Raw genomic sequence first — 57,671 nt, 5'->3', positions numbered from 1 at the left:
CAAAAATGAAACGGGCGGATTCAGCAAGCCGGAAAATGTCGCCAATGCGCCGTTCATAACCTTAGCTGAAGCCAAAAAGCAGTTGCCGTCCATCAAGCTTCCGGCCGTCTGGTTTCCTTACGGGATTCACGGCATTTCCACTTCCGAGCCTATCGAGATTCCCGACAATTTCTGGGGTCCGTTTGGAGGACAGATCTTGGTCGGAGATCAGGGACAAAGCAAGATCATGCGGGTCATGATGGAGAAAGTGAACGGTGTCTACCAAGGTGCCTCAATTGACTTTAGAAGTGGATTCCAGTCAGGAGTTTTGAGGATGGTGTTCGCTGCGGATCAATCTCTTTTTGTGGGTGAAACCAACAGAGGTTGGGGTTCTGCCGGAGATGCGAATGAAGGCTTGCAGCGCTTGGTCTGGAATCGTGAGGCTCCATTTGAGATGAGAACCGTAAAAGCCAAGCCGGATGGTTTTGAGATCGAATTCACCAAACCAATCGACAAGAAGTCGGCGGAAGACCTTACTTCTTACCTCGTGTCCAGCTTTACGTACAAGTATCACCCGGTCTATGGAAGTCCTCCAGTTAAGGCGATGACGCACGAGATATTGGGTGTCGAGGTATCTGACGATGGGAGATCTGTTCGCGTCGCCATCAGCGATCCCCAACAATATCATGTCCACAAGATCAGCCTGCCGGGTATCCGTGAAGCGTCCAATTCCCACGAGTTGGTGCACATGGATGCGTACTATACGCTGAATGAGATTCCTTCAGGAGATAAAATGGTGATCAAGCCAAAGCCTGTAGTTGCCGCGATTCCAGTTGCTAAAACTGCAACTGCTGCGACCAAGACTACAGCAGCTGCGCCAAAACCGGCAGTCAAAACCGTTCCCGATGAAGCAGAGATCAAGACTTTGTTGGCCAAAAATACCTGTTCCGCTTGCCACATGACAGACAAGCGCGTGGTTGGGCCTCCATTTACAGAAGTAGCCAAGAGAAACTATACTCCTGAGCAGATCGTCGAGTTGATCTACCAGCCCAAGCCCGAAAACTGGCCGGGTTATGCCACTCCGATGGCCGCCATGCCTCAGGTGCCCAAGGAAGAAGCGCTGAAGATTGCGAAATGGATTAATTCGTTGAAGTAGGTTTTGTCAACTGTCAACAGACGACAGTCGATGCAGAATTATTTAGAGTGAAAAAACCGAAGTGATGAGCTTCGAATGCCGCGACTCCCCCTTTTCAAGGGGGTTGGGGGGATTATTCAATTCGAAAATAGGACGGTAATCTTGGACGTATAGTTGTTTGCCTTTACAAGAGAAAAACCGAAGTGATGAGCTTCGGTTTTTTTTTAATATCATTTAGGTCATAAATAGAATGTTTGACAGATTTGTGATTGACCAAACCCATCGTAGTTCTTTTAGTTTCAAATGCTTTCCTCCTTAATTTTGCTGTGAATTTTTTCAATAACCATCTAACACTATGAAAGAACAATTTGCAATCATCGGAGCGGGAATCGGCGGATTGACATTGGCCTTGACGCTAAAGCAAAAAGGGCATGAAGTGACGATCTTCGAAAGTGCTTCCGAGATCAAGCCCGTAGGTGCCGGGATTATCATGGCCAACAATGCGATGCAGGTTTTCCGGACCTTGGGGATGAAAGAGAAGATCGAAAAGGCTGGGAACAAGGTGTCGTCCATGAAGATCACCGACGAGCAACTCAAGGCCATCTCCTCCATCGAGCTTGCTAAGTTTGAAGCAAAGTATGGCGTGTACAATGTCGCGATTCACCGGGCGGACTTGCAGCGGCTCTTGGCGGAAGAGATCGGGTTGGAGCATATCCAACTATCAAAACGGCTTTCGAAGATCGAGCGAATCGAGGGCTTTAACCTGACTTTTGACGACAACACGACGGCCAAAAGCCGCATCGTGATCGGTGCGGACGGGATTCATTCTACGGTGAGAAAGGAGATTTTTGAAGTCGGGGAAATCAGAGATACGAGGCAGGTGTGCTGGAGAGGTGTCTGCGAGGTGGAACTACCCAAGGAATACGAACATACTGCTTTTGAGGCCTGGGGAAAGGGTCTGAGGTTTGGCTTTGTGAAAATAAACTCCCAAAAAGTGTACTGGTACGCCGTGGCTAGCGAGGGGCTGGTTCCGTCTGGAAGCGTGAACCTGAGTGGTTTGTTCCGGACTTTTCATTCCGATGTTCTCAGGATCATTGCTGCGACACCTGCCGAGACCATATTTTTCAGCAAGATCACAGATCTCAAGCCGATCAGCATCTGGCAGGATAAGGGCGCTTGCCTGATCGGGGACGCCGCGCACGCTACGACACCAAACATGGGGCAGGGCGCATGCCAGGCGATTGAGGATGCCTATGCGATCGGAAAGCTTTTGGAATCGGGCAAACCAATGGATCAGGTATTTTCAGAGTATGAACGGGTACGGATGAAGAAGGCGCATCAGATCGTCAACACCAGTTGGACAATGGGCAAATTGGCACACCTTGAGAACGGTCTCGGGATCTGGCTGAGAAACGCCGCCCTGGGAATCGTCCCTTCATCTCTCAATGACAAGCAACTCGACGGCGTCTTTGATATTGGATACATCGACAGCGAGGTGGAGAAACTAAAATCTTGACCTATTTTATCGAATAATAGCACCATCCGTTTTGTACGTGTCGCTGTCGGGTCAATCTTGATGATAAGCTGGGCAAAGTATTTTAAATTCAGTCACTTGTACTGGGTTTTGGATTTATTAAATCAAATAGTTCTTCCGCCATGAAAATCACACCTTCCCTTTTTGCGCTCATCCTTGGATTGACTTCACTGACCGCTTTCAGTCAAATCACAACCGACAAAAAAACCTGCACGCCCTGCGAGCAATTGAAGAAAGTTCGCCTTCCTGATGTGACTATTTTAGAAGCCACATCGGTATCCAAGGACACCATCCCAGGAGAGGAAGGTTGGTCACCGACCGTGGTGATTGACAGGACGTTCTGTCGGATCCTTGGAAGGATCAGCAAGGAAATCAAGTTCGAGTTACTACTGCCTGCGGACTGGAACGGTCGATTTCTGATGGCCGGAAATGGTGGGTTCGCAGGAAGTATTCAAAACGATCTGATCGGAAGACTCAACGAAGGCTACGCTGTCGTGGGCACCGACACCGGGCATAAGGACACCGGAGACGGTGCCGCGTGGGCACTCAATAACATGGAGCGGCAGCTTAACTTTGGGAGCTTGGCGGTTCACCGCACGGCGGAAGTTTCTAAGGCTCTCATCAACTCACACTACTGTGAGTATCCTGCATATTCCTATTTTCTGGGCTGCTCGCGTGGTGGAGGTCAAGCGATGATGGAGGCGCAGGCATACCCAGAGGATTTTGATGGAATCGTAGCCGGCGCGCCTGCTCACAATTGGCCGGCCCTGGGCGCGAAGTTCGTTCAGACCAGTCAGCACATGTATCCCGATCCGGATGACCTAAGTAAGCCCAACCTTACTCTCGATCACCTGAAGTTACTCCAAGCACATGTATTGAAGCAATGCGACGACTTGGATGGCTTGGAGGATTCGATTTTGAACGATCCAAGAGATTGCATCTTTGATTTTGCAACGCTCCCGATGTGCCCAGGCAACGCTGCCGGTACTGATTGCTTCACCCAAGAGCAGCTGGCCGCTATCCAATCGGTTTATAGTCCTTTGATGGTTGACAATCAGGAGATCTATCCGGGTTTTCCTTTTGGCTTGGAAGGTGAAGATACCGCTTGGGATCTCTGGATCACCGGTACGAGCCCTTACTTGGAAGGCAATCCGAGTTTACATCACATGTTTGGGACGAATATTTTCAAATACTTGGTGTTCAATGATCCTTCCTGGGACTACAGCCAGTATGATTTCAAAAATTTCGCTCAGGAAACCGCCTTTGCGTCGTCGTTTCTGGACGCTACACAAACCAACTACAGTGGTCTGAAAGATGCTAAAGGCAAGATGATCCTCTACCACGGATGGGACGATTATGCGATTTCGGCCTATGCTACCATTCAGCATTATGAGAAGGCGCTGCTGGTGGATCAAGAGTTGCCTTCCTACATCCGACTGTTTATGTTGCCTGGAGTACTCCATTGCGCTGGAGGAACGGGTCCGGATCAGGTGGATTGGGTGAAGTTGATCAGTGACTGGGTAGAAAACGAAAATGCACCGGAGCGAGTGGTGGTTTCGAAGTTTGAAGGCGGCAATCTGACGATGACCCGACCGGTTTATCCCTATCCGAAAGTAACAGTGTACAAGGGATCAGGCGACTCCACCGAAGAAAAGAATTTCGGGGTTAAGCAATAGCGAAAGCAGACTTTCTCCCCGCAGGAGTTGCGACACTCCGAGACTTTCTATAGGGAAACAACAGGTATCAGGCTAGTGGTTACTCAATTGGGCGAAAACTACACTTCGTAAGTAACCCGGTCATACGATTGAAGTTACGACCCGGAAACACCGTATCCTCCAGCCCGCCAAATCCTGCCGGTTGCCATAAAGCTGTCTTTTTTGTTACCCCTTGTTTTTTTTTGCTGGCTGCGCTGTTGATTTTGAGATCGATAGGCAGACAGAAGAGTTTGCGATTCACTCCTAGATTGACGGAGATGACTATTCGATTTTTGTCTTTTTTTCCCAGCGCTGATCAATGAAAAAATTGATTCGAGCGAGATATTTCCAACAGTGAAGTGTTTTTGAATTTTGGCCTGGACTTTAGTTGTAGGTATCAGATCGATGGCCAAAACTATAGAGGAGTGGATTCCTTTGCGACTCTCATTGCAGATAATCTGGGTATCAGTTTGGACTAGGTTTGACAAGGGCGATCAAACGGAACTCCGACTAATCATAACTTTGGTTAAATGTATTTACTGCATGATGGGATTTGAAATACTTGACTATTTTCGTCTTTTCATTCCGAAATTTGTTTTATGAAAAATGCTTTTTCATTTTGCTGCATCTACCTGATATGTTTTTATGCATACGCCCAACGGACTACCATCAGCGGAACGGTCAAAGATGCCGAAAGCGGCGAAACCTTGATCGGGGTTAATGTCTTTGACAAAAAGAGCCAAAAAGGCTCCATAACCAATAATTACGGCTTTTTCAGCTATTCTTCCTTGGAAAGTGAGGTGGATTTGGTTTTCAGCTACGTTGGCTATGAGCCCGTCAATCTCCCTTTAATATTGGAAAAGGACACGCTCATCACTGTGGAGCTGATGCAGTCGGGACTGATGAAAGAAGTGGTGATCGAGGGCGAGCGGGGAGACCCGATTCAGGAAAGTACCCTCATGGGAGCGATCAATGTGCCCCTGCGGGAAATAAAGAACATCCCGGCTCTGATGGGTGAAGTGGACATTTTCAAAGTCATCCAGTTGCTACCCGGGGTGCAGTCGGGGGCTGAGGGAACTTCCGGCCTGTATGTCCGAGGCGGCAGTCCTGACCAAAACCTGATCCTTCTCGACGGAGTGCCGGTGTACAATGCTTCGCATTTGTTTGGCTTCTTCTCGATCTTCAATGACGGTGCCATCAGCAACGTCGAGATGATCAAGGGTGGTTTTCCGGCACGGTATGGGGGGAGGCTTTCATCTGTGGTGGATGTCACGATGAAAGAGGGCAATACGAAGGAATTTAAAGGTGACGGAAGCATAGGTTTGATCGCCTCGAAACTCACCTTGGAAGGGCCAATAGTCAAGGACAAGACGTCATTTCTGGTGTCGGGCAGACGAACCTATCTCGATATGGTTGCAAGACCGATCATCAGAAAATCCTCAGAGGGAAGGGAAGATGTGGGCTATTACTTCTATGATGTCAATGCCAAAGTCAACCATGTGTTCAACAACAAAAACCGCTTGTACCTGAGCTATTACGGTGGAGATGATGTGGCTTATTCTGACTACAATAATACTTGGGAAGGACCAGGCGGGTCTACCGAATCAAAGGAGGAAGCGGGACTAGGCTGGGGTAATAAGATTGCCGCCCTCCGTTGGAATCACGTCATCAACGAGCGACTGTTTGCCAATTTCATGGGGACTTTTACCAAGTACCGATTTGAGCTTACCACGGGTTACGAGGATGTCTTTACTTCCAATCAGGGCGGTACTCCTATCGAGGATGTTTACTCGGCGGAGTATTTCTCCGGGATTCGGGACTTTGCGCTGAAAGCCGACTTTGATTACATACCCAACTCTGATCATTACATCAGATGGGGTGGGATGTGGATCGACCATAGGTTTACTCCGGGAGTTTTCGTAAGTCAGGAAAGCGAAAAACCTGAAGTCACCGAGGGCGCGATACCTTCCGACAGCCAGGAATTGGCGCTTTATGCAGAAGATGACTTCAGTGTGGGAGGCCGGTGGAAATTTAACGCTGGCGTTCATTTCTCGGGATTTTTGGCAGAAACGAAAAGCTACACTTCCCTTCAGCCAAGGTTCTCGGCCAGATATCTGCTGGATGCCAGCTCTTCGCTGAAATTCTCCTACGTACAGATGGCCCAATTTGTACACTTGCTGACCAATGCAGGGCTCGGTCTGCCAACGGATCTATGGGTGCCGTCCACGGACAAGATTGCGCCGCAGGCAAGTGAGCAATTGGCCCTAGGCTATTTTAAAAACCTTGGCTATGGGCTTGAATTCAGTGCAGAGGCCTACTACAAAACCATGAGCGGGGTGATCGAATACCAGGATGGTGCCTCGTTTTTGAATACCACCGATGACTGGCAGGAAAAAGTGACGTCTGGAGACGGAAGGAGCTATGGACTGGAGCTTTTTCTCCAAAAGAAAACCGGCAAAACCACCGGATGGATCGGATATACGCTGTCTAAAACTGAACGACAGTTTGATGATCTCAATTTTGGTGAATGGTTTCCCTTTCGATACGACCGCAGGCATGACATCAGCGTCACTGCGGTGCATCAATTGACCGATCGGATTGACCTGTCTGGAACGTGGGTGTTTGGGACGGGAAGCTACATCACGGTACCGCTGCAGCGGTATCAGCATTCGTTCTCAGTGATCGACAATACCCGCACCTACTACGGAGGCTTGTATCTGGAACACTTCGAATCCAGAAACAACTTTCAGATGCGGAGCTATCATAGGATGGATGTCGGCATCAATTTCAACAAGATCAAAAAATGGGGAAAACGGACTTGGAACGTCTCGATATACAATCTGTACAGTCGACAGAACCCCTTCTATATGGACATTAGCTACAATTATGAGCTGCAGCGCAACCAACTTCGGCAGTTCAGCTTGTTCCCGATCACACCTTCTGTTTCCTACCGTTTTACTTTTTGACCATGAACAATAGATCGATTCTTACTTTCTTCCTGGCGCTGATTTTCTTGAGTTCCTGTGAGCAATATCTGGAGGTAGAGCTTCCTGGACAGGAACCGAAACTGGTCATGAATGTCCTGTTGGAGCCAAGTGACACGTTGAAAGTTTTTCTTACCAAAAGCGAGGGCGTTTTGGAAGGAAACCAAAATGATGGGTTTGAAGTGGTGGAGAATGCCACAGTTCTTTTCAAAGATCCCAGTGGCGAAACTTTTCTCTTGGATTTTGCAGACAAAAAAAGCCACTTTGGACGGGATGCTTACTATTATCTCGCCAATCCAGTAGTGAATCCCGACGTGGAATATGAGCTCATTGCTGAAACTACAGGATTTCCGTCTATCAACAGCAAACAGCGTTTACCGGTACGGGTAGCGATCAAAGATGTTCAGTTTTCCAATCTTGGACCGAGTAGTTATTGGGATGGCGCTGATGAGTACGAGATCGTTGTCACGTTTGATGATCTGCCGGGTCGGGATTTTTTCGAGATTTCAGGGAGCATTTATGGACTGGATACCTTGATTTATAATGGAGACACCACCTTACATAGTTACTCAGCAATTCTAAATCCCGAAGCCGTCAATCCCGCCTATCGGAAAGATTTTAGGATGAGACCCGCCTTGCTTTTTAAGGATGTCTTCTTGACGGGGGAGAATTCGCAAATTGCCTTTCGGACGACGATTTGGAGGGAAATGGACATTGATATCACGCTTAACTTATATCATGTGACGGAGTCCTATTTTCTCTATTATGATACGGCGGACTTTCAGGTCTACAACAACGGGGACTTCCTATCCCAGCCGGTGCTGGTATATAACAATATCAACAATGGCTTAGGGGTGTTCATGGCTAGGAACGGGGATCAGCGAGTGATAAGGATTCACAGAGATCAGGACTAGTGCGTGTACCATCTAGGTTGCATAATGATGGGATAGTCCACAGATGCCCATACTATCGCGGTATCTGTGTGCCCTTCAATTTCTTAGCTAGGGCGGTAATGTCGCCTTTAACGCCACTCCGGCTTATTGCACCGAAAAATTCCCGGGGTTGCAGTATAACGATCTAACACAAAAACGCCCCCGACAAAGTGATTTTTGTCGGGGGCATTTTGCTGTGTTAGGTGTCAAATCCGGTGCACTTATTTCAGGGAAAAGTGGGTGATTAAGCCATTTGTTCTCTGAGCATCATTTTAGCTTTGATCAGGTGATTCTTGACGGTGTTTTTGGAGATCATCAGTTGCTCGGCGATTTCCTGATAGGAGAGGTTTTGGAAGTAGGAGAGCTCGATTACTTTTTTGCGTTGGACGGACAGACCTTCCAGTGCGTGCTCCAAATTGGTAAAGACTTCTTCTTCTTCGGAAGAACTCATGGCATATTGGGTATCGATCCGGTTCTTATAGAAGTCTTCGATTCTTTCTCGGTCTTTTTTAAGTTTTTTGAAATAGTCAATGACCTCGTTTTTGGCGATGGTAAACACGTAAGCGTTGATTCCTTCGTCGGTGCAGAGTTTTTCGCGTCTGCGAATGATTTTCATGATGACCTCATGAAAAATGCTCTCTGAATCATTGCTGTCCTTGACCATGGACACAATAAAGCGCATTACCGGAGCTTTGTAGTAGGTGTAGACAGCGTCGATCGCTTGCTTTTCTCCATTCCGGAATGCTTCAAAAATCGTTTTATCGAGTGGGCTCATTTTTTTGATTTTTTCTTTACGACTGAAATTTTCAAAAAAATTAACACAAGTTGTTACGCATATCTCGCATATAGTTCCTCAATTTGCGAAAAGTTGGTATTGCTAAGATTACCTTTTTATGTTCTATAAATCAGAATGTTGAACGCTTATTACGTTTGCGTTAGCATTTTGAAAAATTATGAGATGTTTGGTTGTTGAATTCACAGCAATCTGTGGGTAATATTACCGAGTTGTTGTGTTTCTTTTTTTTTCAGTCATAAAAATAGAAATCGGTATTCATGACTTTTGAACTCGAGGGATGGGCCGATATCGGTTGCTTGTGAGATGAAAGGAATCTTTAGAATTCTTAATCCTGTCCCATGTACCAGGCCAAAGACACAGAAACCGAATTACATCAGCAAAAACCAATAATGGCTGCAAGGTTCACTGCAAGTAGGGTCGGGTATGTTGGTTTGCATGTGACCGGACTGCAAACAAAGTGCAGTGACCTGGATCTATTGATTGATTTTTCAATGCCTATAGGCTGGGAGTTCTTTACGTAGGAAAAATTTTTTGGAAAAGGGATTTGGATTGTCCCTTGACCTCGTTTCAATGGAGGCAGTTGAAGATCGGATCAAGTCACCGAACCTTAGATCAAGTCAGATTACTTTGAAAACGAAGAAGAGAGATTATCCTATGCTTTTACCCTAGGGGAATTCAAAAAAAAGGGGAAGCAATTAATCTGCTTCCCTTTTTTGTAACTCAAACTCAACTCATTTAATGACTTCCAGGTATCTTCCCATCCAGTAAGGAAGGAGCCAGATATCGCCCGGACTGTATTCTGTTTTTCCGCCGCTACCGCCATCGAGCGAGAATCGGTTGGCATTGTGTCTCGCAATCTTGATTTCACTTGGAGATAGCACCTCTTTGGTCAATTGACCCCTGAAGTTTGCATCAAGCAACTCAATGTCTTTTCTGTGGCTGTTTTTGACAGTCCAGCCGATCAAGTCGATTGGGTGCCTCTCCAGAAACCAGATGGATTCTTCCAAGTCGAAATTCTCAGGCTGAACCAAAGCAGTCATGATGTTCCAAAGTCCTTCTTTTTCCGGTCTTTCCGCCTCCCAGTGATCTACGATGCTCTCCTTGTATTTCGCCTGAAGATCCTTGTCAAATGCATAGCGGTATAGTCCCCAGTATCCGACATAGTACATCTCATCGTCTGAGTGGTTCCAGCCATCAGACAGCATCTTGGCCCAGTCATCACCATCGTCACCTGATCGCCCGATGCCTTCCATAGGGCGCATCATGTTGTCCAGGTAGCCGTACTTGTCCATCAGCTCAAACGCTTTTTCCTTAAACATCTCCTTACCGGTGAAGTGGTAGGCAGTCTGAAGCATCGCGGTGATGTTGGAAGAGTTCAGCTTGCGGTCACCCACTGAGGTCGGGAAGCTGTTGACATAGTCTGGGTTCCACTTGCCCCAGAGGGTCGGCTTACCGTCAAAGTCAATCAGGTAAAGGTCGTTTTTTACGATGTGAGTCATGACTGCGTCAAGCAGTTCGATGGACTTGGCTTTGATCCATGGGTCGTCCACGATCTCGGCCATCACCCCAAAGACAAATATGTGTCCGATGACTTCGTCAGATGAAGTCGTTGATTTCCAGTCCCACTCCGGGTCTGAGGCATGTTGCCATCGCTCTGGATCGGAGAGTTGCTCGATGTATCCGCTGCGCTCAAATGATCGGGAAGGGAACCCTTCGACGTCGTTGACGGTATAGAGGCGCTCCATCGCTTCCAGTGATTCTCTGCAGTTTTGCAGGGCTTCCGGAGATTTGGTGACCGCGTAGCGGAAAGCTTCTCCAGCGAGGTACATCGTCGTCCAAAGGCCGTCGTTGTCCGAGTCGTCCAATTGCCCTGAAGCGAGGTTACCTGCCTCCAGCAAATTGAGGGAAGAGTTGAACCCGTGGCGCAGGTGGCGCTCACGCATTTGTTTTTCAAGGATCTCGGCTTTTCGTGCCAAAGTCATCTCTTCGAAAACTATGGTACCCAGTCCGTTTTCTGTCAAGATGTGGGTTTGATTTCCCTGTACAATCAAGTCTTTCACTTGATCGCCCGGAAGCCAACGCTCACCGAAGTAGTAGCTGAATTCGCCAGCGGCATCCATCTTGAAGGCGCCCATGGTGGTACCAAACCAGATGTCCTGCGCGTCACTTTGGATCGTGGTGATCTCTGTCCACGGCAGCTTTTGGTTGACTTCGCTTTGCTTTTTGGTTTTCAGGTCGTAGGTGAAAAAACCGTTTTTCGTGCCGATCACCAACTGGTTTTTAGCTGCGTGAATTGCCACGGCGGTCAGTTGATCTGCGGTGACCGCTTTGGTCAGAGTTCTACTCTTGGGAGAAAAAGAAAACAGCTCCTTTTCACCCAAGATCCAAAATTGATTTTGCGCAGCATCGAAGACAACGTCCAAGATATTGACTCCTGCCGGCAAGGAGAAAGCATAAGGAGCCTTGCCTTTTTTCAGCAGTTGAAGCTTGTTTTTGGCAGCAGCCAAGAATGTAAAGTCATCGCCACCGGCAAAAGCGGTCGGATTGCTTAGCGTGTGCTTCAAGAAGACCACACCTGCCCAAGCGTTGCTAAATACGGCCTCGCCATCGATGTAGACCAGATGATCTTGGTAGCGATCAATGGCCAACACTTTCTTATCCTTCATCGGCAGGTAGCTCCGGTCTGCCACCAATTTGCCGTTTACTTGAAACTGTCCGCCATAGGGTCTCAACAGTTGGTTCCCTTCCAGGATTTGTACGACTCCGTTGCGGTCACTTGCCAAGCTGAACTGGTTGGCAGTGGACAGGCTGCCGACATTTTTAATGGAATAGTCTTGCAAAAATATGCGGTCATGGTGAACCTGTTTTGCAATGTTTGGATTCTGCGCCGACACTTGGATACCCAGACAGGTTCCCAAAGCAAAGGCTAGAATCATCGGTTTTTTCTTCATTTTATTGGATTGCATCTGGATTAAAACTCTTGTATACTATTGTTTTTCCAGCCGGAGTATGGCTGGAGTAGGTGAGGTGGATTACCCCTTTGGTGTCCTGGATTACCGAAGGGTAGGAGAAGCCTCCTTCTTTAGTGCTGTCATTTTCCAGGTAAAGCGGCGATTTAGGCCAGGTGAGTCCTTCGTTGGTAGAAACCCAAAGCGCCAGTTTGTACCGGCCGTCATGGATGTCGTTGCCGATCATTACCCATCTGCCGTCAGCCAATTTTAACAGTTCTACGCTGGCTGTATTTGGGATTGCAGTCTTGGTGGCCGCTGACCAAGTCTGGCCTTTATCTTGGGAGATACTCTGTTGGATAAAGTTGGGCCCGTCGCCAGAGTCTCGTAGCATCGCGACGATTTCACCGTTTTTCCGTTGCGCCAAGGCTGGCTGGATCGGCCCTCTGCCAACCAGGGGTAGGCTTGGTTTCCAAGTCAGCCCTGAGTCCTCAGAGATGGCCATCAGCGAAAGGTTAAACCCATCAGAATAGAGCGGAAGGATGATTTTCTCTCCCAACACCAAAGGCTTGATGCGTGTCATCCAGCCGATGCTGCGATAGGTCGGATTTTTACTCGCTTCGATCGTCAGCTTGTCGTAGTTTGGTGCATAGGCCGACCAGCCATTTCGAGATTCTGGAAGTTCTTTGAATTTTTCCTGTATTTCGGAAACAAATTCCTCTCCCGGCTTGAGCAGGATATTGTCCTGCCAGTCCCAAATCGGTGCGCCAGCTTTACTGTAATTCCTGCTTCTTCGCGTTCGCAGGACTGACTGCTCCCATTGGTTGCCCAACACGGCGATCCAAACCAAGATGAGTTCATTTTTGGAATTTAGAAAAATAACCGGGTTGCAATCCGGTATATCTGGAGTATCAGCCATGAGAAAAGGAGCTGACCAAGTTTTGGCCGATTTTGCCTTTCTCGAACCCATGATCCGCACGTCATCTGCGGTTCGTTCGCCGGAGCCCTGAAACCATACCGCAAGCATGTCTCCATTTGGCAGCGCCACGACACTGCTGCCGTGAGTATGCTCTGCTTGGGGAGCAAAGATCTCTTGGGCGGCTAAGGTTTTGATTTTAGATTGAGCGAGGACCTGACCTGCCAAAAACATCAGGGTAAAGGTGGCCATCCAACATTTGGAGGATTGATTGAAGTTCATAATTTGTAGACTTGATAATGGGTGATTAGAATGGATTATGAGCCTAAAAGCTATGATTTTAATTTGATTTTGGAGGATAAATTCCTTGGTACTCTTTGAGAAACGCTAACGAACCTTGTCCCCGCTAGCCTAGGTAACGAGGGGTTACTTTTCCGACAGCGAATCCGACCCAAAACAGTTGATTTGTCAACGGCGAATCCAGCTAATCTATAGCTAGTGGGACGGCTCAGTTTTCTAGTTACAACCTATGGATTCAGTATTTACTTTTTAAATAAATCCAGGAAGTGTCGCAAAGACTTGTCGCTAATTGAGATGCTTATTCAGCAATGTCCAAGCCTTCTACTTTAAATTTCCAGAAAGCTACTTTCTCTCTATTCCAAGTGTATGTCATGACCAGATTTTCTCCGTCCCGGATGATGCTTGGATATGAAAATTCAGTCTCAGGATCTTCACCTTTCTCGACTGTTTGGTCTATGACCCAAGTCTTGCCATTGTCAAGGGATATGGCCAGGTTGATCGGATTTCTATCGCCCCAGTTTTCACTGACGGGGTTGTAAATGAGTGCGATTTTTTCACCTCCAAGATGAGCGACATCTATTCCGCTGTTATTGTTTGGTAGCTCGGTTAGATAGATCGGTGACCAGGTTTTTCCGTAATCCTTGGAGTCGCTGCGGGCGATCTTGCCACCGGAGCTTCGGAGTAGGATGTGTACATTACCCGGAGATGACTCCCAGACCGCCGGCTGAATCACGCCCTCTTCGGCGACGAGCGAACGATCAAGCTCGATGAAAGGGGTGGCTTCCCAGGTTTTGCCGCCGTCGGTACTTCTGTCCATGAAGGCATTCCAGACTTTGTTTTTTTCATTGGAAGCCGGAGCCAGCCATGTGCCATCGGAGAGGACGATGTTGTGATTTCTCACCGGGCCTCTGCCACCTTTGTCTCCGGGTACGAGTTCCACAGGTGTGGTCCAGGTTTTTCCTTTATCATCTGAGGTTTGAACCCAAGTCTCCCAGTCGTCGATCTCTTTGCCAACTTTGAAATACAGGTAAATCTTTCCGTCAGGAGCATTGAACAGCACAGGATTCCAGTGCGGATCGTTCCGGATCTTGGCCGCCTTCTGAGGGACTTCCCATGCAGTACCGTCACCTCTCGACATCCAGATGCTTACATCGTCGTGTTTTTCATAAGAGCCGCCAAACCATGCTACGAGGTATTCTCCTGGACTTACCGCGATGATGGTAGATGCATGTCCCTGCGCAAATTCAGGATGGCTGTCAAAGATCTTGCTGGAGCTTGCTTCAACTAGCCTTGGCATATCTTTTGAAATTTCTACTGTATCCTCGGTATTTGTCGTATTGCCACAACGGACAAAAAGTAGAGATAAAGTGATGATGCAGCAGGTAATACTGAACATCCGAAAGTGAAAACGTTTCATTTGCGTTTGATTTTGGTTTAAATACTGGTGAGATCTCAATTAGGACTAATCCGTCTGAGTAAAAAGTACCATAATTATCCGTCTGTCTAGAAGTAGCGCAACTTTCTTTTGCAAGCCGGCTGGATGACCGATGACCGAAGTTGCCTCATTGCTGCCAATGCGGATATTCTCCCGAGGTCGATAGCGTCTTTTAGAATCTATGATCGCTAGGAAACTTGCTTTGTGGCGGGAATGCACCGGATTGAGCCAATAGTTGACGTGTTGGATTTTGTGATTGAAGATTATCAGCCGGAGATTTTCTCAATTTTTCCGATCTCCCTATTTTCGAAATTTTCGATCTTGAGAAGAAAAATAATTCCGCATCGTATGTGCATAATCAATATAATCAATCCAATATTGGGCATCTGAAAATTGTACTTTCCTCCCCGATGAATAAAAGAACCTCGCTTCTCCTGTTGATTTTCCTAGTTTTCTTCGTGATTTCACTGATGTCAAATATCCTGGGGCCCATCATCCCGGATATTATTGACAGCTTCTCTTTAAGCCTTTCTTTGGCGGGATTTTTACCTTTTTCTTTCTTTGTGGCCTATGGCGTAATGTCCCTCCCTTCGGGTTTGCTGGTGGAGAAGTATCGGGAAAAGCCGGTCTTGCTTGCCGCCTTTGCCTTGGCTGCGTTGGGTGCCTTGGTTTTTGCTTTCAACCCGCAATTCAGCTTTGCACTGATCTCTCTATTTGTGATTGGACTGGGTATGGCGATGCTACAGGTGGTAATCAATCCATTGCTGAGAGTGGTGGGAGGTGAAGAGAACTTCGCGTTCAATTCCGTCCTAGGTCAGTTGGCGTTTGGAGCGGCATCTTTTTTTAGCCCTTGGCTGTACAGCTATTTGGTGCAAAACCTTCATACCGGCAATGAGGCCGTACATTTTCAGTTTTTGGAAAAACTGGTGCCGGCGGATCTTTCGTGGGTATCGGTATACTACCTCTTTGCCCTTCTCGCAGTGCTGATGTTTTTGCTGATCAGTCGGGTGCATTTTCCGAAGGTAGAGCTTAAAGAAGATGAAAAGGTAGACCTCGGCAACTCCCTGAAAGAACTGATGGGACAGCGTAAAGTCTGGCTGTTTTTTATTGGGGTCTTTTGCTACGTAGGATCTGAGCAAGGGATCGCAAATTGGGTCAGTAGGTTCCTTCAGGAATACCATGGGGCTGATCCGGCGACGACAGGAGCGCAGGTGATTTCCTATTTCTGGGGTCTGCTGACTGTGGGGTGTTTGTTGGGTTTGCTTTTGCTCAAGCTGATGGACAGCAAGCATGTGCTCATGCTCTTTTCATTCGGAGCTATCACCTCACTAGTCGTGGGCCTTTCCGCCGAGGGTACCTTGGTTCTGATCGCTTTTGCGATGACCGGCTTTTGCCTTTCCGTGATGTGGTCTATCATTATCTCACTTTCACTCAATTCAGTTTCTTTTGCCCATGGCACCTTTGCAGGTTTGCTCTGCTCCGGGATCGTCGGCGGAGCGGTGATTCCATTACTGATCGGAGGGCTTGCTGATGTTATCGGTTTGAGAGCAGCGATGTTTTTCCTTTTGCTCCCTTTGGGCTATATTTTTTCGATAGGAGTTTGGGCCAAGCCGCTGGTGAGTAATGCGCGCGTGAAGTCTTTGAAGGAACTTTTCTCCTAATCAGCCATGTATAAAGTCATCCTGTTACTTGACTTTGGAGAGGAATACAGCAAGGCATTGCTGAAGGGGATCAGTAAATATTCCTCCGAAAATGGCAACTGGAGCTTTTGTCGTATGCCGCTTTACTATCGGGAAACCATGGGGGTTTCCGGCATTTTAGAGTGGGCAAAGGAGTGGAAGGCGCAAGGGATTATCGGGCAGCTCTACAATGAAATGGAGACGGAGTTTTACGAGTCGCCGCTTCCGGTCATTGCACAGGATTTTAAGGAAAGATTTAAAAAGCTGCCGAATATCACCGGACTCTATCGTCAAACGGGGACGATGGGAGCAGAGTATTTTTTGAAGCGAGGCTACCAGAATTTTGCCTTTTATGGCTTCAACAATATCGTCTGGTCGCGAGAGCGTGCGGAAGGATTTGAAACTGCCGTGAACAGGGCTGGGTTTCAGGTGAATTACTTTGAGCATAAAAAGGCACGTTCCACAGATATCTGGTATTACAAAAGTAAGAGTTTGGCAAAGTGGTTGAAAAGTCTGCCCAAGCCGGTGGCGCTAATGGCCTGTGATGACAATCAGGGCGTCCACATCACGGAGACCTGTAAACACAATCAAATCAGAGTGCCCCAAGAAGTGGCCGTCTTGGGTGTGGATAATGACGTGATGCTGTGCGAGCTTTCCGATCCTCCGCTGTCGAGCATTGAGCTGGACATCGAAAAGGGCGGATACGACGCTGCCAGGGCTCTGGATTTGATGATTCAGGGGAGGGTGAAGTTTTACCGGGATATTCCCGTGGCTCCGCTGAAGGTGATCACGCGGGCTTCGACGAACATTTTTGCATCTACCGACGATCATGTGGCGGATGCGCTCGATTTTATCCATCGGAATATCGAAACCAATCTACAAGTAACGGATATCGTCAAGGAAGTGCCGATGTCACGAAGATCCCTTGAAAAACGCTTCCTGGAAGTTACCGGCATGCCGGTTTACAAATACATTTCTAACCTCAGGATTGAAAAAATGGCGGAGAAACTGATCAGCACCGATCAGACGATTTTTGAGATTGCCCTGGACATGGGCTTGCAGGACAGCAAGAATATAGCAAGGCAGTTCCGGCAGGTGATGGGACATACGCCGGTGGATTACCGACGGCTTCATGGCGAGAAGAAAGCTGCGGGAGCAAAATAGGGAGGCGTCATCGGGAAATAATCCTGATTGCTCGGGACAGCGAAGCGAACGGTTAGGGTAATCCAAGAATTGAAAGTGGTAAAATCTTAGGTGTGGAGTAGTAGTATCGAACGCGCTCATTGAGTTCCAACACTATTTGGAGCTCGTACTATAAAAAAGAGCCCGCGGCGATTTTTTCTAAGAGGAATTGAGACGGCAAAGGCTTGACTTTTACACACCCTCCGACGGATAGCGTTGTTCATTTTTTGTCTCAATGACAGTGGTCAGAAGTAGTCTGTTTTTCAAAAAAGGCGGTACTCAATAAGAAAAAATCACCGCAAAGTTGCAGAGACGGGCAAAGAAATATACCAAATACAAAGACGTTTTAGGTATTTCTCTGTGCTCTCAACAAAGTTTGAAAGTGGAAGCAAGATTGAAGTTATCAATCACATGGAGACTTCCAAAACCTTGTTCCATGGGGCACCTTGTGGCAAAAAAGAAGTGTAGAATATGAAATCAAAATTACTCCCAATCGTCCTGACTGGAATGACCCTCGGAACGACCTGGGCCATCAGAGGTCAGTTTGGACATGAGCAGGGTGCGGCATGGGCCGGAGGGATTGCCTGCGTATTTTTGGTTTTGTTATCCAATAGGAAAGAGTGGATTTCCGGTAGCCTCAAAGCTGCACTTTTGGGTGCGATCGGCTGGGGACTTGGCGGAATGATGAGCTATGGTCAGCTCGTGGGGTATGGTCGGACAAATGATTTTCCAAACGCTGCTTATGGCTTGCTGATGATGTTTATTGTCGGTGGACTCTATGGTTTCTTGGGAGGCGGACTTTTTGGGCTGGGTCTTCAGGAATCTTCCTCTGGCAAAAAGGTCGCCTGGCATCAGCTCTTGGTAGAAATGTTTGCTGGCGCAGTGATCTTTTACTACTTCGTGATCGAGCAATTGGGCATGCTGATGACCCCACCTCGGTCGGAGGCTTGGGCACTCTGTGCCGGAGCTGCAATTGCCTTGGCGTATTTCTGTAGCAGAAATGGCTACTCTGCCTCGCTGAAAGTAGCCGTCTATTCTGGCTTGGGCGCTGGGTTTGGTTTTGCTTTCGGAGAGTTTCTGTTGGTCATGGGAGGGGTCTCAGGCCTGAAATTCAACTTCTGGAATGTCATGGAATATTCTCTGGGATTCTTTGGGGGAATCGGGATGGCCTACAGTGCATTGACTGCTGACTTTGAAAGGCAAAAACCTCCGTCCGCCTCGAGGGCTTCCAGCGTCTCCTGGCCGGTTTTCGGGCTGTTGGTTTTGATCCCGTTTATCGTCTGGCATCAGAGTTTTTGGGAAAAAGACGGGGTGGAGATTTATAAGAATGTTACACCTGCCGACCCGCAGTTTTGGGCAAACACCGCAGTCGGATTGGCTTTTTTTGGTTTTTTGATCATGTTGAGTTCGGCAGTCGCAATTTCTGAAAAGTGGAAAAAGAGCTCAGGTCCCGAACAACTCGTCCTGATCAAATGGACGGGACTGATCCTCTTTGGGATGTATTTGGTGTATACGTTCTTGATCACCGGAGCTTTCTTGAGCTTCTATCGACCTGAACAGTTCTTGTATCTGGTCAACTTCGCAGTAATCATTGCTTTGATGCGGTACTGCACCACGGTAATTTCGCTTTCTGCTTTTCAACCTAGAAAAGCGCTTTTCCTTTTCTTCGGAATTGTAATCAGTCTGCTGATTCTGTCCGCTGTGGCAGTCGGTTCGCATGATGAACTGAAGGGGGCGAGAGGTCGATTCGGTGTAGAAGCGGAGGCCCAAGTGATGGAATGAGGCTAGGTCTGGCAGCCTCTTCAATCGGAATTTCGTAACATAGCTAGATAATGGGTAAAAGAGTCTCCCAAGTTTTTTTTGGGGGGGGGCAGAAAAAACAAACCTTAGGTCAGCGTATAAAAAAAACACATGAAAAAATTCCTAAAGCTATTCTCCCTTTTTATCCTATTGATTCTTTTGCTTATCGGCGGAATGTTCATCTATAACTGGAGAGATAGGCAACCTGGCTATGCAATCGACCTGAAACTGGTAAACAAAGATGCACAAATCTTACAGGCTGGTTTTGCCAAAAAGCCGATCACTCCGACGGTCGTGGATACCTGGAACGATGCTGATGGGGATAATAAATACGACGAAGGGGATGGGGATACTTACAACGATCTGAATCACAACGGTAAATTCGACGCCTATTGGATCGCCGGCATGAGTAATGCCAAGCCTGCGCAGGGTGTGCACGACGACGTGTGGTCCCGAGTCGTGGTCTTGGACGACGGGAAAAACAGAATTGCAATGATCTCCATGGACGCCATCGGCTTTCTGCACGGCGATGTGATCGACATCCGGAAGCGGGTTCCAGAGGAGTTGAATATCGACTATGTGCTGCTCTCTTCCACCCACACACATGAAAGCAATGATCTGGTCGGAATCTGGGGTGAAAGCGTATTCAAGTCAGGGGTCAATCCGGAGGTGATGGAATATGTCAAAGCGCAAACTGTAGCGGCCATCGTCGAAGCCGCTGGTAAGCTTCGGCCAGCAAAGCTTGTCTTTGCCGAAGACCTCTCCGGGCGGGATTCGGTGCTGATGAAAGACACCCGCAAACCAATTGTGAAAGCGACCGGAATACACCTCATGCAAGTCTTGGATCTGGAAAGCGACCAAACGCTTGGCACAATCATCAACTGGTCTAACCACCCGGAAACGCTTTGGAGCCAGAATCTTTTGATCAGTTCCGACTTTCCGCACTACGTACGGGAAGGGATAGAAAATGGGGTTTATCAGGGAGACGAACTGATGCAAGAAGGCTTGGGCGGTGTGGCGATCTATTTTTCCGGGGCAATTGGAGGCCTCATGGCCCCACATCCATCCATCGCCATCAACGACCCTTTCACAGGAACTCCGTATTCGGAACCAACCTATGAGAAGACGAAAGCCCTAGGAGATCAGATTGCGCTGATGTCGCTTGAGGCGTTGAAGTTAAGAGGCGATACGGTTGCGACTTCCGGCATCTCGGTACGTGCCAAGACGATTATCGCGCCCTTGGACAATACCATGTTTAAGATTGCCTCTGGCATCGGGTTGCTTAAGATGGGGATGCCGGAGTATTTTAAGACAAGAACAGAAGTTGGCGCAATACGTATCGGTCCGGCGATGTTCCTGAGTATTCCGGGAGAGATCTATCCTGAAATTGTTTTTGGCGGGGTGGAAGCTCCAGAGGGGCGTGAATTTGATATACAGCCGATAGAGACGCCACCGCTTCAGGAGTTCATTACCGACAAATACAAGTTTTACCTCGGGCTGTCCAATGATGAGATTGGGTATATCATTCCCAAAAGCGAATGGGATACCGGCAAGCCATATCTCTACAATGACGAACGGGATACCTATGGTGAAGAAAATTCACTTGGGCCGGAGACTGGGCCGCTCATCTATAAATCGCTGATTGAAGTGATTAAAGAGTTGGAGTAGAAGTGTTTTCGTATTTCTGCTGGTAGGCGAAGTTTTTTGTTCAATGTTGGGTATCCTCCCCATAGCCATCGGGAGACCGATGCACGAAACGAAGATTTCTGGGTTGGGGTTCAGGAGAATGCTGGGCGAGATCCGCGACAATTTTCGGGAGCAATCTCACGCTAGATTTAGTTCCGATTTGTAATTGGCTTTGAATTACTCACGCCGTTGTAATGGATTTGTTTGGATAGAAAGGCGTAGTTACTCGAGAGCCGTACGGACTACACCTACGCAGCGCTCTTCTCAGAGTTGAAGTCTGACTACGCTCAGAGCGTCTTCTTCTCAGGGTTGAAGTGGTCTCTATGTAGGCAACTAAAATAGGGTTGTTACCGGCAGTTTTACTTCTTTGAATTAGCTAGAAGTTGATCAATCGCAATTCCATTTATTGTAAGTCCTGCGATGTTGCAGTTTTCTAATCGGACCTGGCTCAAATCGCATTCAATAAAAAGGCTCGTCTTGAAATCGCATAATTCGAAACGTACGGGTCTATGTTTCAAATCTGGATCATAATTAGGGTGATCTCCATCAGGCATTCCGATGTTTTTGATTAAAGCACCGCCAATTTGGGCACCATCAATTTTTAGGTCGCTCAAATTTGCATCAGAAATTATCACATTCCGCATGCTGACATTGCTGAAAGATGAATTGTCAAGCATCGCGTTTTTTGCGTTTACTTCAGCGCAATCGTCTTTAATTTCGACTTTTTGGATTTTCATATTTTTCTTTTTGTGAACCTATGAGATTCCTCTAAAAACGAAGCGGGTTGTTTGCGACAAAAAAGATGGCCATTGAGTCGGGCGTGCCAGCTTGGTAATTGAAGTCGTACTTTAACGACATGCTGTCCTGCTAGTTATGAGGTAGATGAAGGATTTAGATTGTTGTGGGTTTTTCGCAGAAGGACAGCCGACGAAAGAAATTAAAATTAAGGGTGATGGCGGGTTTTTTCGGAACGCTTGGTAAATGAAACATCACTGAACCTTTCTACGAAGCGAACAAACCGCAATCCGTCCATTTTTTCCTAACGACGAATGCACCTACGGAACGGCGAACCGGAAAGCTTTCAAATGCTTGCCTCAGACCAACCTCTTATCCCAAATGAAATCCTCGACTGCGAATTTTGTAGGGCCTATCTTTTCGTAGTTCTTTTGGTTTAACCCATCCAGAATCAAAAAATCCCGACCAACTCGGTCGGGATTCTTCAGTTTGCTTTAGGCTCTTTGCCCGGCATGTTTTCCCTCCCGGAATTCTTCTACCAGCTTCTTGTTGAAAGCCGGCAGATCCTTGGGACTGCGGGAGGTCACCAGTCCCTGATCCACAACTACTTCTTCATCCACCCATTGGGCTCCACTGTTTTCCAGATCTTTGCGGATAGATGCAAATGAGGTCAGCGTTCTGCCGTTGGTCACTTCGGCTTCGATCAGCAGTTGCGGCCCGTGGCAGATGGCTCCGACCGGTTTCTGATCTTTAAAGAAAGCGCGAACAAACTCTACAGCGCCCATATCGCGTCTCAACTGATCTGGATTGATTACACCGCCGGGGATCAGCAAGGCATCAAAATCCGAGGGGCTAACCTGGTCAATCCGCGCATCCACTGTGACTGGATCCGACCAGTTGCCATCCTTCCAACCTTTTATCTTTCCGGCGTCTGGAGCGATGACGAAAGTTTCTGCACCCTCCTTTTCCAAAGCCTTTCTTGGCTCGAGCAATTCCGATTCTTCAAATCCATTAGTGGCCAGGATAGCCACTCGTACGTCTTTTAATAAACTCATGCTAATAGTAGTTTAGTGAAAATTTGCCTGTTTACGGCAGTTTTCTTCCGAAAACTGATAGAAAGGTGACCAATATCATTCCATTCATGCTAACGGGTGGATAAGCTCAAAAAGAGAGCTTTGTTCGGAGTAGGGTAGGAACTGGAGTCCACAGACTGTGTCCGGCATTACCTAAACACAAGTTTGTAAAGGTGGTACAACTCCGCCTTCGAAGGTTTTTGAATGGATATGCGGATAGCAAATCCAAAGGGAAACGAAAGATGATTTGCTCCCTACTGGACACCTGGGCAATGTCCTTCTCAAAAAAAGAGGAAGTATAACCGCGCTCAGCGGGGTCGAGGGAGTATAACTACGCTCAGAGAGGAAGCGCTGGGCAACTGGCGGAAGGAAAATCTTTACCGCTACAGACCGACAAGACCGTGAACGAAACCATTGCCTACGCTCACACGGGTTGGGCAGGGCCCAGTGCCAATACACTGCACGGTGGGCTCAGGCTGGTAACGGTTTCATTTCCAAACCTGGGATACAAGTTATTTTTCGGAAGTGTGCTAGGGCTTTAAATATTCAAGTGGCGCCGATGACATAAAAAAGCCTCACCGGAAATTCTATTCCGATAAGGCTTTAAAAGAGAAGTTGAAGTTGGTTGTTTATTCCTTTTTGATCTGGAAGGTGTCGAGTACTTCTCCGTCTGCTTTGTAAGAAGTGAGGGTGAGTGTGTTTCCTGTCAGATCGATCTTCTGATAGAGGTAGTCTTGCGAGTAGGAGACTACGATCTCATCGACGTTTTGACCCTCGCTCTCAAACTTGCCGGAGGTGGCGGCAGAATGCACGAACCGTATCTGAGAGGTGGATTCGGTAAATTCGGAAAGCGGCTTGGATCTCATGTAGTAATGAAAATGCCCGCTCAACACCAAGTCTACGCCGTGCTTTTCCAGTATCGGTAGCCAGCTTTTTTGAATATCCAAGTAAGGCTCCACGGCATTGAACATCGGAAAGTGGACGATCAGAAACTTCCATTTGGCGGGATTTTCGGCCAGGGTTTTTTCGATCCAGGCGGCCTGGCCTTCGATAGGAAGTGTGCCGTCCATCATCAGGAAGAGCGCATCTTGGTAGGTGAAGAAATAGGTGAACTCGTGGTGACTGGAATCCGGCCCGTTGGTCGGTAGGTCAAACTGCTCTTTGAACATCCAGGCACCCAATCCGTCTTGGCTGTCGTGATTGCCGGGTACTGGCATAAAGGGCCTCTCGGCCCACGCCGCAGCGGTGTAGCCAAACAGTTCGTCCCAATCGTTGCGGTAAAGTCCAGTGTTGACCAAGTCGCCGGACTGGACATAGAATCGGGCGTCTGGATTTTTCGCCGCCGCATCCTGATACATCTTTCCCGTCTTTTCATCGTTGTGCGTGTCGCCAAACCACAGGAAGGAGAAGTCTCCGTCATCTGCTGCGCTGGTGATGAATTCATAGACGGCGCTTGTGTTTTCATTGCTGACGACGTGGTACTCGTAGTTGGTACCGGGATTGAGTCCGGTTAGTCGGGCGGTGTGTTTTTGGATGTAGCGGTCGTTTTGGAGAAGTCGATCTTCCATGCGAAATGCACTTGCGACGGTCTCCAAGGTATCAGATGTGGATTTTTTCCAATATCGTACTTTACCGTCAGTGACCGTGTCGCCGGTGCGCCACTGCACCGAAATCGAGTTGGATGGATCTCCGGGCCAGGATAGGGCGATCTGATCCGGTGCCTCCGAGGAGGGGAAAAGGGTATTTCGGAATGCGTGTAAGAAGTGCGCTTCTCGGGCCCTTCCCCGGATGGTCGTCAAGAGCATTTCTCCTCGTAGACTTTCCGGCACTTCTGACAGCTTGAGTCCATCCCAATCGTGGTAGGTAAATGCACCGGGTTCGAATACTTCTTGATGTTGTTTTTCGGGGAAGATCGGAGTGATTTCCAAGGGTGATCCTTCATTGACGGGAGCGAGGCTCACGAAATAGACTGGTCGGTGTTTGTCCAGTCCGCTGATGCCGAGTTCTACTTTTCCTTTTTGGAAGTTTTTTTGCCATACTTCGTATTCCGACATTTCATTTTTGACCAGGAGGGGAGTCTTTTCAAAACCGGAGGATTCCAGCCAAAACGGAACGTCCTTTTGACTTTTGTCCCGCATTAGAGAAACACGGACGTCTTGGTTGACATCAAAGATCCAGTAGCCTTTGGCGAGTACTTCCTTTTCGCTTTCACTTAAGTAAGTCAGGAGGAATTCTTCGTCGAGCAAATTAAGGCTGTCGGCGGGGATCTCTTTATAAAGGCGTGTCACGACCTGATCGGCCACTTCCTGTAGGGTAAGCGGAGTGGTTTTTTCAGGAGTGCAAAAAGAAAAAGCCAGTGGAAGCAGAAGCGCGCCAGTGGCGTTGGAAAGGGAGATTTTCATCAAATTTTGATTTTTCTAAAATACGTCTTGTAGAAAGTACCCCAAGCTGAATTGAATGGACTATTTAAAAAAGAACCGTATGAGGATTGATGTCGGGTGATCGATGCAAGGAAACCGGAGATTGTCGCTGTGAGTCCTAGCGGATTCAAGTATACACAAAAGGGAAATCAACGGGCTTTGTGAGATCGAAAATCACTTAAGGTATGATTCTATATTTGAGTTTCACCGGCCTTGCACCAAATAAAATTCATATAGCAGCGGTGGGGAGGATTTGCCACGAGCGGGCGTCCGGACTAGGGCAGTGGGAGCCTTGGCAAAGCTTGTCCCGATAGCTCGGGATTTGTTCTTTTGGGTTAAGCCAAAAGAACGAAGAAAGACCCCAGTCTAAACTGATTTCTAAGTGATATTTGATGACTTAAGCGTGAGAAACTGCCTCCCACACCCGCCAAGACATCCCTTTCCACTCACCTCAAATCCCGCACTCCTCTTAACGATTTGATAACATTGACAGCTGGTCACTTTTTGCTGAGTCTCAACTGGCAGATTGCCAGCGGTTTCTTTTAGGCTTGAATTGGCTGACGTGACGGTTTAGGGGGTTCTTCTCCGGGAAATGTCCAGACTATTTAACAAAAATTATTATCCAGTAGTCCGTTTTTTAGCCCTCAAGGTATTACCTGTGAATGAGCAAGCTATGGAAAATCCAAACGCATCAGAATTGATCAAAAAGCTGGCAACAGGGGAAATCAGCCGCAAGGAATTTGACCTGTTTTTGGCCATGCTGGATGACAGAAAACACACTGAAAATCTTGAGGAGGGGTTCTGGACGCTTTTTGCTCAGTTTATGAACGGAAACGGTTCAGTCCCAAATGAGGATCAAACCAGTAAAAATTAGAAAACACTTTACCTAACCTAAATGCTTATGAAACAAGTCAGCTACTTAATTAGGCCCAAGATCTTGAGGGGAGCTTCCCTTGCCTTGGTTTTGGGCTCTGTGCTGCTTTCTCCTGTGGAGGGGAGAGAGTTGTACAACAGTTCTAATGTGTCCATGGAGGAACTATTCCAAAGCCAAGTCGTGGTGAGAGGAAAGGTCACTTCGTTGACCGATGGACTGGGACTACCGGGAGTTACTATTTTGGAAAAAGGAACTACCAACGGTACCGTCTCAGATATTAACGGGGAATATTCCCTTTCTGTCAATTCAGGAAGCGCTGTATTGGTGTTTTCCTACATTGGCTTCAATACCGTAGAGCAGCCGGTCAACAACCAGACTACACTAAACCTCGTCATGGAAGAAGACATCCAGTCGATGAATGAAGTCGTGGTGACTGCCTTGGGTATCGAGCGTGAAAAAAGATCCCTCGGCTACTCGGTAGGCGAGGTAGATGGTGACGCGATGAGAACAGTAACACAGGAAAATGTACTGGGGTCGCTTGCCGGCCGTGTAGCAGGGGTGCAGATCAACCAGACTTCAGGTGTGGGTTCTTCCACCAGTGTAGTTATTCGTGGGGCGACTTCCTTGAGCAGTGACAACCAACCTCTTTTTGTAATCGATGGAGTACCGGTATCCAATTCCATGGGTAACGTAAGAACCATGGGTGACAGAAATCAGGTCGATTATGGTAACCCAATCTCTGACTTGAGCCCGGACGACATCGAAGATATGACGATATTGAAAGGTCCAAGTGCTGCGGCGCTTTATGGCTCCAGAGCAGGTAACGGAGTGGTCCTCATCACGACTAAAAAAGGTAAAAAAGGTGAGGCGATGCGGGTGAGTTTCTCAACTTCCAACGTTTTCGAGACTCCTTACCGCTTTTTGGATATGCACTACGAATATGCCAACGGATCTAGAACTGATCTATTGGATGAGCGCTCTGCGTATTGGGTAGGTCCAAAACTGGACGTAGGTAATACGGCAGTGCAGTGGAATAGCCCAACAGATGCAAATGGCAACAAAGTGGCGACGGAGTTGAAATCCTACGAAGACAACATGAAGAACTTCCTGGAAACTGGAATCACTTCAACCAATGCCCTGTCGGTGTCTGGAGCTACTGAGAAAGCTGTTTATCGCCTTTCTTATTCCAACATGCTTAACAAGGGTATGATCCCAAATACGGATCTTAACCGTCACAGCATCAACCTCTCCAATACTTACAATCTCAATTCAAAATTGGCAGTAAGTGCAGATGTGAACATCTCCCGCAACAAGTCTGACAACCGTCCGGCGACTGGTAATAGAGGTGCTAACCCGCTTGAGGCAGTTTACTCTTGGTCTCATGTCGATATCCGTGAAATGGAAGACTACTGGGTGCCTGGTCAGGAAGAGATCCAGCAGCGTTCGGTATCTACCAATGACAACAACCCGTATTTCATCGCTTACGGTATCAACAACGGCTTCGTCCGTGACCGAGTCTTCGGTAACATCAAGACGGAATACAAATTCTCCGACGCGATCAAGTCTCACTTGAAGTTGACTATGGATACCTATAGCGAAAACCGTGAAACCAAGATTCCATATTCTTATACCAGAGAGCGTAAAGGTGCTTACCACCTTCAAAACCTGGGCGGTACAGAAACCAACGTGGAGTTCTTGACTTCTTACAACAAGAAATGGACGGGCTTCAACTTGAACATCAGTGCTGGTGGTAACGCCATGAGTCAGCACTTTGCTGATGACTACATCGGAAGCAAGACGAACGCAGGTTTGATCGTTCCGGGTCTGTATCGCGTGAGCAACATTGCAAACACAGGCCTGAACTACAGCAATTATTCCGCTGAAAAGTCCATCTACTCCGTATTCGGTGTAGCGTCTTTGGGTTTCAAGGATCAATTGTATGCGGACATCACTGCTAGAAATGACTGGTCCAGTACCTTGCCAGCTGATAATAGATCGTATTTCTACCCTTCCTTGTCTCTGAGCTGGTTGGCTAATTATACCTTCAACCTTCCAGAGAGCATCTCCATGTTGAAATTGAGAGCAGGTATTGCGCAGGCGGGTAACGACACCTATCCGTATGCGTTGGAGCAGACCTTGGGTACCGGCAGCTGGGGTAGCTTGATCACTACAAACTATCCAGGTACATTGCTCAACCCTAACTTGAAGCCGGAAATCAACACCTCACAGGAACTAGGTTTGGATATGAATTTCTTGGACAATAAGGTTCGTTTCGAAGCAACTTACTACTATCAGAAAAACGAAAACCAGATCCTGAACATCCCGACTCCTGAGTCTTCAGGATATTCTCAGCGTCAGGTGAACGCAGGTTTGATCTCTTCTCAAGGTTGGGAAGTACAGATCGGTGCTACCCCGATACAGAAGCCAAACGGTTTGACCTGGGATTTGAACTTGAACATCACACGTAACAGAACCAAGCTAGAGTCTCTGACAGAGGGTATGGAATTCATCACCCTATGGGAAGACAACGGTGGGGGTGCGAGCACTTTCATCGGTGGACAGATCGGCGACCTTTGGAGCCGTGGCTATGCTACTGTTGAGGACAAAAACTCCCAATACTACGGATGGCCAATCCTCTCCAACAACGGGGAGTGGATATCCCAAAACGGAAGAGAAGATCGAAGAAAGGTGGGTAACTTCAACCCAGATGCAATGTTAGGTTTCCAAACCAGCTTGAGCTACGGTCGATTCGTGTTGGCGGCAAGTGTGGATACCCGAATCGGTGGAGACTTCATGTCATTCACTTATAGATATGCTGAGTCTGACTGGAAGTCTGGAAGACAAAAGGATATGTTGATCCCAGGTGGAAACTACAGCGAGCAGGAATTGATCGACTTGCTGAAGTCTGATCCAGGAAAATACATCATTCCTCAAAACGGATCATTCCCAAGAGTGGGCGGATATGCTGAAGATGAAGGTGGTATGCCAGTGAACCAGGGTCCTGCCGGGTTTGATGGAGCCTTCATTCCAGGTGTGATCATGGGCGAAAACGGGGAGTATATCGAGCACTTGGGCGGTCCTGGTACCAACATCTACCCAATCTCTGATACCTATCCTTGGAGCTACAATCAGGCCATCACGTTTGATGCTTCTTTTGTAAAACTCCGAGAACTTTCCCTGTCCTATTCCCTGCCTAAGATGAAAGGATTCCAGAATGCAAGTGTATCTGTATTCACCAGAAACCTGATGCTTTGGACTAAAGCCGATGTGGGAATCGATCCAGAGAGAGCATTCCAGCTGCAAGCTTCCAAGCAAGGAGACTCTGCCAACTTGTTCAGACAGGGTATTGAGCTTCAAAATGTGAACCCGTGGACACTGCCTTTGGGCTTTAAGTTCAACGCCAACTTCTAATCCATTCGCTCAATTAAATTAAAGAGACTATGAAAAATTGGATAAAACATACCAAAGTACTTTCGCTGGCTACGTTGATCGCATTCGGCAGCTGCGAAAGTTTAGATGAGATAAACAACAACCCTAACGGGGTGTCTCCCGCTGACGCCAACGTGAATATGCTAATGCCTACCGTGATGGTAGGTGCGGCTAAAAACACACTAAATCTGGGCTATGGCGACATCGCCGGCGTGGCACAACATACGCAAAAAGATGGTTGGTTCTCCGGTCACAACAGCTACGCTTGGGGACCAAGTGATTGGAATGGCTATTACTCTTTATTGAGAACCAATGAGTTCCTGATCAAAAGATCCGAAGAGGTAGGGTCTGATTTCCACAAGGCGATCGGTTTGACGATGAAATCATATCTGTTCGGAATTGTGACCGACCTATGGGGTGACGCACCTTATACCTATGCGCTTCAGGGCTCAAAAGATGATTTGGACTATCAGTTCCCGATCTATGATTCTCAAGAAGTAATCTACAAGGGGGTTATCGAAGATTTGAAGGCTGCCGCTGCGATATTCGCTACCACTCCTTCCACCAATGTGATCCCTCAGTACGATATCTATTTCGCAGGAAATGCTACTCGTTGGCAAAAATTTGCCAACTCGCTTCTCTTGAGATATTACATGAGAATCTCTGACAAAATGCCGGACATCGCCAAGCCGGGTATCGAAGCGATCTACAGCTCGGGAAATTACCTGACAGATGCTTCTGATGATGTGACGATGGCATACCTCGGGGCTTCAGCTGACGATTCATGGCCTTCTGCTGCATCCTATGATGCTGGTTCCAACTTCAGGAGAATCAAGCCAGGCAACACCTTGCTCGATCCGATGTTGGCTACAAACGATCCACGGGTCTCAGTTTGGTTCAGAAAAGTGCACTGCCGGTGGGTAGAGGACAAGACTCTGACCGTGGCTTATGATCCTTACATCCGCAAGAATGGCGTGATCCAAAATGGCGTAGTGTCCCTTGGCGACAGCCAGTATCTCATCGAAATCGCAGCGGGCAATAAGTTTACCCGACACTACAACCCTGATTTGTTGGGTTACAAGTTGGATACCAGAGAATATGTAGGTTTGCCGACCGGATTGATCAATCCATCTGCGCACAACCTCAACCCAACTCCCGGTCAACAGTTGGAGAATCAGCACGTTTCCCAGATTGGCGATGTGTACCGATTGGCTAAGAATGATCTGCTGAAAGCTAGACTAATCTCGACCGCTGAAGTGAGCTTTATTTTGGCAGAAGCTGCTACCAAAGGCTACGCGGTTGGTACTGCGAAAACCCACTACGAAAACGGTATCAAGGCTTCTTTGAAAACTTGGGGCGTTTCTGCTGGTTATGACGCATACATCGCTCAGCCAGGTGTTGCCTTCGACGGTACTGCCAAACAGATCCTGACTCAAAAGTGGATCGCAAGTTGGACTTCCGCTACCGAAGCATGGTTTGACTACAGACGTACTGGCCTCCCTGATTTCAAAGTAGGTCCAGCTTCTATGGAGCCAGTGATGCCTGTCAGGTTTCCTTATGGCAACAATGAACTGAACTTCAACTCGGAGGAAACCGCTACTGCGGTTGGTCGTCTGGAAGTTTCACAGTATGGTGCCGAGATCGGTCCAAACAACCAATGGTCTAAGCCTTGGATCATCCAGGGAACCAACAAGCCTTGGTAAGCTTGCAAATCCGATTGCAATAGTAAAAGCAATCAGTACCGATAAAATGCCGGGGGAGATTTTCTTCCCCGGTTTTTTTGTGGTCAGTTGGTGAGTATGAGCGGAAAAACTATCCAGACGTAAAAATCAACTATGAATCCGGGGAGTGGGTTCCTCTTTCGAAGATACCGACCTGCTGCATTAGGATCCGGGATCTTACAAGATGGAGTGGTTGCGATGCTACCTTTGGAAAATCACTGAAGCAGGCATGCCGAGCTGGATCAGGTATGACGAAAGGGCGGACCTTGGGTGATTGGGAGTGTACCGGTGTTTCCTATCGGAGTAATCCGCGCTGTGAAGTCAGAATTCAGATCAAAGGGCTTGAGTTGCGGGAAGCCTGCTTCTGGAGAAGCAGGGTAACAAAAAGCGAAAAGGTTAGCAAATGAGGCGGAGTTCTCGCGGAGACGCTAAGACGCCAAGTTTGGACATCATCGAGTCTGTCCTTTGCGACTCACCGTCTCTGCGAGACATGTACTTTGCTCTTTCATTGCCTGGATGAATTTTTTCCACAAAGTGAGGATTTTATCCCTTCGTCTTCAGCCCCAAGTACGATTGCCAACGCGCTTTTCAGCTTTTGAACAGCATAAATGGCTATACTTCATTTTGTTTAAATAATGGCTAAGTATTTGGGTCAAGCAAAAGTTAAAAGGACTGGAACTACGACAAATTTGATCCAATAAAACCTGAGGAACGTACGGACTCGTAAGGATTCTAGGGATTGACGACGACTGCTTCAGACTGCTGTTGGATCATTTTTGACACGAAGCTGACAGTGATTTATTTCTTTTGACAGAACTACAATATGATATACTCGCTCACAGACACTCCGGAGATTTTAAGCAATTTGGTGCAAATCCACATAGATCGTATTGAAAGGTATCAAAATGCGATCGAAAACCTGAAGGCTGAGGATCAAGATCTGAAAGCTCTATTTGTGTGGATGATCGGAGAAAGCCAAAAATGCAAAGGTGGATTATTGTACGAATTGAACAGTTTAGAAGTCGATAAAGCGCAAAGGTCAACAACTAACGGTAAGCTTGATAGCGCTTCGATGGATATTCCTTCGGGATTTTCAGAACATGACCGGCAAAGTATCTTAGAGCGCTGCGAAATTGGTGAGAAAGTAGCGCAAAAAGCGTATAAAGCGGCCGCAAATGATAGCAATTTGCCAGACTATTTAAGAAAGAAGTTGATGCAACAAGTGCGGACTTTGAAACAATCATATAACAATGTCAGACAGCTCAGAGAGTCTCTGGTTGTGAAAAATTAGTTGTTTTCAAATAGTAAATACTTCGTTTAAAAAAGGCTAACCTACCACTCGGTTAGCCTTTTTTTTGGTCCATGACGCTAAGATAATGAATCTCTCTTTGTTTGGAATTCCGATTCGCCTCTGCCTGAAGATTCTACTTCAAACGGGTCTCCTTCACTTCGGACAGCTCTTTTTTCGGGATCATATCGTCCATGAAGACTGCGGGCTTTTTCGCTATAGTAGGACCGAATGGTGTGAAGAAATTCGGGCTGTGGTCCTGACGGCCAAGCATTTTCTTCAAATCCCGGCGCATTTTCCAGGGTTTCCTTCGTTTCATTGACTACTATAATACCCTCGTTTTCGGCCCTGCTGAAATCGAACGATTCAAATGGTAAAGCCAAAAGTTTGGAGCCTAGATTCAGGAAGCCCTGATCCACCTTCAACACCACATAGTCAATTTCGCCTGTGTGGATATTGTTCATGAATTCATCAATGGATCCGACAGATTCTGATCTTGCGGTTTCTACGGTGCTCGAAAACACGGTCGAGCATCGGATTTGGGAATGATGTGTACTAGTCATTTTAGTTTGGTTTAGTGAGTAAGCGATTTGATTCAGTTCCATATGGATGCCAACAGGAAAACCCTCGATCTGTGGGATTTACGCTCGTTTTTTGCGGGTAAGGGTGAGGTCGCAATTCCCTTTTTGTAGCGTCAATTTCACCTTCGCTTCCTGATTGGATGGCAGAATGATAGTCGGAAGTTTGAGGAATGAGCCAAATGGCACAGAAATGCCTTTTAATCTGTATTATCGGAATAGATCACTTTCCAAAGCGTGTTTCCGCTATCATCATTTACCAAAAGCGAACCGTCAGGCAAGACGGTGACGTCCACCGGACGGCCATAGACTTCAGAATCATCTGACTCAGACACAAACCCGGTTAGAAAATCCTCCGGTTGTCCAGCCGGCTTCCCGTTTTGGAAAGGCACAAACAGTACTCTGTACCCCGCAAGTTTCGCCCGGTTCCAAGAGCCGTGTTGCCCTACAAATGCTCCATTTTTATATTTCTCAGGAAACGATGAACCCTCATAGAACGTCAGGCCCAACGAAGCGGTGTGACTTCCGACCGGCACTTCCGGAATGATTGCGTCAGCTACCAATTCGGGTGCTTGGCCTTCCAATCGAGGATCTTCGATCTGACCAAAGTAGGAGTAAGGCCAACCATAAAATCCCCCTTTTTTCACGCTCGTGATATAATCTGGTACCAAATCATCACCTAATTCGTCACGTTCATTGACCGCTGTCCAAAGTTCCTTCGTGGCAGGGTTCCAAGACATTCCCACCGGATTTCTCAGCCCACTTGCATATATGATTTCACCAGAACCGTCCGGATTGACTTCGAGGATTCCAGCTCTGCGTTTTTCTTCGTCCATGCCATGCTCGGCCACATTACTCGCAGATCCGACAGAGATGTAGATCTTGCTTCCGTCTACGTTGGTTATCAGATTTCTAGTCCAGTGATTGTTGTATCCTCCAGCTGGGAGTTCAACTATTTTGTTGCCTTCTCCCTCCAGTTTTGACTGTCCTTTTTTGTATGCGAATCGATAAAGCCCGTCGGTATTTGCGATGTAGAAATGATCATTCAGGACCAAGACGCCGTAGGGCTGATTCAGTCCTTCTTTGAAGATCTCTCTGACTTCATAGTCACCGTCTTTATTTTTGTCCTGAAAAATCGTGATGCGATCGGCGCTTCCTTTGGTGTTGCTCTCCACTACAAAAATATCCCCGTTGTCGCCGACGTAGGTATTTCGTGGGTTGTCCAGACCATCGGCAAATTTGGTGACTACAAATCCCACCGGAGCAGCAGGTGTCTTGTCTTCCGGCCAACCAAGCACCTTACTTTGGTTGGTGACAGACTTGGATGAGTAAGGCGGGGGCAGGATCAGTTCGCCCAGAGCTGTCTGCACCGTATCTGGGCTGGTTTGTGAGATTTTTTCTTTGTCTTCTTTGGAGACTTTTTCTTGACACGAGGCAAAGCCCATGGTGGCCAGTGCAAATAGTAAAAGTATAGTTTTGATGCGCATCGCTAGTTACAGGTTGGTTTCCAGTGCTGTAAATAATCAATCATGCAGCCAAAAAGAGGTTGGATGAATAGAACCTACGAAATATGGCCCAGCCACTGGAATTGATCCTTTAAATCGCTGAGGCAATCTAGCTTTAGTGTAATATTTTCCCCAGACTGAGTCAATACCTGTACTGGATTCCCATTCAGGCATCCAGGATTTCCAAGGCTTTTTCGATGCTGATTCCTTTACCCAGCACTTCTTTGAAAAGATCGGGATGCTCTTTGATCCGATCCTTGATTGTGAAGATAGTGAACGCATCTTTGTCTAATTTGCTGTTCACTTCCTTCCAAAGCAAGGGGGTAGAAACAGTCGCGCCCGGCCTAGGGCGTACGCAGTAAACCGAAGCGAGCGTTTGGCCCGGACGATTCTGAAGATAGTCCAGATAGATTCTGCCTTTTCGGGACTTCAATGGTCTCTCCATAGTGGTGAGTTTGGGGAGCTGCTCTTGGATCACGGTGCACAGGAGTTTGCAAAAGTCTCTCCCTTCCTCAAAGGTGTACTTCGCTCCAAGGGGAATATAGATGTGTAGTCCACTCGATCCCGACGTTTTGCAATAGCCTTCGATCTTCAATTCTTGAAGCAATTCGTGAAAGGCCTGCGCCACTTCAACGACTTGTTTGAAGTCGTTTTTATCCGAAGGATCCAAATCGATCACGATGTAATCCGGTCTATCCAGCGTGGCTATCCGTGCATTCCAGGGATTGATCTCGATGCAGCCCAGGTTGGCCATATAGATCAGCGTCGCTTCCTTTTGGCAAAGCATGTAGTCGATGTCTTTGTCGGAAGACTCTGAATGAATGGTGGTCGTCTCAATCCAATCCGGGTATCCTTCCGGAGTATCTTTTTGATAAAATCCATCTTTATCGATACCGTTGGGATGACGATGAAGGTTTTGTGGACGATCGTTCAGGAAGGGTAGAATGTATTCAGAGACTGCCAAATAGTAGTCAATCAGATCGTATTTGGTGATTCCTTCCTTTGGCCAAAGCGGTTTTTCCAGATTGCTGACGGGCACATTGATCCCGTCGATTAGCAGTGAGTTGTCAGTGTTTTCGGCGGAATTTTTGGAATTTTCGGGGCTGTCGCGGGATAGTTTTTGAGGGACTTTGTCATTTCGCATTCCCTTAAATACTGGCTGCCGCAATCGGCCTTTTTCTGTCCACTCTGCGAAAGTCACTTCGGCCACCATCACCGGTTGAAGCCAAAACGGCTGTCTGCCGTTGAGATTGATTTTCTCTGGAAAGGGAGAATTCTTCTGCGTGATTTTCGAGAATTGGGAGACCAAGTTTTTTTGCTGAGTGCCAGAAAAACCCGTCCCACAGTTGCCGACGTATCTCAATTCATTTTTTTCATGCAATCCCAATATCAGAGATCCAAAGGGGCGGTTCTCGGATTTGGTGTAACCACAGATCACGGTTTCGATACTTTCCTGCGTCTTGAATTTGATCCAATCTTCGGAACGGACACCGGGATAGTAGCTAGAATCTGCTTTTTTGGCGATGATTCCTTCCAGGCCTTTCTTCTTTGTTTCTTCGAAAAAAGCTTTGCCTCCGCCAATCAGGTGCTCGCTGTAGCGGATGTGGGGCAAATCTTCGATCAATGTTTCCAACAATTCTTTCCGCTCCGTCAGCGTCAGGTGGATGATGCTATGCCCGTCGAGATACAACAGGTCAAAGACGATGTAGGTGAGGTCTCCTTGCGGTTTTTCGTCGTAGTGCTGCAGCCATTGGAATCGCGCAATTCCATCCCTGTCCAAACTCACGACTTCTCCATCTAGAATAGCGCTCTTGGGCAGTTGTCTCAAGCTGTCGATCAGCGCAGGGTAGGTGTCTGTGTAATCGACGCCATTACGGGAATAGAGCGTGGTGTTGCTTGAGGAATGATTGCAGAGCATCCGATAGCCATCCCACTTGATCTCATACAGCCAATTTTTGGAAGTAGAGAATTTCAGGTCTTTACTGGTGGAGGCAAGCATGGGAGAGACCTGCCTCTTGAGTGTAAGTGCTTTGGGTGCCTTAGTGGTCTCTTCGATGATTGTTTCGCTGAGGTGAAGATTGGCGTCGTAGTCCAGGTCGGTCGCAAATTTGTCCTTCTTTTTGATTAGGAGCCACTGTGGTTGTTTTCCTTCAAAATTGGTTCTGACCAGAGCAAAATCGCCTCGGAGCTTGCTGCCAAAAAAAGTGATCTTCAGATCGCCCTCTTTGTACATTTTGAGGGTAGCGTCCTTCTTGTCGGACATGGGAGTAAAGGTTCCCGAATCCCAGATTGTCATTTCCCCTGCTCCGTAATTTCCCTTGGGAATAGTGCCCTGGAAGTCGAGATACTTCATCGGATGATCCTCCGTCTGCACTGCCAGTCGCTTGTCGCCGGGATTTAGGGATGGACCTTTGGGAATTGCCCAGCTTTTGAGCACTCCCTCGATCTCCAGCCGGAGATCAAAGTGGAGGTGGCTCGCGTCATGTCGCTGCACCACAAACCGAAGTTCTCCGGTTTGCTGGGCCAAGTCTCCGCGTGGTTCGTTCGTTTTTTTGAAGTCGCGTTTTTTATTGTACTCTTCCAGTGCCATCAGGATGCTTTTTTACGCTTCGCCAAACTAGCCTTTAGCTGGGCCATCAGGTCTTTTGAAGGCGTGTTTTCCGGTTCAAATTTCTTAACCACAGCTTTTTTTCCTTTTGATTTTCCCTTGATCACCTTCATCAGTTGGGAGGTATACTGATCTTTGTACTTGGATAGGTCAAACTTTTCGCTGTATTGCTTGATTAGTGATTCGGCCATATCCACTTCTTTCTTGGTGGCTTTTGAGCTGGAAATCTTCAGATCAGAAGGGTTTCGAAGCTCCTCAGAAAAGCGGATGACGTGCAGTACCAAGGCGTCCTGATACACCCCGATTAGACTCAGATTCTCTTTTTGCCGCATTACGAACGTCGCGAGACCCAGCTTTTTCGTTTTTTTCAGCGCGTCGCGAAGGAGGTTGTACGCTTTGCCGCCGTCTTTTTGAGGTTCGAGAAAGTAGGGCTTTTTGAACAGCATATCGGCGACGTCCACTTCATCGACAAAAGCCTCAATCTCCACGGTCTTGCTCTTTTTGGCATTGGCCTGCTCGAAGTCCTCATCCTCCAAGATAACGTACTTGTCGTTCAGCTTGTAGCCCTTCACGATGTCTTTCCATTCCACTTCCTTTCCGGATTTTTCATTGATACGCTGATAGCGAATGCGGGCATGGTCTTTCGAATCCAGCATATCCAACTCGATGCTGCGACTTTCGGTCGCAGAATACATCTTGATCGGGATATTCACCAGACCAAAACCCAATGTGCCATTCCAGATTGATTTCATGATTTCCTGAGGTTGAGTTTATTTCTTACGCTACTCTAATTTCATGCCTTGCTTGGAGCCATTCTCGCTCCCCGCATATTGCACAGACGTCTGAGGAACTCAACACAGCTTTGGTCTCTCCGCAATGCGTACATGCATAACTGACTCCCGGAGTGATGTCTTCTGCCGGGAAGTCGTAGATGTCGGGTAGAATGGGCAAACCCGGGACTACATCCTGATCCGAGAAATAGAAAATACTCAAATCACCGGAGGTCTCCAGATAGGCGCATTCCACTTGACCCAGATGGGTGATGTTATTTTGTCGCAGTTGGGAAAAAAGCTCGTCATACGCGAGGGTCTCCTTTCTGAATGTGCGGTAAATGATCTTTCCCTGATGGATTAATTTCACCGGTTTTCCCTCTACGAATTTCTCTACCTTTTCAAACCTACCGGTGAGATAGGTGATTATCTTATACAGGGTGATCACCACAATAAATACCAGAATGGCGGGGATTAGTCCTACTTCACGATAAAACATCGGGTCTCCAGCAGCCGACCCCAAGGAAATCAAGATGGCAAGTTCAAAGATGGAGAGTTGTTTGATCCCTCTTTTGCCTGAGAGTCGCAGTATAAATAGCAAAACGAAAAACATGATCGAGGTACGGGCAAGTACTTCCGCCAAAAATGAATAGGGGATGTCTTCCCCGATGAGCAGCCGTTGTAGATCAAATTGCATTTTAACAGTTGTTTAACGAACACATAATTTTAAGGCCAGGGAGGTAGCATCGTCGACCAGTTTTTTCGCTTCTGTTCCCGATCTCTACTTATTTCCTGGCTTCACTGAATTCTATTGCCGAGCGTCGTCGCATGGTACCTCTTGGCCATTGCTGCTTGGGTTTTGAGTGGATGTTTTTTTGTTCTTCAATTGCCTTTCGACAAGACCATCAACGAAGAGTTTCTTGAATTTTGATTCGGCTTTTTTTGATTTTGCTGCCATAGCGGTTTTGGGGTGTTAGTCAAGTTGGTTATGGATTTTTTTTCAAATCTGATACCAAGGCTCTTTTCAACAGCGGAGGTAAGTTCAAATTCCCCGCTGCGTATGGCGGAATCGGTGTTTTTTGCAGAGCGGGCGATTGACTCCGGTCCTTTACCTCAAAAGCCCGTGGCAAAAATTCTACATCTTGCCTAAAGGTGCCTACAGGCCTTTATCACCCCATTGGCTTCAGGCCCTTTTCTAAACTATCGGAGAATGCTTTTTGGCTACGCTAAGCGCTTTGATTGAGGTTTCAGCGGGCGGTCGTTCCCAGCAGTTTGCTAGTGGTATGAATTTGGAATCCGGCCAGCTAAGCCTGTCTTGCCGACGCTTTAATGATTCTGGAAAATCAAGGCACGGCATAGGGGAAACCGTTTACCACTAACTCTAAAACCGATGACTTATACGCTGACGAAATGCAACTTGACCATGGCGCTGCTGTGGTGCGCGCGCGACTGTAAGGATTTGATCGCTGTATTACCTAAGAACGGGGATTCGGTGGGCTGTATCTCGAAAGCATTGGAGTGCCGCTATACTTGCATTGAATGCATGGAGGCCTTTGAGTCTTCAAAGGCGTCTGTGAGAGGGTTGTTGGTGCAGGCAGTAAATCATGCTTGCGCAGCTTTTTTGAAGGAATGCGAACTTCTGCCGTTTACGGGAAGTAATAAATACACGGATTCCTGTCGGCGTTGTATGGAAGAATGTGAAAACTTGATGGCTTTTCAGGATTTCTCCAGCTTTTTCAATCCCTGTGAGACCGTCATGGAGGCAAGCTGATAGAGCTCGTTATTCCCTTTTTTGGTGAGTGAAAGGAGGTTTTGATATTCTTTTAGGAATTTGGGAGCAAAGTCAGCATCAAATTCAACGATGTCCTGACTGTTGTCAATCACATCGGCATACTTGATTGTTTGTGCTGCCGAACTGACGCTGGCAATTCGATCCGCTTCTTTGCGCTTCCTTTGGTCTCGGTTTAAATGAGGATAAGCAGACTTGGTGTAAACGTCAGTCAATTCGATGACTAGATCGAGAGTTCTTTTTGCCTCAAATCGCTCCAACACAGATTCTAGAAATTCCAGGATTTCATGTTTTCTGGTATCGGTGTCTTCCAATACATCATGAAGTAAGGCTGCAGACAATATACAGAGATCTTGTACGTAGTTTTGGCATAGATTCATCACGCGTATAGGATGAGCGATATATCTTTCCTGCGCATATTTTCTCATTTGGTCCCCATGCGCCTGTTCGGCAAATTTTTCGACTTTTTTCAATAATTCTTTCATCACTTACTATTTTATCTGATCGTTGATTCGGTGAAGAATTCCCATTTCTTTCCGAATCTGGTAATAGCCTTACGTACAAAATAACTGCCGCTCAGTCTGGATTGAGGTAAGGGTGATTCATAAGTTTTGGTTTTACTTCCCTGAGGAGTCATCTATACATTTTATGGATTTTACTACCCAGGCGTTCAGTGTACTACTTTCCTGAATTAGTTTTGGCCAAGGAAAACCTACCTTCTGAAGATTGGCTGACTGCTTGATGTACTGTATTCTAAACGGCATATCTAACTAAACCATACTACTAACCACTGTGAAAAACGAAGAAAAAGAAGGGCCGATTGCCAAAGCAACTGAGACCGAGACAGCGAAATTGCCGTCAGATATATTTATGTAGGCAGCCATGCGAGCCATGGGCGTCTTTCTGACTTTGAAAATCTTTAAAAAAAGCCATTCGGCACTCTTCACAGGATAATGGGCAGCACCTCTACTGCTGAGCCAACATTTGCATTTCCCATCGTTAAAGCTAGAGATAAGGGAATGAATTTATGGTCACATTTTGAAACTAAAACACAAAACGATTATGGAATCTAAAGAAGAAAACGAACGGAAACCTGCGAAGAAATATCAAAAAGTAAAAAAAGTAGGCCCCTTGGGGGATACCAAGAATGACCCGCCGACCCGGGACGAAAAACCACAGGAGGAGTTCATAGACACTGAAGCGAACCCTTCGAATGGACGGTCTTGAACACTAGGCCACAGCTCATCCGCTGTGGCCTAACTTTTTTGACACCCTGGATTGATTTCAGTGGTAAGCTTGCTCTTTTGAGCGTTTTTTGATTTTAGAATGTATTATCGGCCTTTTTCGGGTAAAAAATTGGGTGCTTTTTGGAATTATGGGAACAAATTTCTAAGAAAATCACTTTTCCCCTTATAATTCTCCTTTGCGGATTCTTTGAATTTTACTTGGTGTCTCACTTACAGCGCCACCGCCTGCCTCTTTTTTCAAATTGATAAATTAGAGAGCTCCCTCTACCACTACATGTTGATGCCAGCCTTTGGCAAAGATACCGTTGATATTTCACTCAAAACCTATTAGTTAATATGGAAACATTCTTAGACAAAGAATACTTTGGAAATACAGTACAGGCATATCTGATCGTACTTGGCACAATAGCGCTCGGGCTTATTTTAGTGACTGCGTTTAGGAAATTAGTGCTAAAACGCATCAGGAAGGCAGTCTCCAATACAGACACCACCATCGATGACTTCATCGTCGATAGTATAGGAAAGTTTGTAGTGCCGATTGTTTACTTCATCATTATTTATGCGGGCCTCAAAACGCTGGTTTGGCCAGAGCGCTTTTCAACAATACTCGAGGTGGCGTTTGTGGTTGTGATGACTTACTACGCCATCCGTCTGATCTCCAGCGTTCTAATAATGCTGCTGGAATCCTATATCAGACGCCAAGAGGGCGGGGAGGAAAAAGTCAAGCAAATGGGAGGAATCATCTTGATCACGAATGTAATGATCTGGATTTTGGGCTTGGTCTTTATGTTTGGAAATTTGGGTTATGACGTCACTGCGATCATCGCCGGGATGGGAATAGGTGGTATCGCAATCGCCCTGGCGGCCCAAAATATTCTTGGTGACCTTTTCAACTATTTTGTAATCTTTTTTGATCAACCTTTCGAGGTAGGAGATTTCTTGGTGATCGGAGATAAAAACGGTGTCGTAGAAAAGATCGGGATCAAGACCACCCGGATTCACACCTTGTCAGGTGAGCAATTGGTTTTTTCAAACAGTGACCTCACCAATTCCAGGATTCACAACTATAAGAAAATGCAGCGGCGCCGGATTGTCTTCGGTGTTGGAGTGACCTATGAGACGCCGGTGGAGCAAGTCCGTGGAATTCCGGGATTGCTGAAGGAAATTGTGGAATCTCAAAAGGGAGTAGAGTTTGACCGGGCACACTTCAAGAGTTTTGGTGACTCCAGTCTTGACTTTGAGATCGTTTACTATGTCAATAGTGCGGAATTCAATGCCTACATGGATGTGCAACAGGAATTTAATCTACAGATTTATGAGAAGTTTGGCGAACGTGGGATTTCCATTGCTTTCCCAACCAGAACGCTCTATGTACGCAACGAAGCCGGGATGAAATTTCACATCAACGGAGCAGCAAAGCAGGAGGAAGAAGCATATGCAGAGACTAATGGTAAAGCATAAAATAGCTGGATTTATCCCTCAAGAAAGGCTAATCCCTTCCAAGCCCCAAAATCGGCGAAAAGATGATTTGTGATTAAATCAACGCGTAAACCTTGCCGTTTTCAGGGAAAAAATATCCACATCGTTAATAATTTCGGTGTTAAGGCGGTTGCGTTCGACAATCATCTGTTTCGCAAAATCCGCCTTGCCATGCCTTTGAGGCCGGCACGCGTTAGTGAAGAGATGGACCCGAAATTTAAAATCTCTTTGAATGAAGGTATGTATGCCTTTATGATAGCTTTTTGTAAAATCTTCCTCAACGCCACGCCATTCTGCAGTTCAGGATTGTCCAATCGGCCTTCTATCGGGATCATCACCCCGTTTCTGTTTTTTCGGTTAGCTATCAAAACGGCAAACAGCGCAGCCACAATTCTTTCACGGATTTTTTGCACGAACGGATCCGCACGATCGGCTTTGCTGACAAAATCCATATTCCGCAAATTGGGATAAAGGTATCCTTTGATCGAATTTTCTGCGATGGCAAGCTTACCGCTTAGATCCAAAAGACCTGAATTGATATCAATTTTTCCATACGCGAGGAATAGATTGTTCATCAAGACGAGATTTATTGACTTCAATTCGACTTCGATAGCTAGGGTCAGTTCTATCGCCATCGGGTGGAGGACAAGGTTCAGTTTTCCCTCGCCCTGACACAGGCGAAAATCGCATTCTATTCGGCATATCTTGCTAAGTGCTTGGTCATTGCTGAAGTTTTCAATCCTGAGATTTAACTTCTCAATTGCGATTTCCCACGCAGGTTTAGAGGTGGGGTCCAGATATCGTATTTCCCCGTCGATCAGGTCTACATTCGTGATGAAGCGCGGGAGCTTTTCTATCGTTGTTTTTAGGGGAGAAACGACTTTCTTCAAGTCTGATGCCTCTGTCAATTCTATGGAAGTTTCCTCAGCGACAAAAAATAACTGTGGATTATGAAGGACTATCGTAACATCGACAACCCTGCGTATGAGTTGTCGCCATTTGAAGTTCAACGTGATAGCTTCCACGTTCAGTGATGTGTTGTTGTTGACGACCTGTACTTTCGACTGTAGTGTGAAGTTCTTTATGCCAATTTTACCCTCGAATAAACTGATCTTCAGATGAGCTATCTGACCCGTGAAGCCGTCCATCTTACGAAGTGAAGAATTCACTAGCTTTTTTAAAACAAAAGGTGTTGTGATAAGTAAGACAACAACTGTTACTACCACTATTCCCATCCACATCATAATCTGAAAATTAAGTCAAGGCCGAAATAAAAGCGTCAATATACTTTAGCGCAATTTGTTGATATGCAGATGCCCATCGGTCAGATCCTTCCTTTAGGAGAAACTTCGCCAAGGGTAGCGACCAACTGCTTGAATTGCTCGGTTCGTGATCGGAAGTAAATTTTTTTCCAAACTCCACTCTTCAATTCCAAATTCAACGCAAAAAGTTTTTTTCTCCATAACAGGTTAATCCGGCGAACCTTCCAGCTTCTCAGGTCTTTTTCCAGATTGATTTCCTCTTTTTTTAAGGGATGCCAGATGGTTAGAGTCTTTCCGCTGAGCTTGAAGTTCTTACCTGTTTTAGAATTGAGAAGTAGGATCAAGACAAGCAATGCCAAAATTAGAATTGAAACGATGGTGACAACGAGGTAGTCCATGACGTTTAAATCTTTGGTTGACCTTATCAAATCCAAGAACGATGCCATGGTATTGATAGCTTGATTCTTCGGGTAACTTTGACTGGTATGCCTTCCGCTAGAAATTCCACGGTCCACAAGGCGTAAACGGGATTTTTCCGATGAAATGACTGTGGGACCCTGGGTCAACTGGGATAAATATGGATACCGATGGGTATATCGTTATCACGAGATGCCTTGCGGATTCAGAATTTTTACCGATCCCAGGACAGCTCCGATTCAAACCAAAATCAGGAGCCAGGGGACAGCGCTTAACAGAAGCCTTAAGTAGTTGGTTTCGGTCTGGACGTTGAGAAACTATTGGCACAGATTGAGGATTTTTCTCCAAGCCAAGACCAAGCTTCCCGAAACGGATAGAGATACGAAGTAATCAAAACAGCGTTTCCGAGCGTTATTTCCGCATAATTGATTTTGATCATGTAATGGCACGGGCATTGAAATAATATCGGTGAACTAAAACCAAATAATCATGAACAGTACCACAAACAAGATCAAAGGAAACTGGAACGTCATCAAAGGTAAACTCAAGCAAGAATATGGCGATTTGACCGATGACGATTTGACGTATGTAGAAGGCAAGGAAGATGAACTTCTTGGAAGAATTCAGAAAAAAACAGGCAAGACCCAAGAAGAATTAGAGCGATTCATCGACAAAGACTAGTCAATCGGCTAAGTTTTAAGGTTGAGAGGCGCAGCAATGTGCCTCTTTTTTTGTGTATTAAATTTGGAGTTTGGATTTGAGTTTTTTCCAATCTTCCAAGCCAGACTTCAACTGTTGATTTTTTTTCGTCTTAATGTAGTTGAGGATATTTTGAAGAATTTTGCAAAAACCTTTACCCTGTAACACTCAAATGTTGATCCGGATAGGGGACAAAAATAGTGGCTAATGATTGTTAGATCTTTTGAAGAAGTGTGGGAAATCTATTTCCATAAGGCACACGCCCTCTTGGCGATGGACATCGGATTGTCCATCGATCACCGCTATTGGCCACATCGAAAATACCTAGCCGCAGGCCTTGAAAGTATCGGAGAGCACGACAATGGTCAACCTCGGTGGAATGGTAAAGACAACCTGACTGAAGCCGGAGCTCCGTTGGATTATCGGGCCAGAAAGCAGGTGGACTTGCGGCAGGCAATGTCGGTGATAAACAGTGCCCAATACAAATCCTCTTTTATGGCGATCATGGTCTCCCTCCATTGTGATCGACTTTACAATGAGTCAGACGAATCGGCAGTCCTGGATTTTCTTGCTGCGCAATCCCGTCTTAGGGAACAATACCTGCGTCACCTTGACTTGGATGCGGAGACGGTGGACCAGTGTTATGAGTTTTTACGCTTTTGCGATGACCTGTCGTTGGCCTTGTGTCAGGATGAGATGAGTGTACAGCAAGAGAAGGACCTTAAACCTATAATCGGTGAACGAAAAATCCGATGCGGGGTCAGAGAGGATGGATCATTCATGCTGAACCCGTGGTTATTCTATGAAGATGAGTTGATTTTTCCCATCGAATATTACCGCACCACCAAAAAAGTATTTGCGGATGACGAAGAGTTAAAACAGGACATTGTTTTGGAAAAGCCCTTAAGAAAGATGTTTGTTTTCAGGAAGTAGAATCCGGACGGCGGGAAACGGGTAGATATTAGCCCTTTGCTCCTCAGTGTGGGGTGGATGGTTCCCATCAAAAAGACCCGAATTGAAGGACCGTTTCGTCGGTATTCAATTGTGGCGAATTGGAGCCGATTTCTGGATTTTCTTCAGGCCTTGCATGGGCTTTGTATTGATGGAGACGAAGGCAAATCAAAGACAATCATGAACTATTCAAACTCAATTTCCGAGATCCATTCGTTTGGCAAATTCGTTGAACTGCTGGTCGAATCCGCCGCTAACCTCTATGCTAGTCGGCTAAGAATGGCGGTTTCAAATGCACAGGATAACAGCGAGCGGCAGGTTGTGCCTACTGAGAAAGAAATTGCCATGCCGAAGGAGGATGAAATATTCCCGAACCGGCAACCGCCACAAGAAAAGGAGTATCTGCCAGATCGCGAGCAGACCGAAATTGAAGAACCTAAAAAGGAAATCCAGGATCCTTATTTCCCGGAGGAGAGCGATAATTTCCCGCCTGAAAAAGAGCAGGAATTCCCTCAAACAGATCCGCTGTAGTCTAGAGCAGCAATCATTGCAACCGGTGAAAGGAAATTTCTATCCGACAGATCCTCAGGATTTGACTTAGGTGGATCATGAAAAATTTGTTCCGCTCTAAAAAGAACTCTCTGCCAAAAGCGGTGGAATGAGTAGTTTTTGTGGAGGACTCTGGGATTGCCCATACCCATTTCTACCGCATTTACATCTCCCCACTTATTCTCTACGGCTTGTCACAGTATGCTCGCCAGCTAGCGCTCTGCGGATACCTGCCAGAGCATATTTCCGCCGTCGTCACTGCCGCCCAGCGCGCCCAAGGCTATCGTTCTGAACTCTGTAGCAGAGTATATGTTGACGGGTATATTGACCAAACCTGAGCTGTTGCAGCCGATCCAGAAAGATTTCTTGGCATTGTGTGTTTAAAAATGCAGCATTTGGAAATTAAGATGTAAACCATAAACAGGGTATAGCACCACCACTCTTGGGTAAGAAAAACCAAGCGCCCTGTTAAAGCGCAAATGCTTGTTTCTGGCTGATAACCAGATTTTTTTTGGACAATTGGCAAAAATATGTAGCCCTTCACAGACTTGGAATTCCTGTCCTTGACTTAGGCGGAGCTTGTCGGGGTTGGGGCATTCTCAAATCAGGACTCCCGACTGGGATGGGATCGACGTACTCTGCGTACGACCCGACTGGCCGTAAATCCGTGTAGGAGTATCGAAAGTGCTACGGTCAAAGAAACCATAGCCCAAAGCTCTTCCGAGGAGGCAAAGTCAAACTCTTCCAAGGCGAAAGCCAGGTAAAACAGCGAACCCATTCCCCGGATTCCAAAGAAGCTGATGGCCAACTTTTCCTGAGGGTGTATCCCGGACCCTATTAGACTGAGGTAAGCTGCCAGAGGACGGATCACAAACAGGAATGCGAGCACAAAGCCCACCATCTTCCAGTCAAGAGCTTGGAGTATTCCGGAATATAAGGCTCCGCCAAAGAGGATTAGGAGCAGGGCGACCAAAAGCCGTTCGATCTGGTCGGTAAAGGAATGCATATGGTCGTGGTATCGGTGGTTCCGTTCATAGCTTCTGAGCACCACAGCGCATACGAATACTGCAATGAAACCATAGCCATGGGCTGCTTCCGTCACTCCATAGACCAGCAGCGTGGAGGCGATGGCCAGAAAGCCGTCTCGGGTGTGCAAGAAGCGGTGTTTTTTTGCCAGGTCAAATACAAGGTAGGCAATCCCGTAACCGAGAACTCCTCCGATAGCTACTCCCATGCCGATCCGATAGAGCAGGTGGAAGCTAAACCAATGCGAAAGTCCGCCCCCTTCTCCAACTGACATCAGTCCAAGGGTAATGGCCAGCCAAGTGAAAGGGAAGGCCATTCCGTCATTCATGCCTGCTTCGGCAGTGAGGGAAAACTGGGTTTCCGAACTCGTCTTTTTGTCATTGGGTGGGCCTACCTGCACATCTGCTGCCAGCACTGGATCTGTCGGGGCCAGTACCGCGCCTAGTAAAACCGAGCTAGCCAATCCCAGTCCAAGCAGGAAATACCCAAAGAGAGCAGCGATGGCAATGCACAGGAGCATCGCCACTGTGAGGAGCCTTATAGGTGCCGTCCATGCGGCGAAGGAAAAAGGCCGCTCGATCTTAAGCCCGGCACCCATCAGCGAGATAATCACGATAAGCTCGGCCAGATGGAGGGTTAAGGTTTGATTTTGCTGCGGAAGCGGGGAGGGTAGGCTTTCGGAGAAGAAAAAATATATCAAAAATCCTCCGACTAGGTAAAATACCGAATAGGATATACGGGTTCGCTTGGAGATGGTCGGCATCCATGCCATGGTGAACGTCGCCAGTCCTATGAGGGTAATTACCAATATGTAAGGATCCATAGGTCTCCGTAGGTGGGTTAGCTTTGGTTCGGACTAGTGGGCAGAATGGTTCAGTTTGCTTCCATTAGGATCGAATTCTTCCAAGCTGTCGATTAGGCGTTTGATTTTTTTGGTTTTGGATACGAAGTAGATCTTTGTCCATTTCTTGCCTTTCAGTTCCAAATTCAAAGCATAGACTCTTCCTCTCCAGAGCAGGTTCATTTTGCGGACATTCCAGGTTTTTAGATCTTTTTTCAGATGGATTTCCTCCTTCTTGAGGGGATGCCTTACAGTCAACCTATTCCCCTGTAGGTCGATGTCACTACTGGTTCTGGTGTTGACAAGGAAGACGGAGATGAAAAACATTAGGATAAGGATGGAAATAATGCTGATGACGAGGGTTATCATAGTGTAAGAATTTGATGTTGCTGTACAGAGAGCCAATAACGGTGCCATGCCTTCCTGTATCCCTTTAGCCGCTAGCGGGATCCTGGTCTTTAGAGAATCCACTGGTATAATTTTGGGAGCTACTACTCTGAATTAAACACATAGACCATGAATACCTATCCACCAATATTCGCCGGGGGACTAATCCTGTCCCTGTTTATCTTTTCTTTTTCCTGTAGTCCAAAGGGCAACCACGCTAATGAGCAATACATCGACTCTGTGGCGATGGAAACAACAATCGGGACTGGGCGACATTTTCTCTGGGGAGACTTTCTTCATGGAAGCAATGCAGTACGGGTGGAGCTGGATTCGGCGCGAAACTTTGATTGGGGCACATTTAGACAGAAATTTCACTATTCCGACGATAGCAGCGATACCGTCTCTGAGGAGATGGCGGTCGGTCCATGGGTAAACTGGAACGAATTTGCGTACCGCCGCGTGTATCGATATGTCAACGATGAGCTCTGGATTCAAACCTTCTATCGTCCCCAAGACAGCGTCCAGACGGGGCAGTCCCAGGAAAAAGTCTTAATCGATAGCCAGGATCCCGACTATATGCAACTTGGACCACTTTGGGCTGAGATGCAGACTAGAGGGACCTACCTACAAGATAGCCTACGCTAAGCCCGTCTCTCGCTGTGAAATAATTATCCCAAGTTGGGGACTTTTCTCCAAGCTAAAAGTGAAGGCGAAAACAAGCCTGCCGGTTGGCGTAGTTGATATCCGGGTATTCATTCTGCCGGAAGAAAAACCTGGATTAGCGGCCATCTTACAGTTCGTGTTGATACGCTCAAGCCCTGCTATAGGACCTTGGCCTAATCCTGTAACTCAAACCAGAGTTCCGGATTATCTGTGATCAATTGGAACACATTGACACTGATCAAGCCAAAAACCAGATGGGCCAAAAACAACGCGATGAAGTAGTGGGTTTGGGAAAGGTTTGGAGGACTATGATGCAGGCTTAGGTAGCTTTTCCAAACTATGATAGCCACCACGCCGCTCGCTGCACCAATCAGGATCGAGTCCAAGAGGTCGATGCGAAATATGCCCCAGTTCCAGAGTAGGAAGTAAGCGAAAGAAAAAATCACCCCAACACCGAAGTGGGCGATCGTACCCAGGATCAGGCTGTTTTTGTGTGGTTTTCGAAAATCCGGATCCCCGGCTAGCAAACCGCCGAGCAGATGGATAACCTTGGTAAACTGTCGGCTGAGGGCGGCATAGAGGTACATTACTGCGGTCATCCCCAAGGTGCCGGCGACGCCAGAAAGTACACTGATCAGAAAATGTTTGATATCCATGTCCAGTGGCTTTAAGATAGTTTGATGACGGGTTAATAGACGCTAATCTCCATCATCGCTGGAGAGGCGGCTTGGGGCTGCAATCCTGTCGGCAAGGACTGCCCAGCGGCTTTCTCATGCAGGGCAAGAGGGGGGAGTTTATGGATCAAGCCGGTCGTTTCCAGCCATGCGTCTAGCTCCTGCTTTTCGGGATCGCGTAAGAATTGTTTTGCTTTTCGGTATTCCTTCTCGACCAATTTAGCGTCGAAGCTTACCTTTTCTAGGATTGTTTTGTAATAATTGAGAAACGAAGTTCTACCCATCTTCTAAGTAATTCTGTGTGATTTAATTGAACGCTTTTTACATCTACCTTCAAAAGCGTCGATGTGACCGATAGATCACAATATGAGCGACCTGCCAAGGCATAAAAAAGACCAGTCAGCCAACTGACGACTGGTCAAGTTCATCGGCAGGAAACTCGCCAATCTCTTTGGTTTAATGTAGGCAGGAGGCTACTCCACGGCAGCTTCTTCGTTGATTTCAGACTCTGCTAATTTGGTGAGATCCGAATCGGCTTTTTTCTCTTCCTTCAGTGTCTGCGAAAGAATTTTTTCAGCTTCACTCTGGCCCATGACCTGGGCTAGTGCCACCAGCGAACCATAGGAAGCAATTTCGTAGTGCTCCACCTTTTGGCTGGCGATGATGATGCCCGCATCCCGCACCATGGTGTCGGAGTCTGTATCTTCCAGGATGCTTTTTGCTTCTTCAATCAAGCCTTCCATGGCGTCACATTTCTTGGCTTCGGGCTTTTTTCCCAACAGGGAAAATACCTCTTCCAATCTGCTTACATGTTCTTTGGTTTCCTCGAGGTGATTCTCGATGGCTTTGACCAACTTCTTGGAAGTGGCTCCCTTGGCCATGGCTGGAAGGGCTTTGACGAGGTGCTTTTCAGCCCAATAGATGTCCTTCAGTTCGTCAAGGAACAGCTGGCTGAATTTTGAGTCGGTTTTTTTCTCTTTGGTACTCATAGTGGTTTGTGTTTAGTTAGTTGAGCCATTTTTTTCAAATTGACGGCCAAAACTTTTTAGATTCGGTTTTTTCGGTTGTTTCTACCTCAATCTAAAGAATAGATCGATTTTCTTGCTTGCCAGAATTCGCGGGAATGAGTTCCGCCGAAAAGCTCGTAGAATTAATTCTACAGCATGTTTATCGCTGGCTACATCCGACTGTCAAATTGCGCTTGGGGAACAAAGGAGGGCGATAGGGCTTCTCCTTCATCTTTAAAAAAAATTGCCTTCAAAGGTCAATTTTGGCCTATTCTGTTAGTATCCGATTTTGATGGTATAAAAATGGGTAAGCAGTGTCTTATCCTAAATCCGACAGTCAATGGACAGCTACCACAATTCCTAGCCACTTAACGAATACTTAGTGACGAGGCTTAAGATAATTAGGGATCATTGTCTTTCGCTTAATCTCAGCATTGCCGTAGCCGAGAGCGTGACTTCGGGGTACGTTCAAGGAATGTTGAGCGCGGCACCCGAAGCAGGACTCTTTTTCAAGGGGGGGCTTACTACCTACTCCTGTGGGGCAAAAAATCGGCTACTAAATATACCTGAGCAACAATGTAAGTTGGTAAGTGGGGTCAGTCCCGATATCGCTGGAATGATGGCCGAAAACGTTCGGAAGGTTTATGATTCGGAAATTGGTATGGGAATCACCGGCTTTGCCGCGTTAGTGCCCGAATTGGGAATTGTAACCAAGTATGCTTTTGCAAGCGTCGTCCTTAATGATCGAGTTCAGCACCGCTTCAATTTTATGAGTACAAAGGCTACCCAAGCGGAGGTTCAGATAGATTTTGCAGCTCAATTGGTTCTTGCCTGCGCAGACTGCTTACACGATGCAAGAATTGAGATTCGATAAAATGGATTTATTAAGCTCACCATAAAAATTCAACTTATGATCCATACTTTGATGAGAAGTGACCTGACTATAGCTTTGATGGCTTGTGTTCGAGACTGCTCAAACTTGCTGGCCAGCTATCCTTTGGGTGGTGGGGATTATTCGGCGTATGTATGCCAGGTCAGAGAATGCAGAAATGCCTGTATCGAATGCCTTGAAGTCTTGGAATCGTACCAAGTGGAACTGAGGGCCTGTAAGGTCCAAGCGGCGAAAAGGGCTTGTGAAGCCTTGATTTCAGAAGGCGAGAATGCCAATCATCAGCCAAAAGATCCTTGTCTCGAATCCTGTAGGCGTTGTATCGAAGAATGCGAAAACGTGCTGGCTTGACCGATAAGTGTTTTTGTTTTTGAAGTGATTTTTTATCTGAAGACCGCTCCATATGGAGAGCTTACCTTTGTTTTTGAGGACTTTTCTAGATTTTGCTGCATAAAAAAACAGTTTCTCTAGGCCTTGGTTCGTAGGCGCTCGCCGCGGAGACTCAGGTCCTGTCGAACAAATACGAGGAGATAATCCTGCGTAAGTCGCCGAAGGTCGGTGGCTTGGTGACGAACGAAAAGGCTCCCAATTGCAAACTTTCCTGCCGGTCGTTGTCTTCGGTTGAAGTCGTCAAAACGATTACGGGGATTTCCTTCAGCTCCGCGTCGTTTTTCATCGCCATCAGAAGGGTTTTTCCATTCATTTTTGGCATATTCAGATCCAAAAAGATAAAATCCGGCAGTGATTTTTTGACTCTTTGGAGGATAGCAAGGGCATCAGCTCCGTCCACAGCCTCGTCATATTTAGTCGGATGCGGCAATTCAGAAAGCGCCTCTCGGAAAAGTACCCTATCATCTTCGTCATCATCGACCAATAAAATATGTGTCGCTTTTTTCATAGTTGGCTCCGAGAAAACTCATAAAAATCTAGAAATATCTAAGATAAGTAAAAAAAAATGGGTATTTCACTTTTATATTTCAAACTAAGAAAAGATGAGGTAAATGCTAGGTTACGCCAGAAGATTGCCGATCGTTCGATCCAAAGACGCTCTTTTGTTACCGACGGTCAAAAGAATCAGACAAATCTCCTCTATCTTCAAGCAGGGAAAGTAAATGGGGGGGATTCTAAGCACCATCACGGAAAGGAATATGGTGATTCCCCCTTGACAAGATGTCTATTTCACTTTAAAATTTAGCCTCCACAAGAGGCAGGTATGGGGACTCGGAGCGGGTCGTACCTTACAAAGTTTTGATGACATCATCAGCAATATTGTTAAGCGACGGCCCTGAGGTTAACAACTTATTTGTACTATGAATAAAGCGATGCTCTCTCTTTTGCTGGCGGATGACGACCTGGACGATTGCGAGTTTTTTGAAGATGCGCTGGATGAGGTTGCATCAGGGACCAGCCTCATGACGGTCAACGATGGAGTGCAGCTGATGGATTTTCTATTGTCACGACCTGATAAATATCCGGATATTATATTTTTAGACCTTAATATGCCCAGAAAATCGGGGGTTGAATGTATTATGGAAATAAAAGAAATGGCGGATCTCAGGCACATTCCCATCGTAATATTCTCCACTTCGCTGGACTTGGATGTAATTAATCGCCTTTATGAGATGGGAGCTCATTACTATATTCAAAAGCCTGGAGGATTTACGATCTTAAAAAGAGTTATTGGAACAGCACTAGCGCTTTTTACTGGCGTGAATCAAGACCAACCCGAAAGAGACGGGTTTGTAATTCAACCTTAATAGTATGAGTACCACCACAAACGATTTTTACTTCCTTCAAAGAGGAGGAGAGATGGGTGAGCTTATCAGAGCAAAAGACTGGAGCAAAACACCCTTGGGAAATCCAGAAAGCTGGCCGCAAAGTTTGCGTACCATGGTCTCAGTCATGCTCGACAACCCCTTTGGAATGTATATCGCTTGGGGCAAAGAATACACCCAGATCTACAACGACGGCTATCGTCCCATATTAGGGGCGTCTAAGCATCCGCAGGCTTTGGGGATAAGTACCCGGGAGACGTTTGCAGAGATTTGGCACATCATTGAGTCGATGTTTGATGGAGTGATGGAAGGAGTGCCAGTGGGTTTTCCGGACTTTATGCTACAGCTTGATCGCAATGGCTATTTGGAGACTTGTTATTTCGACTTTGCCTACAGTCCTATACGATTGGAAAATGGTGAAGTCGGGGGCGTGTTGGTAACCGTAGTTGAGACCACGGGGAAAAAGAAAGCTGTGGAAGATCTCACAGAAAGCGAAAATCGTTTTCGCACTATGGCGGAGGGAACCGACATATACGTTGCCGTGGGTGACGAAAGCAGCAACGCTACTTATTTCAACGAACCATGGGTAAGGTTGACCGGTCGGCCCATGGAGGAATTGTTGGAATTTGGATGGGTGGATCTGATACATCCGGAGGACAGGGAAAGGTATGTGAACATTTATTTGGACGCATTCAAAAAGCGTGAGCCTTTTACCGGTGAGTTTAGGATATTAAATAGTAAAGGTGATTATCGCTGGTTGCTGGCGCAAGGCCCGCCGCGCTTCCGTCCCGATGGCAGTTTTGCGGGTTATATAAGTTCCTGCATGGACATCACGGACAAAAAGGAGTTCGAAACAGAACTGACGGAGAGTAAAAACCAACTGTTGTTTGCCATAGAAGCTGCCCAATTGGGTACTTGGGACTATGATCCGATAGCAGACATACTTACCGGTAATAAGAGACTGAAAGGATGGTTTGGAGTTGCCGAAGACGACAAGATTGAACTTGCAGGTGCACTGTCTGCCATCAAAGAAAACGACAGACCCCTCGTCACGGCCGCCATCCAAAAGGCATTGCAATATGAGTCCGGGGGTGGCTACGACATCGAGTACACCATCATTCACCCTGTTTCCAAGAAAGAAACGATTGTTCATGCTAAAGGTAGGGCCTGGTTTAATGACAATAAGGTCGCATACCGCCTGAATGGGACCCTGGAGGACATTACAGAAAAAGCCATTGCCAACCGGAAGCGCAGAGAAACCGAACAGCATATCCGTACGATGGTGTCTGAATCCCCCGTGGGGATTTGCGTGATGGATGCAGCCACGCTGGAGAGCGAGATAGTGAACGATAGTTTTGTTGAAATTGCCGGCAAGCCTTATGATTCTATTGTGGGCAAACACTATTGGGATACGTTTGCAGAAGCCCGAACTTATTATGAGGAGGCTCTGAATAGCGTGGTGGAGACTGGTCAGCCATTCTATGCCAATGAGGTAGAACTGATGCTGATCCGCCATGGCAAAGAAGAAATTGTTTATGTCACTTTCGTCTACGCCCCGTTGAAGGATGAGGCCGGGAAGGTGATGAAGGTCGCAGTATGGGTACTTGAAAACACCCAACAAGTAGCAGCCCGCAAGAAGATAATGATCAGTGAGAATAATCTCAGGCTGATGATTTTGCAGGCTCCGATCGCGATTGCCATCTTGCGGGGAAAAGAGTATTCGGTAGAGATAGCCAACAAATATGCGCTCGAGCTATGGGGCAGAACGGAGCAAGAAGTATTGAACCGATCGATCTTTGAATCCATGCCGGAACTTTCGACGCAGGGGATCAAAGAACTGCTCGACGGTGTCTCCCGTACCGGAAACCGCTTCGCAACGCCTGAATTGCCCATTCAAATAGTAAGGAATGGCGTCTTGGAAACGATCTACATCAACTTTTCCTATGAAGCCCTCTATGATGGTGACGGGAAAATTGACGGTATCATGACAATTGGCTTTGATGTCACCCAGCAGGTAGAAGCCAGGAAAAAGGTCGAGGCTAGCGAAACCCGCTATAACCTCATGCTCATGCAGTCGCCATTTGCTTTCCTCATCCTGAAAGAAAAAGAGATGGTAGTTCAGTTGGCCAACGAAAGTATGGTGGAGGTTTTGGGGAAAGGTCCCGACATCATCGGAATGCCACTCTTAGAGGTATTGCCTGAGCTTAAAGGCCAAGCATTCCCTGATTTGCTAGATGGGGTGTATACTACCGGCATTCCATTTTCTGCCAATGAAATGCTCGCCAAATTACACCGCAAAGGCAAGCTGGAAGATGTCTATTTCAATTTCGTTTATCAGCCGTACTACGAGGCCGATAAATCCATATCGGGTGTGACCGTGATTGCCTATGATGTGACATCTACTGTGACGGCTAAAAAGAAGATTGAAGAAAGTGAGCAGCGTTTTCACAATCTTATTTATTCTTCGCCATCGGCTATAGGTATTTTGGATGGAGAAGATTTGATTATTACCGTAGCCAACGATGCCATCTTGGAAATATGGGGTAAGGGCAGAGAAATTATAGGTAAGTCCTATTTCGAGGCGTTGCCTGAACTGGCCGATCAGGGCTATAAAGAGATTTTTCGGGAAGTTTATAAAACAGGCGTTCCCTTCACAGCGGTGGAAACTCCCGTTTACGTCAAGCAGGATGGGGATTTGACCTTGAAGTATTACAATTTCCTTCTTTTTGCACAACGTAACCTGGAGGGCGATGTAGATGGCATAGGGATCATAGCAACCGAGGTCACCTCCCAGGCTATCTTCAACAACAGGATTAAAGAAAGCGAGCAACGAATTCGCACGTTGGTAGACAGTGCCCCATTCCCAATTGGGGTATATGAAGGCGAAGAACTACGGATCGTCCTAGCCAACCAGTCTATCATGGATATCTGGGGCAAAGGAAATGATGTAGTCGGCAAACTGTACACCGAAATTCTTCCTGAATTGGCCAATCAAAAAATATTTGACCAGGTCTTGGAAGTATTACATACCGGTATGCCTTTTCACGCTAAAAATCAACGGGTTGACTTGCAAATCGATGGTGTTTTAAGATCCTTTTATTTCAATTACAGTTTTACGCCATTATTTGATGTGGCTGGTAAACCGTATGCGGTAATGAACACCGCTGCTGAGGTTACCGAACTACACGAGGCCAAGCAAAAAGTAGAAGAAAGTGAAAAGCGGTTTCGGGACTCTGTAAAGCAGGCTCCGCTCGGTATTGCCATTTTCAGAGGCAAGGATTTTATAGCCGAGATGGCCAATGAAAATTACCTCTTGCTGGCAGACAAGCAAGAACATGAATTTGTCGGCCAGCCACTTTTTGAGGTATTGCCTGAGGTGAAAGGTTTAGTGGAGCCACTGTTTAATGAAGTGATACGTAACGGCAATCCATTTTATTCTCCCGAACTACTTGCCACACTTAAACGCCATGGAAGACTGGAACAAGCCTATTTCAATCTGGTGTATCACCCTTTGAAAGAAGAAAGCGGAGAGATCCACAGTATAATGGTGGTAGCTACCGAAGTAACCCACACGGTGATTGCAAAACACCTACTGGAGGAAAGCGAAAAGCACTTCCGACATATGGTGATGCAATCGCCTATCCCCATGACTATATTGAGAGGCAAGGATTTTATCATCGAATCGGCCAATCAGGTGATGTTTGAAAATATATGGCGCAAGCAGGAGACGGATGTTTTGGGTAAATCTATATTGGATGTATTTCCTGAACTAAAGGAGCAAAAATACCCAGACCTCCTCCACCAGGTCTTTTCCACTGGCCATTCCCATACAGAGAAAGAATCGGTTGCCTATGTGCAAGGTGATGATGGAGTGAAGAGATTCTTCCTTGACTTTGAATATGCCGCCCTTCAAGATCCCGATGGAAACTCTTCCGGCATCATGATAACTGTCAACGATGTCACAGACAAGGTAGAAGCCCGCAAAAAAGTGGAGGAGGCAGAAGAGCGCTCACGC

Annotated in this window: 43 protein-coding genes (2 of these 43 cut by a window edge); 22 read left to right on the top strand and 21 right to left on the bottom strand. The window is 46.8% G+C overall.

Features of this window, described 5'->3' with window-relative positions; translation table 11 throughout:
* From ABD031_RS19605 to ABD031_RS19585, 5 genes are all read left to right on the top strand, one after another.
* Nucleotides 1–1,135, top strand: the 3' portion of a protein-coding gene (locus ABD031_RS19605; protein ID WP_343854436.1) for a c-type cytochrome. The gene continues 737 nt to the left of window position 1, outside the view; only the last 1,135 of its 1,872 coding nucleotides appear in the window; the start codon falls outside the window, past its left edge; the stop codon is at nt 1,133–1,135.
* 334 nt (nt 1,136–1,469) lie between these two features.
* Nucleotides 1,470–2,630, top strand: coding sequence for an FAD-dependent monooxygenase (locus tag ABD031_RS19600; protein WP_343854435.1), 1,161 nt, complete (start codon nt 1,470–1,472; stop codon nt 2,628–2,630).
* 140 nt (nt 2,631–2,770) lie between these two features.
* Complete coding sequence (locus tag ABD031_RS19595; RefSeq protein WP_343854433.1) at nt 2,771–4,324, top strand: tannase/feruloyl esterase family alpha/beta hydrolase; 1,554 nt, start codon at nt 2,771–2,773, stop codon at nt 4,322–4,324.
* 617 nt (nt 4,325–4,941) lie between these two features.
* Nucleotides 4,942–7,308 (top strand): TonB-dependent receptor, encoded by a 2,367-nt coding sequence (locus ABD031_RS19590; RefSeq protein ID WP_343854432.1) that lies wholly within the window; start codon nt 4,942–4,944, stop codon nt 7,306–7,308.
* Nucleotides 7,309–7,310: 2 nt separating this feature from the next.
* Nucleotides 7,311–8,240, top strand: coding sequence for a DUF4249 domain-containing protein (locus ABD031_RS19585; RefSeq protein ID WP_343854431.1), 930 nt, complete (start codon nt 7,311–7,313; stop codon nt 8,238–8,240).
* 262 nt (nt 8,241–8,502) lie between these two features.
* Here the strand turns inward: ABD031_RS19585 and ABD031_RS19580 are convergent, their stop codons facing one another.
* The 4 genes from ABD031_RS19580 to ABD031_RS19565 all read right to left on the bottom strand — a co-directional run bounded on the left by ABD031_RS19580 (nt 8,503) and on the right by ABD031_RS19565 (nt 14,515).
* Nucleotides 8,503–9,033: an RNA polymerase sigma factor gene (locus tag ABD031_RS19580; RefSeq protein WP_343854429.1), complete on the bottom strand. Its 531-nt coding sequence runs from the start codon at nt 9,031–9,033 to the stop codon at nt 8,503–8,505.
* Between the two features lie 752 nt (nt 9,034–9,785).
* Complete coding sequence (locus ABD031_RS19575; RefSeq protein ID WP_343854428.1) at nt 9,786–12,005, bottom strand: hypothetical protein; 2,220 nt, start codon at nt 12,003–12,005, stop codon at nt 9,786–9,788.
* Between the two features lies 1 nt (nt 12,006).
* Entirely contained in the window at nt 12,007–13,200 is a 1,194-nt protein-coding gene (locus ABD031_RS19570; protein ID WP_343854427.1) for a sialidase family protein, read from the bottom strand.
* Between the two features lie 316 nt (nt 13,201–13,516).
* Nucleotides 13,517–14,515: a sialidase family protein gene (locus ABD031_RS19565; RefSeq protein ID WP_343854425.1), complete on the bottom strand. Its 999-nt coding sequence runs from the start codon at nt 14,513–14,515 to the stop codon at nt 13,517–13,519.
* A gap of 548 nt (nt 14,516–15,063) precedes the next feature.
* Here ABD031_RS19565 and ABD031_RS19560 point away from each other — a divergent pair.
* From ABD031_RS19560 to ABD031_RS19545, 4 genes are all read left to right on the top strand, one after another.
* Complete coding sequence (locus ABD031_RS19560) at nt 15,064–16,314, top strand: MFS transporter (protein WP_343854424.1); 1,251 nt, start codon at nt 15,064–15,066, stop codon at nt 16,312–16,314.
* A 6-nt stretch (nt 16,315–16,320) separates the two neighbouring features.
* Nucleotides 16,321–17,496, top strand: a complete 1,176-nt coding sequence (locus ABD031_RS19555; protein ID WP_343854423.1) for an AraC family transcriptional regulator — start codon at nt 16,321–16,323, stop codon at nt 17,494–17,496.
* Nucleotides 17,497–17,985: 489 nt separating this feature from the next.
* Nucleotides 17,986–19,296, top strand: a complete 1,311-nt coding sequence (locus tag ABD031_RS19550) for a hypothetical protein (RefSeq protein WP_343854421.1) — start codon at nt 17,986–17,988, stop codon at nt 19,294–19,296.
* Nucleotides 19,297–19,425: 129 nt separating this feature from the next.
* Nucleotides 19,426–20,982, top strand: coding sequence for a hypothetical protein (locus ABD031_RS19545; RefSeq protein WP_343854420.1), 1,557 nt, complete (start codon nt 19,426–19,428; stop codon nt 20,980–20,982).
* Between the two features lie 377 nt (nt 20,983–21,359).
* Here the strand turns inward: ABD031_RS19545 and ABD031_RS19540 are convergent, their stop codons facing one another.
* The 3 genes from ABD031_RS19540 to ABD031_RS19530 all read right to left on the bottom strand — a co-directional run bounded on the left by ABD031_RS19540 (nt 21,360) and on the right by ABD031_RS19530 (nt 25,210).
* Nucleotides 21,360–21,737, bottom strand: coding sequence for a pentapeptide repeat-containing protein (locus ABD031_RS19540; protein ID WP_343854419.1), 378 nt, complete (start codon nt 21,735–21,737; stop codon nt 21,360–21,362).
* 492 nt (nt 21,738–22,229) lie between these two features.
* Nucleotides 22,230–22,790 (bottom strand): type 1 glutamine amidotransferase domain-containing protein, encoded by a 561-nt coding sequence (locus tag ABD031_RS19535; RefSeq protein ID WP_343854417.1) that lies wholly within the window; start codon nt 22,788–22,790, stop codon nt 22,230–22,232.
* Between the two features lie 647 nt (nt 22,791–23,437).
* Entirely contained in the window at nt 23,438–25,210 is a 1,773-nt protein-coding gene (locus ABD031_RS19530) for a purple acid phosphatase family protein (RefSeq protein WP_343854416.1), read from the bottom strand.
* A gap of 691 nt (nt 25,211–25,901) precedes the next feature.
* On the opposite strand from ABD031_RS19530, the gene ABD031_RS19525 reads away from it, so the two are divergent.
* The 4 genes from ABD031_RS19525 (at nt 25,902) to ABD031_RS19510 (ending at nt 32,543) form a co-directional block, all read left to right on the top strand.
* Nucleotides 25,902–26,102, top strand: a complete 201-nt coding sequence (locus ABD031_RS19525) for a hypothetical protein (protein ID WP_343854414.1) — start codon at nt 25,902–25,904, stop codon at nt 26,100–26,102.
* Between the two features lie 27 nt (nt 26,103–26,129).
* Nucleotides 26,130–29,513 carry a SusC/RagA family TonB-linked outer membrane protein gene (locus ABD031_RS19520; RefSeq protein ID WP_343854413.1) on the top strand — a complete coding sequence of 1,128 codons (3,384 nt, stop codon included), beginning with the start codon at nt 26,130–26,132 and terminating at the stop codon, nt 29,511–29,513.
* A 29-nt stretch (nt 29,514–29,542) separates the two neighbouring features.
* Nucleotides 29,543–31,234, top strand: coding sequence for a SusD/RagB family nutrient-binding outer membrane lipoprotein (locus tag ABD031_RS19515; RefSeq protein WP_343854412.1), 1,692 nt, complete (start codon nt 29,543–29,545; stop codon nt 31,232–31,234).
* An 841-nt stretch (nt 31,235–32,075) separates the two neighbouring features.
* Nucleotides 32,076–32,543, top strand: a complete 468-nt coding sequence (locus ABD031_RS19510; protein WP_343854410.1) for a PA2169 family four-helix-bundle protein — start codon at nt 32,076–32,078, stop codon at nt 32,541–32,543.
* 77 nt (nt 32,544–32,620) lie between these two features.
* On the opposite strand, the gene ABD031_RS19505 is transcribed toward ABD031_RS19510, so the two are convergent.
* From ABD031_RS19505 to ABD031_RS19485, 5 genes are all read right to left on the bottom strand, one after another.
* A complete protein-coding gene (locus tag ABD031_RS19505; protein ID WP_343854408.1) occupies nt 32,621–33,103 on the bottom strand; it encodes a PRC-barrel domain-containing protein in 483 nt (160 codons plus the stop codon).
* Between the two features lie 215 nt (nt 33,104–33,318).
* Entirely contained in the window at nt 33,319–34,605 is a 1,287-nt protein-coding gene (locus tag ABD031_RS19500) for a PQQ-dependent sugar dehydrogenase (RefSeq protein ID WP_343854407.1), read from the bottom strand.
* Nucleotides 34,606–34,789: 184 nt separating this feature from the next.
* The gene (ligD, locus tag ABD031_RS19495) at nt 34,790–37,213 is read right to left on the bottom strand and encodes a DNA ligase D (protein WP_343854406.1); all 2,424 of its coding nucleotides are present in this window, start codon (nt 37,211–37,213) and stop codon (nt 34,790–34,792) included.
* On the bottom strand, nt 37,213–37,983 hold the full coding sequence (ku, locus tag ABD031_RS19490; RefSeq protein WP_343854405.1) for a non-homologous end joining protein Ku: 771 nt from the start codon (nt 37,981–37,983) through the stop codon (nt 37,213–37,215). The genes ligD and ku overlap by 1 nt, the downstream gene beginning before the upstream one ends.
* Nucleotides 37,984–38,008: 25 nt before the next feature.
* On the bottom strand, nt 38,009–38,698 hold the full coding sequence (locus tag ABD031_RS19485; protein WP_343854403.1) for a DUF421 domain-containing protein: 690 nt from the start codon (nt 38,696–38,698) through the stop codon (nt 38,009–38,011).
* A gap of 693 nt (nt 38,699–39,391) precedes the next feature.
* Here ABD031_RS19485 and ABD031_RS22460 point away from each other — a divergent pair.
* The gene (locus ABD031_RS22460) at nt 39,392–39,772 is read left to right on the top strand and encodes a four-helix bundle copper-binding protein (protein WP_486279827.1); all 381 of its coding nucleotides are present in this window, start codon (nt 39,392–39,394) and stop codon (nt 39,770–39,772) included.
* On the opposite strand, the gene ABD031_RS19480 is transcribed toward ABD031_RS22460, so the two are convergent.
* Complete coding sequence (locus ABD031_RS19480) at nt 39,718–40,275, bottom strand: HD domain-containing protein (RefSeq protein ID WP_343854402.1); 558 nt, start codon at nt 40,273–40,275, stop codon at nt 39,718–39,720. The two genes, ABD031_RS22460 and ABD031_RS19480, sit on opposite strands and share 55 nt — an antisense overlap.
* 1,098 nt (nt 40,276–41,373) lie before the next feature.
* On the opposite strand from ABD031_RS19480, the gene ABD031_RS19475 reads away from it, so the two are divergent.
* Nucleotides 41,374–42,498, top strand: a complete 1,125-nt coding sequence (locus ABD031_RS19475) for a mechanosensitive ion channel family protein (protein WP_343854400.1) — start codon at nt 41,374–41,376, stop codon at nt 42,496–42,498.
* 161 nt (nt 42,499–42,659) lie between these two features.
* Here the strand turns inward: ABD031_RS19475 and ABD031_RS19470 are convergent, their stop codons facing one another.
* Both ABD031_RS19470 and ABD031_RS19465 read right to left on the bottom strand, forming a co-directional pair.
* Nucleotides 42,660–43,751, bottom strand: a complete 1,092-nt coding sequence (locus ABD031_RS19470) for a DUF748 domain-containing protein (RefSeq protein WP_486279822.1) — start codon at nt 43,749–43,751, stop codon at nt 42,660–42,662.
* Between the two features lie 89 nt (nt 43,752–43,840).
* The gene (locus ABD031_RS19465; RefSeq protein ID WP_343854397.1) at nt 43,841–44,224 is read right to left on the bottom strand and encodes a hypothetical protein; all 384 of its coding nucleotides are present in this window, start codon (nt 44,222–44,224) and stop codon (nt 43,841–43,843) included.
* A 460-nt stretch (nt 44,225–44,684) separates the two neighbouring features.
* Here ABD031_RS19465 and ABD031_RS19460 point away from each other — a divergent pair, with 460 nt between their 5' ends.
* The 3 genes from ABD031_RS19460 (at nt 44,685) to ABD031_RS19450 (ending at nt 46,376) form a co-directional block, all read left to right on the top strand.
* Nucleotides 44,685–44,876, top strand: coding sequence for a CsbD family protein (locus ABD031_RS19460; RefSeq protein ID WP_343854396.1), 192 nt, complete (start codon nt 44,685–44,687; stop codon nt 44,874–44,876).
* A 225-nt stretch (nt 44,877–45,101) separates the two neighbouring features.
* Nucleotides 45,102–45,827 carry a DUF3891 family protein gene (locus tag ABD031_RS19455; protein ID WP_343854394.1) on the top strand — a complete coding sequence of 242 codons (726 nt, stop codon included), beginning with the start codon at nt 45,102–45,104 and terminating at the stop codon, nt 45,825–45,827.
* 198 nt (nt 45,828–46,025) lie between these two features.
* The gene (locus ABD031_RS19450; protein ID WP_343854393.1) at nt 46,026–46,376 is read left to right on the top strand and encodes a hypothetical protein; all 351 of its coding nucleotides are present in this window, start codon (nt 46,026–46,028) and stop codon (nt 46,374–46,376) included.
* A 622-nt stretch (nt 46,377–46,998) separates the two neighbouring features.
* Here the strand turns inward: ABD031_RS19450 and ABD031_RS19445 are convergent.
* On the bottom strand, nt 46,999–48,243 hold the full coding sequence (locus ABD031_RS19445; protein WP_343854392.1) for a cation:proton antiporter: 1,245 nt from the start codon (nt 48,241–48,243) through the stop codon (nt 46,999–47,001).
* A gap of 33 nt (nt 48,244–48,276) precedes the next feature.
* Nucleotides 48,277–48,630, bottom strand: a complete 354-nt coding sequence (locus ABD031_RS19440) for a hypothetical protein (protein ID WP_343854390.1) — start codon at nt 48,628–48,630, stop codon at nt 48,277–48,279.
* Nucleotides 48,631–48,777: 147 nt separating this feature from the next.
* Here ABD031_RS19440 and ABD031_RS19435 point away from each other — a divergent pair, with 147 nt between their 5' ends.
* Nucleotides 48,778–49,293: a hypothetical protein gene (locus tag ABD031_RS19435; protein ID WP_343854389.1), complete on the top strand. Its 516-nt coding sequence runs from the start codon at nt 48,778–48,780 to the stop codon at nt 49,291–49,293.
* A 191-nt stretch (nt 49,294–49,484) separates the two neighbouring features.
* Here the strand turns inward: ABD031_RS19435 and ABD031_RS19430 are convergent, their stop codons facing one another.
* From ABD031_RS19430 to ABD031_RS19420, 3 genes are all read right to left on the bottom strand, one after another.
* Entirely contained in the window at nt 49,485–49,967 is a 483-nt protein-coding gene (locus ABD031_RS19430) for a DUF6789 family protein (protein ID WP_343854388.1), read from the bottom strand.
* A 32-nt stretch (nt 49,968–49,999) separates the two neighbouring features.
* Nucleotides 50,000–50,269 carry a hypothetical protein gene (locus ABD031_RS19425; RefSeq protein WP_343854386.1) on the bottom strand — a complete coding sequence of 90 codons (270 nt, stop codon included), beginning with the start codon at nt 50,267–50,269 and terminating at the stop codon, nt 50,000–50,002.
* 189 nt (nt 50,270–50,458) lie between these two features.
* Nucleotides 50,459–50,974 (bottom strand): YciE/YciF ferroxidase family protein, encoded by a 516-nt coding sequence (locus ABD031_RS19420; RefSeq protein WP_343854385.1) that lies wholly within the window; start codon nt 50,972–50,974, stop codon nt 50,459–50,461.
* A gap of 400 nt (nt 50,975–51,374) precedes the next feature.
* On the opposite strand from ABD031_RS19420, the gene ABD031_RS19415 reads away from it, so the two are divergent.
* Nucleotides 51,375–51,866 carry a CinA family protein gene (locus ABD031_RS19415; protein ID WP_343854384.1) on the top strand — a complete coding sequence of 164 codons (492 nt, stop codon included), beginning with the start codon at nt 51,375–51,377 and terminating at the stop codon, nt 51,864–51,866.
* Between the two features lie 517 nt (nt 51,867–52,383).
* Here ABD031_RS19415 and ABD031_RS19410 read toward each other — a convergent pair.
* The gene (locus ABD031_RS19410) at nt 52,384–52,779 is read right to left on the bottom strand and encodes a response regulator (RefSeq protein WP_343854382.1); all 396 of its coding nucleotides are present in this window, start codon (nt 52,777–52,779) and stop codon (nt 52,384–52,386) included.
* Between the two features lie 412 nt (nt 52,780–53,191).
* On the opposite strand from ABD031_RS19410, the gene ABD031_RS19405 reads away from it, so the two are divergent.
* Nucleotides 53,192–53,638, top strand: coding sequence for a response regulator (locus ABD031_RS19405; protein ID WP_343854381.1), 447 nt, complete (start codon nt 53,192–53,194; stop codon nt 53,636–53,638).
* Nucleotides 53,639–53,642: 4 nt separating this feature from the next.
* Nucleotides 53,643–57,671, top strand: the 5' portion of a protein-coding gene (locus ABD031_RS19400; protein WP_343854379.1) for a PAS domain S-box protein. It continues 1,503 nt past the right edge of the window; only the first 4,029 of its 5,532 coding nucleotides appear in the window; it begins with the start codon at nt 53,643–53,645; its stop codon lies off the right edge, out of view.

The sequence above is a fragment of the Algoriphagus jejuensis genome (assembly GCF_039523455.1).
Lineage (GTDB): Bacteria > Bacteroidota > Bacteroidia > Cytophagales > Cyclobacteriaceae > Algoriphagus > Algoriphagus jejuensis.
The sequence above is the reverse complement of the archived record's forward strand: the minus strand, read 5'-3'. Positions and strand labels throughout refer to the sequence as shown.

What these genes read in the sequence shown, in the direction of transcription:
- ABD031_RS19600 (WP_343854435.1), top strand. Translation starts at nt 1,470, where the DNA reads ATGAAAGAACAATTTGCAATCATCGGAGCGGGAATCGGCGGATTGACA.
- ABD031_RS19595 (WP_343854433.1), top strand. Translation starts at nt 2,771, where the DNA reads ATGAAAATCACACCTTCCCTTTTTGCGCTCATCCTTGGATTGACTTCA.
- ABD031_RS19590 (WP_343854432.1), top strand. Translation starts at nt 4,942, where the DNA reads ATGAAAAATGCTTTTTCATTTTGCTGCATCTACCTGATATGTTTTTAT.
- ABD031_RS19585 (WP_343854431.1), top strand. Translation starts at nt 7,311, where the DNA reads ATGAACAATAGATCGATTCTTACTTTCTTCCTGGCGCTGATTTTCTTG.
- ABD031_RS19580 (WP_343854429.1), bottom strand. Translation starts at nt 9,033, where the DNA reads ATGAGCCCACTCGATAAAACGATTTTTGAAGCATTCCGGAATGGAGAA.
- ABD031_RS19575 (WP_343854428.1), bottom strand. Translation starts at nt 12,005, where the DNA reads ATGAAGAAAAAACCGATGATTCTAGCCTTTGCTTTGGGAACCTGTCTG.
- ABD031_RS19570 (WP_343854427.1), bottom strand. Translation starts at nt 13,200, where the DNA reads ATGAACTTCAATCAATCCTCCAAATGTTGGATGGCCACCTTTACCCTG.
- ABD031_RS19565 (WP_343854425.1), bottom strand. Translation starts at nt 14,515, where the DNA reads ATGCCAAGGCTAGTTGAAGCAAGCTCCAGCAAGATCTTTGACAGCCAT.
- ABD031_RS19560 (WP_343854424.1), top strand. Translation starts at nt 15,064, where the DNA reads ATGAATAAAAGAACCTCGCTTCTCCTGTTGATTTTCCTAGTTTTCTTC.
- ABD031_RS19555 (WP_343854423.1), top strand. Translation starts at nt 16,321, where the DNA reads ATGTATAAAGTCATCCTGTTACTTGACTTTGGAGAGGAATACAGCAAG.
- ABD031_RS19550 (WP_343854421.1), top strand. Translation starts at nt 17,986, where the DNA reads ATGAAATCAAAATTACTCCCAATCGTCCTGACTGGAATGACCCTCGGA.
- ABD031_RS19545 (WP_343854420.1), top strand. Translation starts at nt 19,426, where the DNA reads ATGAAAAAATTCCTAAAGCTATTCTCCCTTTTTATCCTATTGATTCTT.
- ABD031_RS19540 (WP_343854419.1), bottom strand. Translation starts at nt 21,737, where the DNA reads ATGAAAATCCAAAAAGTCGAAATTAAAGACGATTGCGCTGAAGTAAAC.
- ABD031_RS19535 (WP_343854417.1), bottom strand. Translation starts at nt 22,790, where the DNA reads ATGAGTTTATTAAAAGACGTACGAGTGGCTATCCTGGCCACTAATGGA.
- ABD031_RS19530 (WP_343854416.1), bottom strand. Translation starts at nt 25,210, where the DNA reads ATGAAAATCTCCCTTTCCAACGCCACTGGCGCGCTTCTGCTTCCACTG.
- ABD031_RS19525 (WP_343854414.1), top strand. Translation starts at nt 25,902, where the DNA reads ATGGAAAATCCAAACGCATCAGAATTGATCAAAAAGCTGGCAACAGGG.
- ABD031_RS19520 (WP_343854413.1), top strand. Translation starts at nt 26,130, where the DNA reads ATGAAACAAGTCAGCTACTTAATTAGGCCCAAGATCTTGAGGGGAGCT.
- ABD031_RS19515 (WP_343854412.1), top strand. Translation starts at nt 29,543, where the DNA reads ATGAAAAATTGGATAAAACATACCAAAGTACTTTCGCTGGCTACGTTG.
- ABD031_RS19510 (WP_343854410.1), top strand. Translation starts at nt 32,076, where the DNA reads ATGATATACTCGCTCACAGACACTCCGGAGATTTTAAGCAATTTGGTG.
- ABD031_RS19505 (WP_343854408.1), bottom strand. Translation starts at nt 33,103, where the DNA reads ATGACTAGTACACATCATTCCCAAATCCGATGCTCGACCGTGTTTTCG.
- ABD031_RS19500 (WP_343854407.1), bottom strand. Translation starts at nt 34,605, where the DNA reads ATGCGCATCAAAACTATACTTTTACTATTTGCACTGGCCACCATGGGC.
- ligD (WP_343854406.1), bottom strand. Translation starts at nt 37,213, where the DNA reads ATGGCACTGGAAGAGTACAATAAAAAACGCGACTTCAAAAAAACGAAC.
- ku (WP_343854405.1), bottom strand. Translation starts at nt 37,983, where the DNA reads ATGAAATCAATCTGGAATGGCACATTGGGTTTTGGTCTGGTGAATATC.
- ABD031_RS19485 (WP_343854403.1), bottom strand. Translation starts at nt 38,698, where the DNA reads ATGCAATTTGATCTACAACGGCTGCTCATCGGGGAAGACATCCCCTAT.
- ABD031_RS22460 (WP_486279827.1), top strand. Translation starts at nt 39,392, where the DNA reads ATGACTTATACGCTGACGAAATGCAACTTGACCATGGCGCTGCTGTGG.
- ABD031_RS19480 (WP_343854402.1), bottom strand. Translation starts at nt 40,275, where the DNA reads ATGAAAGAATTATTGAAAAAAGTCGAAAAATTTGCCGAACAGGCGCAT.
- ABD031_RS19475 (WP_343854400.1), top strand. Translation starts at nt 41,374, where the DNA reads ATGGAAACATTCTTAGACAAAGAATACTTTGGAAATACAGTACAGGCA.
- ABD031_RS19470 (WP_486279822.1), bottom strand. Translation starts at nt 43,751, where the DNA reads ATGGGAATAGTGGTAGTAACAGTTGTTGTCTTACTTATCACAACACCT.
- ABD031_RS19465 (WP_343854397.1), bottom strand. Translation starts at nt 44,224, where the DNA reads ATGGCATCGTTCTTGGATTTGATAAGGTCAACCAAAGATTTAAACGTC.
- ABD031_RS19460 (WP_343854396.1), top strand. Translation starts at nt 44,685, where the DNA reads ATGAACAGTACCACAAACAAGATCAAAGGAAACTGGAACGTCATCAAA.
- ABD031_RS19455 (WP_343854394.1), top strand. Translation starts at nt 45,102, where the DNA reads ATGATTGTTAGATCTTTTGAAGAAGTGTGGGAAATCTATTTCCATAAG.
- ABD031_RS19450 (WP_343854393.1), top strand. Translation starts at nt 46,026, where the DNA reads ATGAACTATTCAAACTCAATTTCCGAGATCCATTCGTTTGGCAAATTC.
- ABD031_RS19445 (WP_343854392.1), bottom strand. Translation starts at nt 48,243, where the DNA reads ATGGATCCTTACATATTGGTAATTACCCTCATAGGACTGGCGACGTTC.
- ABD031_RS19440 (WP_343854390.1), bottom strand. Translation starts at nt 48,630, where the DNA reads ATGATAACCCTCGTCATCAGCATTATTTCCATCCTTATCCTAATGTTT.
- ABD031_RS19435 (WP_343854389.1), top strand. Translation starts at nt 48,778, where the DNA reads ATGAATACCTATCCACCAATATTCGCCGGGGGACTAATCCTGTCCCTG.
- ABD031_RS19430 (WP_343854388.1), bottom strand. Translation starts at nt 49,967, where the DNA reads ATGGATATCAAACATTTTCTGATCAGTGTACTTTCTGGCGTCGCCGGC.
- ABD031_RS19425 (WP_343854386.1), bottom strand. Translation starts at nt 50,269, where the DNA reads ATGGGTAGAACTTCGTTTCTCAATTATTACAAAACAATCCTAGAAAAG.
- ABD031_RS19420 (WP_343854385.1), bottom strand. Translation starts at nt 50,974, where the DNA reads ATGAGTACCAAAGAGAAAAAAACCGACTCAAAATTCAGCCAGCTGTTC.
- ABD031_RS19410 (WP_343854382.1), bottom strand. Translation starts at nt 52,779, where the DNA reads ATGAAAAAAGCGACACATATTTTATTGGTCGATGATGACGAAGATGAT.
- ABD031_RS19405 (WP_343854381.1), top strand. Translation starts at nt 53,192, where the DNA reads ATGAATAAAGCGATGCTCTCTCTTTTGCTGGCGGATGACGACCTGGAC.